Origin of the sequence: Siphonobacter aquaeclarae (assembly GCF_900103285.1) — a bacterium.
GTDB lineage: Bacteria > Bacteroidota > Bacteroidia > Cytophagales > Spirosomataceae > Siphonobacter > Siphonobacter aquaeclarae.
This window is the reverse complement of sequence record NZ_FNGS01000006.1, coordinates 230,236-286,285: the sequence shown is the minus strand read 5'-3', so window position 1 is coordinate 286,285 and position 56,050 is coordinate 230,236. Positions and strand designations below refer to the sequence as shown.

Below are 56,050 nucleotides of genomic sequence, written 5' to 3'. Positions count from 1 at the left end.
TTTTACGGGGTGACAGATGGCGAGTACCTACTTACACCGTCAGCGGTGTGAGTACTTCCCGGCCCCGCTGGTAACCTACTGTTGTGAGACGGATAATATCGTCCGTATCAAACTCCTGAATATCAATCGCCAGCGGGTTTTGCGGACGGATGATCGTGAGCTTCATCCGGCGTTTGCCCTTAAGTGGTCCGAAGGCGATGGGGCTGCCGTCTTCCGGTGCCATTTCGTTGATGAGTTCAGCCCAGTCCAGGTCGCTGTTGAGGGTTTCGTTGACGGCGATGTCCATGACGCGGTCGACCAGCGCCAGCAGGTTTCCATAGTGAAACGACTGACCGTCCAGATCTTTCGGATGGCAGGCTATGCAGACGATTTCGGTGGCGCCATCAGCAATAGCCCTGCGCAGCGGCGCAACTTCCCGCAGGCCGCCATCGAGGTACGGCAGCTTTTCATTTCCACCGATTTTGACAACTGGCATCAGGATGGGGATCGCGCTGCTGGCGAGTACATAATCGAAAAAATGTGGAAAGTTCGGGTCGGCATAGACAATACGGCCGTCGGTAATATCAACAGCGCCGACGCGGAGGTCTACCGGGCTGTTTTGCAGGTTTCGGAGGGAAATACTGGCGTAAAGCAAATCCCGGAGCGGCGAAGTATCAAGCAGTCCGTCAAAATTACGGCGAATGGCACTCAGCCCCAGTTCGTAGGTACCCCGGCGTACGGCGAGGCTTTCCGGCATGCTGATGTGTTCGCGCCAGAAGTCACAGAGGGCGTTGGCGGCGGCGGGGAAGTTGATTTTTCCGGCGTCCCGGTAATGCCGTCCGAACTCGTTGACGAGGTAGGCCGCGTTCATGGCGCCTGCCGAGATTCCGTAAACGGCGTCGGGGGCGAAACCCGACTCGAAAACGGCCCGGATGGCGCCGGCCTGGAAAGCACCTTTGACAGACCCTCCTGCCAGCACGAGTATTTTCTTCATAATCCTGACTGTTCGTTTCGCAAGATAGCGGGGAAATAGCTTTTCGCAAGGACTGAAAAAGCCCGGACGATGGAGGCCGCAACGTTCTTCCCGGCTCCGCTGGTCCATTTATTTTATAGGGAATATCGGCTAAAGGTTAATGACTGCCTGCATCCGGAAGCAGCAGACCTATGTCGGAAAATACTTTTTCAGAATCTTTCAAAAGTAATGGCAGGCACGGGGATAATTTTTCAGGCTGTATCAAAATAGTACAATCGAATAGACCTATGTGAGTTAACGATTATTTAACATACCCCAAATTGTTCTATTTCAATACAAAACAAGGCTTTTTCTATAAATCAGGTAATTACTGAATTATTTTAGAATAGATGTCGTAACATACAGCTTGGCAGAAGTCAAAATCCTCTGTTTCTTTGCGGCAGAATTTTTACGGAGGTGTAACGCCAAAGTTCAATTTCAAACTAAATTCCAAACTTTATGATGAGGCAAATTTTACCAATCACGCGTGTACTGGGTATTGCGCTGGTGCTGGCACTGGCCTGTGTCGGCTACCGGGCGGATGCGCAGGTTACGACATCGTCCATCGTGGGCCGTATCACGGACACCAAGGGCGAGGCTTTGCCGGGTGCTACCGTCAAGGCCATTCACGAACCGACGGGAACCGTGTACGGTACCGTTACCCGCGACAATGGTCAGTACACGTTACCTAACCTGAGAGTAGGTGGCCCTTATTCCGTCACGATCTCGTACGTCGGAATGACCCCCAAAAAACTGACGGATCTGGTGGTTACCCTCGGTACGCCCCTCTCCCTCAACGTTGCCCTTGAAAACAATGCAGCCAACCTGCAGGAAGTAACAGTAACGGCTGAAAAAGGCGGCGTGATCAGTTCACTTCGCAACGGTGCTTCTACCTTTATCTCACTGCGCCAGATGCAGGCTCTGCCGACCATCAACCGGAGTGTGCAGGATTTTGTCCGGATGACTCCGCAGGCGAACACGGCAGGTAACGGCGTATCCTTCGGCGGTCAGAATAACCGGTACAACCAGTTCACGATCGACGGCGCCAACGCCAGCGACGGTTTCGGCCTGACGGCCAGCGGCACCAACGGCGGCCAGGCGAACGTGAACCCGATCTCCATCGAAACGATCCAGGAAATGCAGGTGGTACTGTCTCCGTACGACGTCACTCAGGGCGGTTTCACCGGCGGCGGTATCAACGCCGTTACGAAGAGCGGTACGAATAAATTCCACGGCTCGGCCTATGGCCAGTTCCAGAACGAAAACTTCGTCGGAAAGAGCCAGAAGTATAACGACGTTGTAACCCGGAATGCATATCCGGCTTTCAAGAACAAAACTTACGGTGCAAGCCTCGGCGGCGCGATCATCAAGAACAAACTGTTCTTCTATGTCAACGCCGAACGCTTTGAAAAATCCACCCCGCTGGCTTTTGACCCGACGGTTGCCGGTTCAGGCTCCAAGGTAAATCCCGCGACGCTGGAAACGCTCCGCCAGTTCATGATCAATACCTGGAAATACGATCCGGGTTCATATGGCGCCATCAACAACGAAAACAAATCCACGTCTGTTTTTGCGCGTATCGACTGGAACATCAACGAGAAGAATACCCTGACGATCCGTCACAACTACGTGGACGGAAGCAACGATGTACTCAGCCGGACGGCTACTTCTGTACCGTTCTCGAACACCGGTTACCGCTTCTTCAGCAAGAGCAACTCGACGGTCGTTGAATTGAACAGCAACATTTCTTCGAAGTTCTCGAACGTATTCCGTCTGACTTACAACCAGATCCGCGACAAACGCGCCAGTAAGTTCTTCCCCGGCCTGACGATCAACAGCTACGACACCCTGTCCAAGGCTTCGATTACTTACAACCTGGGTTCAGAGAACTCTTCACAGGCCAACAGCCTCGATCAGGACATCTTCACGATTACAGATAACTTCACCGTCTATTCCGGCAAGCATACCTTTACCTTCGGAACGAACAACGAATTCTTCAATAGCAAGAACGTTTTCCTCCAGGGATACTACGGTAACTATACCTACAACGCGGCCAATACAAACAGCCCGCTGGGTATTGCCAACTTCATGGCTAACACCGGTCTGACCTCCTACAACGTCGGCTACTCAACGAGCTCCGATCCGTCTGACAAGGCTGCTGCTAAGTTGAATGCCGCTCAGTTCAGCGTTTATGGTCAGGATGTATGGTCTGCGACCAACCGCCTGAAAGTAACGCTCGGTCTCCGCATCGACATGCCGGTATTCTTCAACAAGCCGGCTGAAAACCCGGCCGTAGCGGCTGCCTTCCCGGGTTATGCCACGAACCAGATGCCGAAAGCCCGTCCGCTGTTCTCCCCCCGTGTAGGTTTCAACTGGGATGTAAACGGCGATGCCGTCACCCAGCTCCGCGGTGGCGCCGGTCTGTTCACGGGTCGTGTTCCGTTTGTTTGGATTTCCAACCAGATGTCCAACACGGGTGTAACGAACATCAACTACTCTGTTTCGAATGCCAACGGTATTCCGAACATCAAGTACAACTTCGACCCGAACGATGCACACGCCGGTGCTTATATCCCGACCAGCGTAACGGCTGCTCCTCCGGTGATCAACGTTATCGACAAAAACTTCAAGTTCCCGCAGGTATTCCGTGCCAACCTCGCTGTTGACCGCAAACTGGGTATCTGGGGTCTCGTCGGAACGCTCGAGGCGATCTACACCAAGACGCTCAACAACGCCAACTACGAAAACCTCAACCTGAGCGCCAACGGCGAAAGTACGGTTGCCCTCGGCCCCACCTCCCGCCCGCTCTGGACGAAGCGTGTAACGACGGCCTTCACGGATGTTATCCGTCTGAAGAATACCGACAAGGGTTACAGCTACAGCTTCACAGCACAACTTCAGAAGCCGTATGACCGTGGTTGGTCAGGTATGCTTGCTTATACCTACGGCGGCACGAAGTCTCTCACCGACCTGACGAGTTCCGTAGCTTACTCTAACTGGCGTTTTGCTTATGCGACGAACGGTCTCAACCGCCTGGATCTCGCCAACTCAAACTTCGACATGGGTTCCCGGATCATCGGTAACATCAGCAAGGAGTTTAAGTGGTCCAAGAACCTTGCAACCATCATCACGCTGATTTACACCGGCCAGTCCGGCCAACGGATGTCCTACCTGTACAACCGTACGATCACGGGTGACGACATCACCGGTCTGACCTCCAACACGATGGCCTACCTGCCCGCCAGCGCGGCAGAAGCCAACTTCGCTGACATCAGCGGCGGTGCTACGGCAGCTCAGCAGTGGGACGATTTCCAGAAGTTTGCCAACGCCAACAAGTACATCAAGGACAACATGGGTAAGAACTCTGTCCGCAACGGTGACCGCCTGCCCTGGGAAAACCACTTCGATCTCCGCATCGCGCAGGACTTCGTCTTCGGCCAGCACAAACTTCAGGTCTTCTTCGATGTACTCAACGTCGGAAATCTCCTGAACAAGGATTGGGGACGTGCCTATGCACTCACCAACCAGTCGGTTAACCTGTTCTCCGTACTGACCTCCGGCAACCAGAAGCAGAACGGTACGGCCTTCACGCCGACTGCTGCCAAGCCGGCCCTTCAGTTCAACATCAACAACATGAACAACATCGAAGGTACGTTCCGGCCTTACACGGTGAGCGATTTCGCTTCCCGCTGGAACTCCCAACTCGGTGCCCGGTATTCTTTCTGATCCGGTTCATGAATGCCAAAAGCCCGACTCTTTCTTCTGAAAGGGTTGGGCTTTTTTAGTTGACAACAAGCTTTTATTTTAGCATTCCAACTCTGCCCCGAATTATCTTCCCTTATCTCCTAAAAAAACCAAATCAAAACCTGTGAAATTTCTACTTTTACCAAATTTGAGGCTCTCCCGGCTTTGGGGGACGCTCTTCATCCTTCTGCTGGCCGCCTGCGGCGCTTCCGCGCAGGTAACTTCTTCCTCCCTCTCGGGCTTTGTGACGGATAGCAAAGGCACCGGCCTGCCAGGCGCAACTGTCGTTGCCGTCCACGTCCCGTCCGGTACGCGGTATGGGACTGTCACCAACAACACCGGCCGGTATGCCATCCCGGGCGTACGGGTCGGCGGGCCGTACAAAATCACGGTTACCTTCGTCGGCTTCAGGGAAAAAACGGAAGAGGAAATTTACACGAGCCTGGGTACGGCGACAAACATTGACGTCACCCTGACGGACGACAGCCAGCAACTCTCCGAAGTGGTGATTTCTGCTACCAACAGCGGGATCTTCAGCTCCAACCGGACCGGTGCGGCAACAACCCTCGGCCGCGATGCGCTCAACAAACTCCCGACGATCGGGCGTACGCTCAACGACCTCACGAAGTACAACGCCTACAGCAACGGGCGGTCGTTCGGCGGGCAGGACAGCCGGTTTAACAACTTCACGATCGACGGCTCCGTTTTCAACAACGGGTTCGGCCTCGGAACAGACGCCTCTGCCGGCGGACGGACAGGTACCTCGGCTATTTCCCTCGATGCCCTCGAAGAAGTACAGATCAACATCGCGCCGTATGACATCCGGCAATCGGGTTTTGCCGGCGCAGGTATCAACGCCGTGACGCGATCCGGTACCAACGAGTTTACGGGTTCAGCCTATCATTTTTTCAAGAATGACGGGCTGATCGGGAAGAAAGCCGACGGACAGAAGGTTTCCGTCAAGTTCAACGAAAAGACCTATGGTTTCCGCCTGGGTGGTCCGATTATCAAGGACAAACTGTTCTTCTTTGTCAACGGGGAAATGGTGAACCGCTCGGCGCCGGCGCTCGACTTCGTCGCCAACCGCGGTCAGACCGGACAAACGAACGTTTCCAGGACCTCTGCCGCAGACCTGCAGGATCTCTCCGCGTTCATGAAGCAGAACTTCAACTACGACATCGGAGCGATCGACCAGTACAACAACGAGATCGAGAGCAAGAAATTCCTCGTTCGCCTGGACTACAACCTGAACGACAAAAACAAACTGACCCTTCGCTACTCGCACCACGATTCGGAGTCGGACCAGATCGTCAGCAACTCCAACAGTTCGAGCACCGCTGGTTCCGGCAGCCGGAACAACCTGCTTTCCGCGATTTCGGCGCAGAATACCGGGTACAAAATCATGGACAATACCCGTTCGTTTGTAGCCGAGTGGAACTCCACCATCAGCTCGAAGCTGTCGAACAACCTCATCGGAACGTTCAACAAGCAGATCGAAGACCGGAAGTACCGCACGGGCGTATTCCCGACCATCGATATCCTCGACGGAACGGCAACGACAACCGGTACGACGACCTATACCTCCATCGGTTTTGATCCGTTTACGCCGAACAACCGGCTGGACTACTCGACGTTCAACCTGACGGACAACCTGACCTACTACGCCGGCAAGCATACCCTGACTTTCGGCGCGGCATATGAACACTTCAAGTCGAATAACCTGTTCTTCTACGCGTCGAACGGGGTATGGACGTTTAATTCCATCGACGATTTCAAGAAAGCAGCCCTGGCCTACCTCGCCGATCCGAACCTGACGGTTTCTCCGGTCAACATCGTTCGGTTTAACTACCGCTATTCCCTGCTCCCCAACAATGCTCTCCCCTGGCAAACGCTGAAGGTATCTACCTACAGCGCCTATGCCCAGGATGAATTCCAGGCCACGAAAGACTTCAAGCTCACGCTCGGCGTACGGGGGGATATCGTTGCGATCGGCAATACGTCGAAAGACTATGAAAACCCCATTGTAGGCGCCATGACCTTCAAAGCGCCGGATGGCAGCGACTACAAGGTCAATACAGGTGCTTTCCCGAAATCGAAGGTATACCTGTCTCCGCGTCTGGGCTTCAACTGGGATGTTAAAGGAGATAAAACGACGCAAATCCGCGGCGGTACCGGTCTGTTCCTCAGCCGAATCCCCTATGTACTTATTTCCAACCAGCTCGGTAACAACGGCGTGAACATTGGCCTCGTGAATGCGACGCAGTCGACGTCCACCAATGCAAACAACTACCCCTTCACGCTGGACCCGAGCAAGTACACACCGCCCACAACAGATCTGTCCAAGATCACCGGCTACAACATCAATGCCAACGATCCCAACCTGCGCTTCCCGCAGATCTGGAAAACCAACCTGGCCATCGACCAGAAGTTGCCCGGCGGTCTGATTGCCACTGCGGAAGTCATTTACAACAAGGCCTACAACTCGCTGCAGTATATTGATGTCAACCTGAAGTCGGCGTCCGCCAACTTCACCGGCATAGATACCCGCGCCCGGTACCCGAAGAGCGTCAACAACGCCTCTACGTTTGTCAACACGACGATTGGAAACTCGTACATCCTGACGAATACCAACAAAGGCTACTCCGCATCCATCACCGGAAAAATCGAAAAACCGGCGATGAAAGGACTGGGCGGGATGATCGGCTACACCTATGCGGTTGCGAAGGATATGGCAAGCGTAGGCTCGACGGTGGACGCTACTACGCCGACTACCGGCGGAGTGAACTACCTGTCGGAAGCCTGGTCGAACAACGACCTCCGTCACCGGTTTGTCGGCTACGTCAGCTACCGTTTCCTGTATGGCGGGGAATTTGGCGGTTCGACAACGGTTACACTCGGCGGAACGTCGGCCAGCGGCTCGAAGCTTTCCTATGTATACTCCAGCGACATGAACGGCGACGGACAAACGAACGATCTGATTTATGTGCCGAACAAGGGCTCTGATCTGACCTTTACGTCCTACACCGCGAGCGGCGTCACGTACACGCCCGAACAGCAGGCAGCGGCGTTCGATCAGTACATCGACAACAACCCTTACCTGAAAACCCGTCGCGGCAAGTATGCCGAGCGAAACGGCGGCGCTTTTCCCTGGTTAACCCGCTTTGACCTGGCCGTTGTGCAGGAGTTTTACATCAAGCCGGCAAAGGGCAAGAAGCATACCCTTCAGCTCCGCGCGGATATCTACAACTTCGGCAACATGCTGAACAATTCCTGGGGTGTCGGCAATGTCCGGACGGCTCCGTTGTCGATCAACTCACCGGCATCCGCACCGCTCGTACTCACGGGCGTCACCGCTGCCGGCGTACCGACCTACCGGATGAATACCCAGCTGGTTGACAGCAAAAACGTACTGCTGAAAGACTCGTTTGTCAAGTCAGCGACGATTGACGACGTGTATCAGGTACAGTTGGGGGTACGGTATATTTTTAACTAGTCTACCGGACGTTTTCAATACCACTCCGGCGGCCTTCGGGTCGCCGGAGTTTTTTGTTTCCGAACAAGTGTTTTTGTTAAGAAAATTTAACGCCGGGCTATCTTGATTCTGCCTCCCGGCAGAGCTAATTTGAAGCATCCATTCCAACCAAGCCCATGAAACACACCTACTTCCGCCTTCTGCTGCCGGTGCTTTTCTGTTTTTCCGCGCTTACAGCATACGCCTCTTTTTTACCGGATTCCTCCAAAAACGCTGAAGTCGCCTGGGACTGGACGGCCTGCTGTTCCGGTCATACCATGTACGCTTCACGCAATGGCGAAAAACCGACAAAACTTACAGCCGTTCAGCTTCCCTTTTATTCCTCCGGCCATTGGCTCGTTGAGGCCTACTCCAACGAACAAAAAGACATGTGGCCCGAAGACGGCTGGATACTGGCCTACAAAGATTTCGGAACGGCGGAGAAAGCGCCCCCTTTTCCGTTCTTCGTCCTCTATAATCGCTACAAGGGTACCTTTCGGGTAATGGTTTACAACGCCCGTGCCGTGCTGGCTTCGTATTTCAGGCTGACGCTTTCCTTCAGTCAATCTCCCGCCGCTTTGTTTACGTTTACCGAGAAACGGGGACGGTATCAGTCCCTGGAATCCTATGACTCAGGAGCGCGGCAAATGGTGGTCACACAGGCTTCTCAGGGCCAGGGCTGGATCTGCGGAGACTTTCTGATGACGGGGTACGTTCCGGATCTCGCTTCCGGGTCCACGCTCCGGCTGGATGTCGACGCCGTCGGACAATGGTATGCCGGACAGGGGGACCCGGCCTGGGAAAGAACTCTCTCCGGCGCAGGCGCAGGCGGATCATTGCCGGACGATGACTTTCCGGCGGCGATCCGGAACGGGTATAAATCCTTCTCTTCTCCCGACGCAGTGTCATCTTTTCTCGGACGAACCGATATGTATTCGACGCTGGAGAAATGGCTCTCCATCGGTGACGCTGCCGGTATAGACTACCTCATTTCCGGGCAGGACGGGTTCAGCGGATACCAGCCGGTTTCATTCAAAAATCAGCCTCCTCTTGTTGTTCTCGGCGCTCAGATCGTACCGCTTGCCTCTTATCGTTTTGCCCTGGGAACGGATACACGTCCCGACGCGTATCCATTGCTCCAGCCCGTTTCCTGGGGAATTTTCAACGTCAAGAACACCCTGGACTGGATCAGCTCCCGGCAGACGCGAACCCAGTTTTGCCCGCAGAAAGACAAACAAATTACCGACAACTATACTGCCCGCCGGTTGCCGGCTATCGAACTGGCGGTCAATCCGGATATACCGATGACGCTGATATCTTCTCAGGCAGCGGTCGTATATCCTACCGGAAGTCCGGCGTTTTTTGACCTGGCACGGGTACCGGAAACCGATTTCTCCTACCGCGGATATGACAACTGCCTCGGAAAAGAAGTAGATACCAAGGCCCTCGGCGTGGGCTTGCGTCTTGAGTTTGAAATCCGCCCTCCGCTGAAATCCTATGGAAAGCGGATTACTTTCTACAAGACATACTACTCACAATCCGAAGACGGTATTTTCACAGGTAACTATCCCGAATTCAATGCATTTCCTAATCCAACACCGAGCGGCACAACCTTTACCTTTCCGAGAACGGAAACCGGCGCTATCCGGATCTACGATTTGCGGGGTAATCTGATCAACACCTATACCGGCACCGATCTGCGGCAAGGCCGGTTAGATTGGCCGGGTACTACTCCCGACGGCAACCGATGCCCGGCCGGAACCTATGTCGTCCGCTTCGAAGACGGGCATGGGAACACCGCTTCCAGACGTCTCGTCAAAATCCCCTGAAAACAACAAAGGCCCCGCTAAAACCGGGGCCTTCCTTTTATCAAACCGAAAACCGTCAACCGAAAACTAATCCAGGTACACACTAAACCGGTTCCGGAACACCTCTCCGGCTTTCAGCGCATACAGGCCTTCGCCGTTGTTAAACGCGTCGACATTGGCCGTGAGCGGCTCGATGGCTACGCGTTTGCGATCGGGGAAGGTATAGACGACCTGGTACTCCGTCTTACCCGGGCCGCGTTCGTACGCCATGTGCAGCGTGACGTTTTGAACGGGAGAAACCAGACGGGCTTCGTTGCCGGTCGGCTTCAGGGCGAAAATGGCATCGAGGGAATTTCCATTAAGAGAGTACCCTTCGCCTGCTTCGAATGGCACGGTATCCCCGGGCATCATCTGCTTGTCGTCCAGAAGTATCTGATGGTCAGATGGGAAGAAGATGGTCCAGTCGTCTACCGTACCGCCCGGCAACTGGAAATACGGATGCCACCCGAGGGCTACCGGCATGGTTTCTGCGCCGGTATTGGTCGCGCTGATCTCGATTTCGAGCTTCCCGTCTACCAGCAGCTCGTACCGGATCTCAAAATCAAACGGAAAAGGATAGCCCGGATAGGAGCCGTCGTGCCGGTAAGTCAGCCGCAAACCAGCCGAAACGCCGGTCGACGCCCACTCTCCCGCCACCTCAAACGGCTCATGGTGTACGATGCCGTGGATGGCCGTATTCCGCGCCGGTTCGTTGACCGGAAGCTGATACGTCTCTCCCTGAAAGGCATAGACGCCGTCTTTGATGCGGCTCGGCCAGGGAAACATAAACGTTCCGGCGTAATCGGGATTGTCGCCAAACAGCGCCGGATCGTCGGGACTGTCGAGGACGGTAAACCGCTGCCCGTCGTTCGACAGCGTCAGCCGGCGGATGATACCACCCAAACCGGGCAGAATGTGTACGCGGTCGCCCGTTTCGGGATTGACCAGTTGGTACTCGGAATAAGAACCGTAGTCGGTGGTACGAATGTCCATTCTTACAAACTCAGTAGCTCCTTGAAACGGATGGCCTGCCTCCGGGAGATTTCGATTTTTTCCGGTTTCTCGGCTGTACTGCGCAAGGTAGCCAGCAAGCCGCCCGAGAACCAGGGTTCAATTTTGTCGATATAATTCAGGTTGATGATGTGCTTGCGGTTGGCCCGGAAGTAGGTCTTGCTGTCGAGGCGGTCTTCCAGGGCGTTGAGCGATTTGAGTACCAGGGGTTTCTGATCGTCGAAATGCAGGCGGACATAGTTGCCCATGCTTTCGAAGAGCCGAACTTTCCCGAGGCGTACAAACCAGCATTTCTCTCCGTCCTTGATAAAAATCTGGTCGTTTTCAGTCAGCACCTTCGCCGTGCCGTCGGTACGGCCCTGCTGCTCCAGCTCGTGATGATGAATTTCTTCCTCCGCCCGCTGAATGGCTTCTGTCAGGCGGGAGAGCTCGACAGGTTTCAGCAGGTAATCCAACGCGTTCTGTTCGAATGCCTTGATGGCGTATTCGTCGTACGCGGTGGTAAAGATAACTTCCGGAACGTCTCCCTCGAGGCTTTGCAGCAGTTCAAAGCCGTTTTTTCCCGGCATCTGAATATCGAGGAAAAGAAGGTCCGGTTTGAGCTCGTCGATCAGCTGAATGGCTTCATCTGCATTGGCGGCTTCTCCGACGATGTGGACTTTGGGAAAATTCTCCAGCAACCGCTTCAGTTCATTGCGGGCGAGGCGTTCGTCGTCGACTATCAGTGCTTTCATAAGGATTGGTAATCCGGCCTCCCGGCCGTTATGGAACGGTTAAACATTGACCACCACCGGCGTTTCCTTGGGTTTCGGATTCTCCAGCGGTATCATGATTTCGGCGCAGACAACGTCTTTGGCCGACTGGTAAATTTTGAATTCGGCCTCGTCACCAAACAGCAGTTTGAGGCGGCGTTCGGTATTCTTCAGGCCGAAGCCTCCGGAATCCGTGCCCTGCAGCACGCCGGTATTGGAGATCCGGATGTCCAGTGAATTCTGGTGTATCCGGGATTCGATGCTTACAAAACCCCCTTTGATGGGTTTGGATACGCCGTGTTTGATCGCATTTTCGACGAGCGTCTGCAACATCATCGGCGGTACGAGGCAGTTCATGGTTTCCGGATAGACATTCCGGCGTACTTCCAGGCGCTCCTCGTAGCGAATCTTTTCCAGGGCGAGGTAATCGTCTACCGTTCGCATTTCCTCGCCAAGTGTAACGGTTTGCCGGCGGTCGGCCAGCAGGCTACTTCTCAGGATATTGGATAGCTGAGTGATCCCTTTCTGCGCGCGGTCCGGATCTTCCAGAATCAAGGCCCGGATGCTGTTCAGGGCGTTGAACATGAAGTGCGGATTGAGCTGTGCCCGGAGTACCTTGGCTTCCGTTTCCCGGGCCAGCGATTCCAGTTTGACCTTTTCCACGGCGATTTCCCGCGTGCTTTCCAGGTACTGAAAAACGTGGTAGAGGATCAGCCAGATGAGCATGGGTTTCCCCCAGAAAAAGAGATAACTCAGAAAATGGCTGCTTGGCGAGTCGATTTTCAGGGTAAAGGCATCGAGGCGGATATTCAGCGCCGTCATGATGACCGCCATCAGCGTCGCCGTCAGCAATACCTGCGGAATCGCCCGTTTGTAATCAAGAAAGACTTGTTTATGCTTCTTGACGTAGTTCCGGTACAGGTGCGTCAGCAGAATACACAGTACTACATTGAAACAGTATACGAGGACGTGAATCCATATCTCCGTATCCTCGAACTCAAGGGAATAGGTCAGCAGGTCGTTAAACAACCAGAGCGACCAGCCTACCCATTGAAAAAACCAGTATATCTTCTGTTTATCGTTCATATCTCGTTGGCCGGCGGTTCTGCTCAGCGATCCGTTCCGGTCCGCCGACCCTGTCAAACCGAATATAGGTAAGGGGTCCGGACGCGGAGCGGCAGTTTTGGATTAACGGGAAAAAACCGGGATAAGGTACCCGTTTTGACTTTTGAATTTCGGGAGCGGGCGGATGAGCGGTCCGCCCGCTTTCACGGGCCAAGCTGAAACCGGGCAAAGAGCTCTTCAGAATACCATTTTCCTGCCTCTTTCCGGCGGATAACCTGCCGGTGTTCCGACAAACCATATGCATAGTTCTTCATCGCTTCCTGGCTGGTCCAGATGCTGAAGGTAGCCTGCCGGATCCAGGGCAGCTCTCCCATTCCGACAGAATACACCAGTCCGTCCGCTGCTGCGAGACTGTCGGCTGCGAGACGCGCATTTTTCCAGAAAGCAGGTAATGCAGACAGGCGCACGGTAGCCCGGGTAAGAACGGCCAGCGGTCTCTGTTCTTCTTCCGTTGTTTCCGGCGAAAAAGGCTGGATACCGTCCCAGGTTCCGTGGCTGCGGGTTGTCTGAAGCCGGAAAAATTCCGTTTTCGAGCAGCGGTCCCTGACGTTTTTCCAGAAAGAAGAGGTTGTAAAAAAATCCCCGGCGGCGGTAGTATCCGACCAGACCGCCAGAAAGGCATACCTGGAAAAATCCGGACGGAGGCTGAATACCCTTCCCTGCCCGGTTCCCATCCACCGGAAAAAGAGAAGTCCCGGAACCTGCCGCAGCACACTGCCTGCCAGGCCCATCTGCCCGAACGCCCACCAGCGGTGACGGGGCGAAAAATGCAGCACGGCGAAGGTGACAGGCATAGCGGTCTACTGGTTCAGGTGACGAAGAATTTTGACTGCCCGCGACCGGTACGCCGGCTTTTCCAGCTCCAGTCGTTCCTGGAGTATGAAAGCGAGCTCCGGCCCCAACTCGGGGTATGTTTCCGTCAGACGATGCAGGACCGTCATCGAAAAAGCCTTTACTGCTACCGGCTGGCCCGGATCGCGGAGAAAATCAAAGCAAATACGCGCAACCTCGCCGTGGTACTCTTCCGGCAGTGCGATAAACTGAAGCATACGGACGGAATTCCGGCGAACAGCGTCGGGAAGGTCCTTTCGAGACAGGTTATGCAAAAAGACCGGAAAATGCGGATTCAGTAAAAACGGAAACGTCTCTACTACCCCGTCGACCACCCGGCTGGCGCGCTGGGCAATGCGGGGCTCGTCTCCCGAAAACAAGTGAAAAAGCCTGGAAAAACGCTCCGGATCGGCTCCGACATACGCGATCAGTCGCCTGGTCTGCGCTGCGGAATGCTCTTTCCGGAGTTCGTCCAGCAGGTCCATCAGAACACTTTGAGAAAGGTTACGATGAAGGGAGCAGAAAGCAGCAGGCCGTCGAACCGGTCCAGAAATCCGCCATGCCCGGGAATAACCGAACCGGAATCCTTGATCTGGATACTGCGTTTGAAGAGGGATTCAACAAGGTCGCCATAGGTTCCCGCCACCACAATCACCCCGCCGATACCGTACCATTGCCAGGGACTGAGATCGGTAAAGAACTGTGAAAGCAGGTAAGCGACAAACATCGCGGTCGCGGCCCCGCCGATACTTCCCTCCCAGGATTTTTTGGGAGATACCCGTTCAAAGAGTTTGGTACGGCCGAATTTGGTTCCGGCGAAGTATGCGCCCGAGTCGCTCGCCCACAGCAGGAAAAGGCAGCCGAGTACCCGCTGGTAGCTATACTCCCCTCCGAGCAGCGCGATCACGGTAATCAGCGCAAACGGAAGGGCTACGTAGATAATCCCCAGGAAGGTATAGGCAATGCTTGTAAACGGCTTGACTTCGTTTTTTTTGTACAGCTTGATGAAGAATATCAGCGTAAAAAGCGGCGAAAGCAGGAAGTACAGTTCGAAATGCAGGTAGTGCTTTTCGATCAGAAAGGTCAGGATATTCATAAAAACCCCAACGCCCGTACCATAATACTTCAGAGGCGTGATGTCGTCGAGGCCGACGAGTTTGTAAAATTCCAGCTGAGCCAGTCCGCCGATAAGCGAAAACAGAATCAGGAACGTCCATTCGCTCCAGTAAAGGGAAAAGATAATCAGGGCGGCTCCGATAACGGCGGCGATAACCCGCTGTACCAGATTCGAATAGCTACTCAGTCTCGTCTGTATTCGTTTCTTCATTTCGTAATACCCATTCGGCGAAGACTGCGTCTTTGACAGGCACATGGATTTCATGATGACCCCAGAGGTACGCACTATCCTGTTTGCTCAGGACCACGGCGTCAATTTCATACTCGTGAGCCAGCCAGCCCCGCAGCAATTCTGCGCGGTGTGGCAGCATCGATTCGTACACTTTGACCCAGCCTTCCAATGGTTTGATTTCGGATTGTTTGGTTCAGGAAAGGGTTGGCAGGGACGTCGGAAACGGGCCATGCCTATCCGGCGAAGATGCCGGTTACTTTTCATATATCCAAGGACGCAAAAGTATGCTCCCTGCCCTGCTATCCGACAGCCTGCGCCGCAAAACAACGACAGACCGGAGAATTTTGCGGAGGGAACGAAGTTTTCAGCGGATGACTTTCCGGTTGCGGTACAGCGGAATCAGGATGCCGATCGTCGCCGCCAGCGATACGGCCGCGATGGCGAGCGGGACGTTTTCGTCGGGGTTGACATCCGTCACTCCCTGCTTTTTCAGGTGCATCATCGTGACGGTGAAACCGTTGTTGACAAAGTGTGCCCAGACCGGTACCCAGAGATTCCCCGACCAGACATACAAATACCCGAAAAGCGCGCCCAACAGCATCCGCGGAAAAAAGCCCATGAACTGCACGTGAATCGCACTGAAAACAGCCGCCGCTACCAAGATTCCGACATGCGTACTGCCCGACCAGCGCTGGAAAATCGGCTGGAGCGTGCCGCGAAACAGCATTTCCTCGCCCAGCGCCGGTATCACGCCAATGACGAGTAACCCCAGCAGAAAATGCGCCGGCGTCCGGAAATCGGTCAGGTATTCGGTGAGCGCCTTGAGTTTCTGCTCCATGTCGAGCATCCATTGCGGCATGGGCAGTAGCTGGTTCCACTCAAAAACGAGGCCGTTGAACGGAATAAATGCGATGACTACTACCGGCGTCAGAATCCAGAAGAGCGGCGAACTTTTTACCGCCGGAAACGGGTTCCTCTTCTCAATCAACCGGATAAAAACCCAGGCGCTGAACGCATAACTGAAAAGAGAGGCAAGTGCCTGAACGAGCATCGTCGCCAACCAGCCGTTGGGATAGTGCCCGGGGTTGGTTGAAAAGCCAACCAGATCGCCCGAGCCCGTAAGCCATTGAATCAGGGGAAGGGCCAGGGCCAGCTGAGCAACCGAACTCAGTACCAGCACCAGACCAAATACAATCAGGATACTCGCCAGGGGGGACAATCTTCCCGAAGGCGGGTAGGTAGTTTCCGTCATTATCGGTTATTTTTGTACAAAATTAGCAATCGCCGCCGTGTTTTGCGCGGGCCGGGCGACGAGGAGAAAAGGCATGACAAAGATCAAAGATATAGAATTGGGTGAGTTTCCGCTGTTGCTTGCGCCGATGGAGGACGTCAGCGACCCTCCTTTCCGGGCTGTATGCAAGGCGGGAGGCGCCGACCTCATGTACACGGAATTTGTGTCAAGCGAGGGATTGATCCGGGATGCGTTCAAGAGCCGGCAGAAGCTGGATATCTTTGAATACGAGCGCCCGATCGGCATTCAGCTTTTCGGTTCGGACATTGAAACCATGGCCGAATGCGCCAGAATCACGTCTGCCGTCTCCCCCGATCTGATCGATATCAATTACGGCTGCCCCGTTAAACAGGTAGCCTGCCGCGGTGCGGGCGCCGCGCTTCTTCAGGACATTCCGAAGATGGTGAAGATGACCGAAGCCGTCGTCAAAGCCACACACCTGCCTGTCACCGTCAAAACCCGCCTGGGCTGGGACGATTCCACCAGAAACGTGGAGGAAGTCGCCGAACGCCTGCAGGACATCGGCATTGAAGCGCTCACCATTCACGGGCGGACGCGGGTACAGATGTACAAGGGTGATGCCGACTGGAACCTCATCGGCAAAATCAAGGATAATCCGCGGATTCGTATTCCGATTTTCGGAAATGGAGATATTGATTCTCCGGAAAAGGCGCTGGAATATAAAAACCGCTACGGTGTCGACGGAATCATGATCGGCCGGGCGTCGATCGGGTATCCGTGGATCTTCAACGAAATCAAGCACTTCCTGAAAACGGGAGAAAAGCTGGAGGCGCCAACCATTGCCGACCGCGTGGATGTCTGCCGGAAACACGTCGAGTTTTCCGTGCGCTGGAAAGGCGAACGTCTTGGAATAGTCGAAATGCGCCGGCATTATGCCAGTTATTTCAAGGGAATTGACGGCGCGAAGGCCTTCCGGAATCGCCTGGTACAGGTTCCTACCCTCTCGGAAGTAGAAGAGATTTTACAGGAAATAGCAGCGACTTACGACGCCGTGCCGGCTTAACCGGTTGCTTTTCCGCTTCGAAAAGACAGGGCCTGTGTCCTGTCTTTTTTTGTTGGGATCGTGTGGAATTCTCCGGTCCTTTTTCGGGTTCTGTCAATACCTTCGATACACTTCTCATGCAAAAGTCTACTTCCCTTTCCGCCTGGATTATTCTGTTTGGCCTCGCTTTGACCTGGGGCAGTTCGTTCATTCTGATGAAGCAGGCGCTGCACGCTTTTTCGGGTATTCAGATCGCCTCGTTCCGATTGCTGGCCGCCGGAGCCTTTTTCGTTCCCCTCCTCATTGCACAGCGTGCATACCTGCCGAACCGTACTGAATGGGGCTGGAGTTTTGTCTGCGGGATGGTCGGCAGCTTCTTTCCGGCTTACCTGTTTTCCTATGCAGTGATGCACATGGACAGTTCGCTGGTGGGAATTATGAACTCCTTTACGCCGCTGTTTGTCCTCGTAATCGGATACCTGTTTTTCCGTCAGCGGATCAGCCGTCGGCAACTGGGCGGCCTTTTCCTCGGACTGGCGGGCTGTATTATGATCACCCTCAGCGGGTTACAAGGGCAACTGACCTTTAACAGCTATTCGCTGCTGGTGGTATTGGCAACGATCCTCTACGGCCTGAATCCCTTTTTGCTCCGGAAGTACCTGTCAGGCCTGAAACCACTGGTGCTGACGGGCGCGACTTTTGTCACGATTGCTCCCCTGGCGGCAGTTTTCCTTTTTCAGACAGATTTCGTGGACCGCATGCAGACGGAGGGCGCGTTCTGGTCGCTTGCAGCGGCGGTGACACTCGGGCTCGTTGGCTCGGGCATCGCGATGATTTTCTACAACCACCTTCTTCAGATTACCGGACCGGTATTTGTCAGTTCGGTCACGTACCTGATACCGATTATCGCCGTGGGCTGGGGCGTACTGGATCACGAACAAATTCAGGTTCAGCATTTTGTGGGCATGGCGATCATTCTGGTAGGCGTTTACCTCGTCAACTATGCGCCGCCGAAGAAACAGGTCGCTTCTGAGGTGAAAGTGGCACCGGACGAGGGAATCTGAGCGGAACTCCTTACTTTGGCGCTCAAACCCTAAAACCAGGACACGCTGATGTACCAGGCCACTGTTGGCGACCGCCTGCTCGATGTTGATCCCTCGGCACAAACCCTCGGCGGAGACGTCCTCGACGCGGATATTGTTCCGTTGAAGGACGGTTTCGTTCACCTACTCTGGAAAAATAAATCCTACACGGCCGAATGGCTGGGAAATGATCCGGTCTCAAAATCCGTCACCCTTCGCCTCAACCGGCAGGTCTTTCAGGTTGCGCTCAAAGACCGGTTTGACCTGTTGCTCGACCGCCTCGGTATGAAGGCGGCGGCTTCGTCGCAGGCAGCGGATCTGAAGGCACCGATGCCGGGAAAAATCGTGTCGGTGCTGGTGGAAGAAGGGCGGCAGGTACAGAAAGGCGATTCCCTCCTCATTCTTGAGGCGATGAAAATGGAGAACGTACTGAAAGCTCCGGCGGATGTGACAATCGGTCCGGTTCTGGCCGTGCCCGGCCGGAATGTCGACAAGAATCAGGTTCTGATTCAGTTCCGTTCATCGTAAATATCCAATCATTGGATAATATTTACCCGCAACAATGAATACATAATCCATTCATTGTCAGATTTTTGTGCGCATTTTCCTTTTTCATCCACCCATCGAATAGTACTACTGTCCTTGCCTGACTGGCATCCAGTTTCTTAACTTCGTCACTCAAAAACATCTTTATGGAAACGCCGAAATACAAGCGCATTTTACTCAAACTCAGTGGAGAGGCTCTCAGCGGAGAAAAGAAATCCGACAAGATCATTGATGCGGCCATTCTCGAGCAATACGCAAAGGAGGTAAAACGCGTGGCTGACCTCGGCGTTGAGGTAGCAATCGTCATCGGCGGCGGCAACATTTTCCGGGGAAAGGAGCTCGAAGCGACCGGCCTGGACCGGGTACAGGGCGACTACATGGGTATGCTCGCGACCGTCATCAACGGCATGGCCATTCAGGCAGCGCTGGAGAAAGAAGGTCTGTTTACCCGGCTTGTTTCAGCTGTGAAGATGGAGCAGATTTGTGAACCGTTGATCCGTCGGCGGGCGATGCGGCACCTTGAAAAGGGCCGCATTGTTATTTTCGGGGCCGGTACCGGTAACCCTTATTTCACGACCGACTCTGCTGCCAGCCTCCGTGCGATTGAGATGAAGGCCGACGTCGTTCTGAAAGGCACCCGTGTAGACGGCGTTTACACAGCCGATCCGGAGAAAGATCCCAACGCGGTACGCTACTCGACGGTTTCCTTTGATGAAGTCATTGCCAAAGACCTGAAAGTGATGGACCTTGCCGCCTTTGCCCTTTGCCGGGAGAACAAGTTGCCCATTGTTGTCTTTGATATGAACAAGTCCGGAAATCTCTATAATCTGGTCATGGGCCATGAAGTAGGCACGCTTATCGCTTGACAATCTCAGATAGTTTCCTGATTTTCGGGGCCTGAATTTTTCGACGATTTTTGTCAACTTCTGAAAGTCAATCATTTATCTCCGCAATGGACGAAATAGAGTTTTATCTTGACGCAGCCAAGGAAACGATGGATGGTGCCATCAAGCACCTGAATATCGAGTTAAGCAAAATCCGGGCAGGGAAAGCTTCCCCGGCTATGCTGGAAGGCGTCATGGTGGAATACTACGGTGTTCCCAGCCCGATTCAGAACGTCGCATCGATCACCACACCCGACGCGCGTACCATTACCGTCAAACCGTTTGAAAAGAAAATGGTGAACGAGATCGACCGGGCCATCCGGAATGCGAACCTCGGCTTTTCACCTGCCAACGACGGCGAGCAACTCCGGATTACCATTCCGCCGCTCACCGAAGAACGCCGCCGGGACCTGGTCAAGCGTGTCAAAGGCGAAATCGAAACGGCCAAAATCAACATCCGCAATGCCCGTCAGGATGCCAATAACAGCATCAAGAAACTGACGAAAGACGGCGTGTCGGAAGACGCAGTCAAGCAGGGCGAAGAACGTGTGCAGAAACTGACCGATTCCTTCGTCGTGAAAATAGATCAGATTTTCGGAGCGAAAGAGGCTGATATCATGTCGGTATAATCTGCGCTTTTCTTTATATGAAATGGCTGCTTCTGTACGAGGCGGCCATTTTTGTTTTCTGTGTATTCTGTGAAGTCTGTGAGAAAATAAATACCATGTTCTCACAGACTTCACAGAATACACAGACGTAGGGTATTCATACTCGCTATTCTCTACGCCATAGCCGGTGGTTGAGCTGCGTCGAAACCACCGGGGAGAAGCCTCCGTCTCCGCGACATTTCCCCATGCTCTATGCCCCTTGCCCTATGCCCCGGCGCCTCACTCCTCCAAAACCCACCTTCATCCCCCCGAAATCTGCCTTCATCTGATTTTGCGTGCAGCTCCGGTCACGGTTTTGCAGCTTTACTTCGTCGATCAGGACACGGTCTTTCTTCCCTTTTCTTTCACGCGGTCGCGAAAACGCTCATCCGATCCGGAGTATTTTCCGGCCGACAGAAAAAAAAGACTGGAAACTGGAAATTATTTCAAAGTTTCCAAGGTTTATTTGTCACAGAATAGCCGGAAGAGACCTGTTCTTTTTGCGGCCACAAGATAGGTTGAAGGTTGAACAACTGGGCCGGTGCCCTGCAGCGGTCCAGTTTCTCTTCTACCTTGTTTTTTCCCGATTGAAGCCATGAAAATCATTCCTACTCCCCACAGCCGCCTCTCGGCGTTGGTTCCGTCCATCCGGATGATTCTGCGGAAACGCTTCTATGCCTACGTCCCGGGCCACCTGCGCCTGAGCCATTCACTCGCCACCGATTTCGGTCTGACCTATGCAGAAATCTGCGAGCTGACCAATGATCTCGAAGACGTCACCGGTCTGGATGTCGCGTCAGCCGATCTCTCCCGCGTGCAAACCGTCGGAGACCTCGTCCGCGAGTTCCAGAAACAGATGCCTGCTAATCCCCGGTCGTACCAGGCTGCCCTGGGCTGACCGATTTCAAGTTCTTTTTTCTTCCCGCTGCCATGAAACACTTATCCATATCGAAATCACTTCTTCTGTTGGGCCTGTTCAGCCTGCTGTTCCTGTCTCTGGGCACGAACAAGCTGATGCTGTACTCGCTCGACGAAGCCAAAAACGCCGAATGTGCCCGGGAAATGTTCGAGCGGAGCGACTGGGTCGTACCGACGTTCAACGGAGAGCTGCGGACCGACAAGCCCCCGCTCCACTATTGGGCCATGATGGGTAGCTACCGCCTGTTCGGCATCAATGAGTTCGCGGCCCGCTGGGGCTCGGTACTCAGCGGTGTCGGTACAATATTGCTGACCTTCTTTTTTACTTTCCGGCATGTCAACCGCCGGGCTGCCTGGGCCAGCGCGCTGGTCCTGCTCGCGTCCCTGCACGTAGGCGTGCAATTCCGGATGGCGGTACCCGATCCGTACCTGATCTTCCTCCTGACCCTCGCCTGGGTTTCCTTTTATGAATGGTATTCCGTCGCGAAGGACGACGGTCCGATCAGCAACTGGATCTGGGTTTTCTACGCGGCACTGGGCTTTGCCCTCCTCGCGAAGGGACCGATCGCGCTGGTACTGACCGGTCTGTCGATTCTGCTGTTTCTCATCATGCGGAAGGAGCTTCGCCTTATTCCGCACATGCAGGTTATCTGGGGCGTTCAGATCATCTTCCTGATTGCACTACCCTGGTATGTCGCGGTGCACGAGGCGACCGGCGGTGCATGGACGGAAGGTTTTTTCTTCCAGCATAACCTGAGCCGCTACATGGCACCGATGGAGGGCCACGGCGGTATTTTCCTGCTGACACCGGTTTATGTACTGGTCGGGTTGCTGCCTTTTTCCATCTTCCTGCCGCAGGCGCTGAGACAGGCTTGGCTGAGCCGCAAGACCGAAGCGCCGCTGCTTTTTGCCCTCTGCATCGCTGCGGTAGTCATTGTGTTTTTCAGCTTTTCGGGGACGAAGCTTCCGAACTATACCGTGCCTTCGTATCCTTTCCTCGCTGTCCTGACGGGGTATTTCCTGGACCGGATGCTGTCGGCGGATCACGCCTCCTGGAAAAACCTGCGACCGGCGCTGATTGTATATGGTATTCTGGCAACGCTCCTTCCGCTGGCGTTCTTTTTCGGTCTGCGGCTGGACCCGGCGGTGTCACACCTGTCGGGGTGGGCGTTTATTTTCCTGACATTCCCGCTTGGCGCAGCGGCGGCCTGGTACCGCTTCCGGCACGAACAGCTTAACCGCACGATTCTGGCGCTCTCCGCTTCGTTTATCGTGACCGCGGTGTTGTTTTTTCAGTTGGCATACCCGGTCATCGACCGCGAAAATCCCGTCAGCCAGACACTCGCTCATATTCATCCCGATCAGCGGGTGATAGCCTACAAGCAGTTCAATCCTGCGTATGTCTTCTACCTGGACAAATCGGTTGAGGTATTTCAGACGCCGGAAGAGCTGCGGAATGCGCTCCGCGGTCCGGAAAGCGTCATCGTTCTATCCCGGGCAGAATACCTGCCGGAGTTGACGCCGGTGGTCCCGCTGCGTGAAATAGCCCGCCGCCGTGACCTGTTTGAAACCCCGACGACGGTCGTCCTGACCAAGCAGAGCGCCACCGCGGCCCTCTGACCCACGTCAGTATTCAATGCCTTCGGCCTGAAATAGAACGCTCTATGTACCCGGAACCTTTCCGGAATTCATAACTTGCAGGTACGCTGCTTTCCCGGCTTCGGAAAATCAGCTATCCGCCAAACAGAAAAGCGCCATGAACCATTACCTGATTACGGGTGGTGCAGGCTTTATCGGGAGTCACCTGGCCGAGAAGCTTCTTTCTTCCCCTGAAACAACGGTTACGTGTATCGACAATTTCGATGATTTTTACGATGTCGAACAAAAGCGTAACAACCTTCATTCCCTTCTTCTGAACCCCCGTTTCCGGTTCATCGAAGAAGATATTACACATCAGGAACGACTGCTCGATCTGCTGGACGGGCAATCGTTCGACGCCATTATTCACCTGGCAGCCAAGGCCGGGGTCCGGAAAAGTATTGAATCGACGCGGCCCTATTACGAATCGAACGTCATGGGGACGCTGTCTTTGCTGGAAATCGCCCGGCAGCTGAAGTGCCGGAAGTTCGTTTTCGCCTCCTCCTCCTCTGTCTACGGCGAAAACCCGAACGTACCGTGGAGCGAAGAAGATACCAACCTGCTGCCGATCAGCCCCTATGCATCGTCGAAGATTTCCGGTGAAATGCTCGGCCGTACCTATGCGCACCTGCACGGAATCGACTTTGTAGCTCTCCGGTTTTTTACGGTATTCGGCTCACGGCAGCGTCCGGATCTGGCTATACATAAATTTGCACGGCTGATTTCGGAAGGGCAGCCGATTTACCTGTACGGAGACGGCAGTACGCGCCGGGATTACACGCATGTCAGCGACATTGTCCGGGGAATCTGCCTTGCCATCGGCTACAAGCACAGAGGGTTTGATGCCTTCAACCTGGGTTCGGGCAATCCGGTGACGCTGGCGACGCTCGTCGCTACGCTGGAAAAAGTACTCGGCCGCAAAGCCCGGATCGAGTACCTGCCGGAACAACCGGGAGACGTCTCCCAAACCTATGCCGACCTGAGCCGCTCCCGCGAGCGGCTGGGCTATCAGCCGGTGATTTCCCTGGAGGAAGGCCTCCGGGAGTTTGTCCGCTGGAAAACGGCCCTTCCTGAACTAATTTTGTGACGTATGCCTGCCAATCCCCTTCTTTCCCTCGTTATTACCCTCCTCAACGAAGAAGATAATATTGCCCCCCTGCTCACCCGCATCCGCGAGGCGATGCAGGGGTATTCGTATGAAGTTATTCTGGTAGACGACGGGTCGACCGACCAGACCGTCACCCGCATCCGCGAGCTGGCCGATGAAACCGTCCGCCTTGTCATTCTCAATAAAAACTACGGACAGACTACGGCCATGTCGGCCGGTATTGCGGAAGCCAAAGCACCTTATATCGTGACGCTCGACGGCGATCTCCAGAATGACCCGGCGGATATTCCCGTCATGCTCGAAAAGCTCGAACGGGAAGGCTGGGACGTTGTAGCCGGTGTACGGGCCAAGCGGCAGGACGGTGTTTTTCTACGGAAAATACCCAGCAAAATTGCCAACGCCCTGATACGCCGGATGACAGGGGTATACCTTCACGATTACGGCTGTACCCTGAAGCTGTTCCGGGCGCAGATCGCGCAGAATCTTGGTCTTTACGGTGAGCTGCACCGGTTTATTCCGGTTCTGGCAGCGATGCAGGGCGCGCGGATGACGGAAATGCCCGTTCGTCACCACGCCCGGCAGTTCGGTCAGTCGAAATACGGGCTGGGACGGACGTTCAAGGTCATGTCCGATCTGTTGCTGATGGTTTTCTTCCAGAAGTACTTCCGCCGGCCGATGCACCTTTTCGGTCCGGTGGGTATTCTCACATTCCTCAGCGGCGGGCTGATCGGCCTGTATCTGCTCGGCCTGAAACTAACCGGTGAATCCATCGGAAACCGCCCCCTGCTCACGCTGGCTGTCATTCTGTTATTAGGTGGTTTACAGATTGTTACATTTGGTTTCATGGCTGAAATCATGATGCGGACATATTACGAAACGGGTACCAAATCCACGTATCTTGTTCGGGAAATCTATCAGAAATCGTGAGAGGACTATGGGAATCCCGGGGTATCCGGTCGGCCTTCAAGTTTATTCTAACCTGTGCGGCGCTGTGGTGGCTGTACCGGCAGATCGACTGGGCGCAGGTACTACCGTTGCTCCGGCGGGCCGACTGGGGGCTGATTCTGGCTGCGTTTGTCCTTTACAACGTTTCTCAGGTCATCAGCGCCCGTCGCCTCCAATCCCACCTGGCCCCTGTCCCGATTCAGGACGGGTTTCCTTTTCTCCTGAAACTGTATTACCGGTCGATGTTTTTCAACCTGTTTCTGCCCGGAGGTATCGGCGGAGACGGGTACAAAGTCTGGATGCTGCGTCAGCGGCACAAAACGCGGTATAAAACACTGATATCGGCCACCCTGCTCGACCGTGGCAGCGGTCTCCTGGCGATCGTGCTGCTACTCGTATTGCTGGCCGGTCAGAGCAACTGGGTAGCTGATCGTATCCGGGCCGGCGTGTTCATAGACACAGGCCTGGTGTTGCTGACTGTCGCGGGCGGCTGGGCGATTTACCGCTTTGTTTTTCCCACGTTCCGGAGCGCCTTTGTGCCGACGCTGGCGTTGTCTCTCCTGATCCAGGGGGCGCAGGTCGGCGCGATACTTCTGCTTCTCCGTTCGGTTGGCGTCAGCGACGCCTGGCTTGAATACGCGCTGGTATTTTTGTTTTCCTCTCTGGCGTCGGTACTGCCGCTGACGGTCGGGGGTATCGGCATCCGGGAATTCGTATTTCTGTCGGCTGCGGCCTACCTGCCTATTCTTCCGGAACACGCGGTTCTGGCGACGTTATTGTTCTTTCTGGTGAACGCGGTGAGCTCCTTACTTGGCGCGGCGATCGACCTTCCGGCGCAGCCGAAGGGGGAAGATCCGGATTGACGCGTATTTTTGTGCGACGGATGCCGCCCGCAAATCCGTTGCTAACGCCCATTTGAATGCAGAATAACCGACTACTATCCGGCCCGCTCTATTGGATTTTGTGGCTGGGCCTCGCTGCGGTTTACGGCATCGGACTTTTCGTTCCCCTGCTCGACAGCGACGCCTCCCACCACGCACTGATTGCGCTTCACTTTCTGGAATCCGGCGATTACGTCAGCCTCGTCGACCGGGGTATGGACTACCTCGATAAGCCACACCTCCTGTTCTGGACGGCGGCGTTGTCGTATAAAGTCTTCGGAATCAATACGTTTGCGTTCAAATTTCCTTCCCTGCTGGCTTCGGTATTTGGGTTCTATTCGACTTACCGACTTGGGAAACTCCTTTATGACGAGCTAACCGGCCGCGTAGCCGCATTGATCCACGGAGCGGCCTGCGCCCAGCTGCTGGCGAATCAGGACGTCCGGATGGACGCGATGCTGACGGCCTTCCTCATTTTCTCGACCTGGATGCTCCTTGCGCTCGCGCGCACCAGCAAGCGGAAATATGCGCTCGGAGGTGCACTCGGCCTGGCGCTGGGTTTCGCGACAAAAGGCGGAATCGGCGTGGCCGTACCGGTACTCGCGGTGGGTATTCAGCTTGTTTTTGAAAGGAACCTGCGGGCGTTGCTGCGCTGGCATTGGGTACTCGTCGGCGTTTCGTTTCTGGTATTCGTCGCTCCTGTACTCTACGCCTACTACGTGCAGTTCGATCTTCATCCCGAAAAAGAAATACGGGGGATGACCGGCCTCTCCGGCATCCGCTTTATCCTCCTGGGCCAAAGCGTGGAGCGGTTTCAGGGGGAAGCCTGGGGGAGTTCCGGATCGACCGACTACTTCTTCTTTTTCCATACCCTGTTATGGGCTTTTCTTCCCTGGAGCCTGTTGTTTTACTGGGGATGGATCCGCGGACTGATCGACCGGAAAGGTGAATTTCTGACAATCGGAATCTGTACCCTGATGCTGGTGGTACTGTCCTTTGCCCAATACAAACTCCCGCATTACCTCAATATCCTGTTTCCCTATATGGCGATTCTTGTCAGTGGCCGGCTGACCGCCGCCGGAGAGAAAACGGTCCGCACGATTTCGTGGGTGCAAACCGGCGTAGCGGTTATTCTGGTCGCTTTCGGGTTATACCTCAACCTGTATATACAACCCATTCCGGGACGGCTCAATCAGGCGGTGGCGATCGGTATTGCAGGGGTAGTTCTCTTTTTGTGCTTCCGGCAGGCAGCGGGTCTGCCCCGCATCCTGGCCGTGTCAGTCGGTAGCCTCGCGCTGGTCTTTTTCTCACTAAGTGCCAATGTCTATCCGCATTTCGCGGAATTTGACTCGGGGTATACTTTCGCGCGGGACTGGAACAAACGCCCCGCAGACGAGCCCTTAAGTCAATTCCACAGCTATAGCTATACGTTTGATTTTTATACAAAGAAACTGCATCCTCCCCTTCCGGAGGGAGTGCTGCCTTCCACGCCCTGGGTATTAACCGATTCCACGGGGCTCTCACTGATCCGGAAGGCCGGTATCCGGATTGATCAGATTCAGTCACATCCTCATTTTCACGTCTCGGTACTCAGCGGAGAATTCCTGAATCCGGCTACCCGTCTTCTCGCGTGCGAGCGCCGCTACCTCCTGCGGCTGGGTATTCGTTGAGGATTTTCCCCGTCGGGGCTTTGTCATTCACGCGAAAACCGATTTTTTAGAGGACTCAAACAGTATTTTGCATGAAGCTGGCAGCTATTGATATCGGCTCTAACGCCGCCCGTCTCCAGATTTCCAGGGTGTTGGAAAACGACGGGGTGATTTCGTTCAAGAAAGTGGAGTATGTCCGCTTTCCGTTGCGATTGGGGATGGACGTTTTCAACTCCGGCTCCATCAGCCCGGAAGGCGAAGTCCGGCTGTTCAAAATGCTGCATTCCTTCCGGTTGCTCATCGAACTGCACGAATGCAAGGATTACATGATCTGCGCGACGTCGGCCATGCGGGAAGCAACCAACTCAACAGATATCGCCACGCGCATCGAAGGGCAGCTCGACATGAAGATTCACATCATCGAAGGCGCCAAGGAAGCGGAGCTTATCAACAACGTAGTCGTACAGTCACTGGAACCCGACCGCAATTACCTCCACATTGACGTAGGCGGCGGTTCGACGGAGCTTAACCTGTACGTCCGCCGGCAGAAAGTAGCGAGCCGGTCGTTTAAAATAGGTTCGGTCCGCCTCCTGGAAGGACGCGAGCAAAAGGGAGACTGGGTGAAGATGCAACGCTGGATTCAGGAGTACGTCAACCCCGGTGATACCTCGATTCAGGCCGTCGGTACCGGCGGTAACATCAGCAAGCTGCTCAACATCGCGGAGACGAAAGTCGGGCCGGATGCCATCAGTATTGACGAACTGGCCCGTATCCAGCAATACGTATCTACCTTTTCGCTGGAAGACCGGATCAACAAACTGCAACTCAACGCCGACCGTGCCGACGTCATCGTCCCCGCCGCCGGAATCTACCTGTCGGCCATGCGCTGGGCCGGCGCCACCGAAATACACGTTCCCCACCTTGGCCTGAAAGATGGTATTATTCAGCTGGTATATGAAAAATGGCTGAACAGGAAGAGGAGGAAGGAGGATGGGATATCGTAAGAAAGTGGAAGGCCGGGGCTGTCGCCCTGGCCTTCTGCTTTCTTACGGTTTTCAGTTTTCAGTTTTTTGTTTTCGGTTGACCTCGCCCGGAAACAGGGCTGCCGGGCCCCTAGCCGTTCGAAACCGAAAACTGAAAACCCCGTCCGAACCGGCTATTCCACTTTCCCTGGCACTCCCCACTGCTTCGCATAATGCTCCGCAGACCAGGTATGGCAGCGGGCGAGGAGGTTGTTCATTTCTTCCTGAAATTCGAAGCGGATATCGGGGTGGAGTTTACCCCATTTTTTGAGGACGGCGTCGGTCCGCTTGACCAGGTACTCGGCAAGGGCTTCCGACCGCGCCGAATGAGTATCGGTGTATTTTGCCTGACGGACAAAGCACTGGTTGAGCAGGTAGATCACCAGCTCCACTTCCCCATATTTATCCTTGGTAATCTTGACGTGGTAGGCTATCGCCGCGTGCATTTTCCGGACGGCGCCGAGCAGCCATACCGCCGAGCCGTAGTCGCCCGCATACAGCCGGTCGATTTCCGCATGCAAATGCTCCCGGCGCTCGGGGAGGGTATCTCCGTCCTCGATCAGCTGAAAATACAACTGCTCCTGCAGGTCTTTGTGCTTGCCGATCAGACGCAGCAGCATCTTGTCCTTTTCTTCTTTCGAAAGCCGTAAAACGGCCTCCTTCAGCGATTTATCCAGTGCCATAATCAAAAAAAATACCTTCCGGCCGGGACCGGAAGGGTATCGAAAAATCGGTATCGGTCAGATAATATCCTCGTTGTTGACCGGAATCAGGTTCACACCGTATTTCCGGACAATGAGGCCCATAATCGGGTCATTTTGAATCTTGTGCATCATCCGCTGGGTCTGGAACTCGTTTTCTCCCAGTACAATCTGGTCGGTGAGTTTCAGCGAGGCGACGGAGTAATAAAACCCGGCGATGACATAGGGGCCAAACGGGGTTCCGGGCATGTCAAACGAGCTGCCGGTCATGTTAAAGAGGGTATTCGGCAGGTAGTATTCGCCCGGCTCCTGCTGTTTGTGGCGCAGGTACCAGTTGGCCGCCGCTTCCCGGTTGGAACGGCGCGGGTCGGGCATGGAAATCAGCCCCGCCAGCGGGCTTTGCCGGGTAGCCTGGTGGGAAAGAATGGTTTGGCGGTAATGGTCGTCCCCTACCTTCCGGCGGATTTCAGCTTGTACTTCGTCCCAATACGGCACACCGGGCTCGCCGCCGTCTACCCGGATGAGCCAGTGCACGGAATAGTCGAGGATACCGGCCGTGATCTGAATGTTCAGGCCTGTCAGGTCCGGATCGTTATCCAGCGCGTCCTCCAGAATGCGCCGTTGTTTCCGCGGGTGGGTACGTAGCAGGTCAATGCTGCGGATCCAGTCGCCCGCCAGGTACCCTTCATATGCATATACTTCCCGGAGCATCCAGCGGATATCTTCCTCATTGGTAATGGTTCGGCTCTTGCCGTGTACGGTGATCGTCGGCTGCTCGGTCATAAGCATCTGTTCGATCTCGACCGCTACCCCTGAAGCCCCGAGCATCCCGCAGTTGAGCGGAGAGCCGTCAACGATGTGCAGGTCGTGCACGTGCGCGACGTGCTCATGCGAGGAATCGGGCGTGAGCTGTCCGTGCGACTGGATATGCACGAAATAGCGCGTGGGGACATCGAAACGGGCCGTCCGGAGGTGGTGTTCGACGATCCGCTTCACATCCATGAAGACGTCGGGTGTGACGAAGGAGCCGGCGGCGCGGATTACCTGGACATCGATTTCGATGCCGTAGTCGTCCTTGAAGCGCGCGGCGGTTTCACTGACGGCGTCGAGCTGGATCTGGCTGAGATCCCGGGCGTCGGCGCAGCCGATGAGGATGTGTAATTCCTGAGAGTGGACCATGTTGAGTAAGATTGCGGATGGTGTTCCGTACAGCGAAAAAATACAAGAACAGGGACATCCGCAATCTTTTCCCGATCAGGCCAGGGTCGCGTCCAGTGAAATGGCAGCGTTGAGGAGCTTGGAGATGGGGCAATTGGCCTTGGCGCCGGCGGCAATTTCCGCGAATTGTTCAGCAGAAAGACCCGGTACTTTCGCCGTTACGACGAGGTTCGACTCGGTTACTTCGCCTTTTGAGGGATCGAGGACGACGGTCGCCTTCGCGTTGATTTCATCGGCAGTGAAACCGGCAGCATTCAGGTCGAAGCTGAGTTTCATGGCGAAGCAGCCGGCGTGCGCGGCAGCGATGAGTTCTTCCGGGTTGGTTCCGACGCCGTCGGCGAAACGGGTGTTGAACGAATACTGGGTTTCGTTCAGGACAGTACTGGCAGTGGTGAGGTGGCCCGCACCTTCTTTACCTGATCCGTTCCAGACGGCGGTCGCGTTACGCTTGATCATAGCTTGAATGAGTTTAGCTTGAGAAACGGCGAAATATACGCGGAAAAACGGTTTCAGTGGCCTGTTGCCTGTGAACCGACTGCTAAATTATTGTCCGGCCAAGCAGGCGGTATCCCTTGATTATGGGATGTACTGCCATTCTTTTTTACCTGAGTTTTGTCGAAGGATTTCGAACCAAAAACCTTCACAAACATGAAACGTGTTATTCACTACTCACTCTTGATCGTCGCATTAGCAGCCGCTGCCTGTAAAAAAGGAGACGAAGCCAACCCGGGAGAAACACCCGTCAGCTCGCTCATTTCCAGCGTGACGCTCTCCAGCCAGACGCTCAGCGGCGGAGGCTGGGAAACGGGCGTATACTTTACCGTATCAAAACCCGGAAAAATTACGCAGCTGGGAGCAAAAATGCCGGAAGTCGGCACGTATAATGTCACGCTGTGGGATGCGGCGACCAAAACCGTTCTCCGGCAGAAGGCAATCGAAATCGGCACGCCTGAAAAGCAGGTATTCCTGTCGATCGATCCCCTTGTTATTACTGACAAGACGAAACAATACGTCATCAGCATGAACAACTATTCCGCAGGAGTACCGAAGAAATACTATTACCTGACCGGAAGCGCTACTCTCATGCCCGCAGCGCAGGGCAATATCCTGCTGTTGAAGAAAGGGAATATGTCTCTCTCGTCGGAAACACCGAAGTTTCCGTCTAATGAACTGATTACCAATGCTATTTCGGGATATCCGGATTTTACGTTTGTTCCGGATTGACGCATTATTAAGCTCATCTGCCCGGGGCTGCGCCCCGGGTTATTGGCGTTTGACCCCTTCGGGGTCGTTGCAGAGGGTAGCTTACTGCTTTAGGTCTGCTATACCTAACTGCTTCTTACTTCGTTCGTTCAATCGTAAATTTCACCAGATTCAGCAATGACTCGCGGTAGGCGCTGGCAGGAAAGTCGGTGAGAATGTGCAGGGCTTCGTCGACGTAGCGTTTCATCACCTGCGTGGCGTACTGAATACCACCCGACTGTTTCACAAAATCGATTACCTCTCCTACTTTTTTCGGGTTTTCGGAGTCGTTTTTGATGGTACGGATGACTTTTCGTTTCGTCATCCAGTCGGCCTGCTGCAGGGCATAAATCAGCGGCAGGGTCATTTTCTTTTCCTTGATATCGATGCCGACGGGCTTGCCGATTTCGGCGTCGCCGTAGTCAAACAAATCGTCCTTGATCTGAAAGGCAATTCCTACTTTTTCACCGAAAAGACGCATGCGTTCGACCAGTTCGGCGGTCATGCCTACCGAGCGGGCGCCGGTGGCGCAGCAGGCGGCAATGAGCGTCGCTGTTTTCTGCCGGATAATCTCGAAATACACGTCTTCTGTAATATCGAGCCGGCGGGCCTTTTCGATCTGCATCAGTTCTCCTTCCGACATTTCCTTGACGGCCCGGTTGATGAGTTTCAGGAAGTCGAAGTCTTCGTTGTCGACCGCCAGAAAAAGGCTGCGCGACAACAGGTAATCTCCCACCAGCACAGCTATCTTATTCTTCCAGAGGGCATTAACGGAGAAAAATCCTCGGCGGTAGTTGGAATCGTCCACCACATCGTCGTGCACCAGCGAAGCGGTGTGCACGAGTTCGATCAGGGAAGCGCCGCGGTAGGTCGACTCGTTGATCGTCCCGCACGTACCCGCCGATAAAAACACGAACATGGGTCGGATCTGCTTGCCTTTTCTCCGGACGATGTAGTTCATGATCTGGTCCAGCAACATCACGTCGCTTTTCATGAACGCCCTGAATTTACCCTCGAACGCCTTCATTTCGGCATTGATCGGGGCCTGAATTTGCTGTATGGAAAGACTCATCGGAAGAGATCAGTGCCCGGCTAACGTGTGAACAATGAATGGTCCAGCTATCGGTTCGGTACGCACTGACCATGCTAATCAGCGGCAATTTTACGAAGGTTTGCCGTTGTGTAGATAACTTTGCCTGCAAAAGTTCTATAGTTGCACTTTTCTACCTGCTCCGGCCTGTCCGCGAGCCGAAAATCCGTACTCAGCGACGCATGAAACTATTTTACCGGCAGGCCGGGGAAACCGGACCGGCCATTGTGATTCTCCACGGCGTATTCGGCTCAGCCGACAACTGGCTGACTGTCAGCAAACAAATCGCCGACAAAGGCTACCGGGTCTTCATGCTCGACCAGCGCAACCACGGCCGCTCTCCCTGGAGCGATGATTTCGGCTACCTCGAAATGGCAGCCGATCTCCATGAATTTCTGGAAGATCAGCAGATCACCGATCCCATCCTCATCGGCCACTCGATGGGCGGCAAATCCGTGATGCAATATGCCATGAGCTACCCCGACGCCTGGAAAAAAATGGTGGTCGTTGACATTGCTCCGCGCTTTTACCCCATCCACCACGATGGCATTCTGAAGGGCATGAACCTCATGCCGCTCGATACCATCCGGACGCGCCAGGAAGCCGAAGATTTCTTCGCCCGGTACGAGGACAACCCGGGTACCCGGGCTTTCATCCTCAAAAACCTGGCCCGCGCCGACGGCGGCGGCTTCGCCTGGCGGCTCAATCTGCCGGTGCTGACGAAGGAAATCGGAACCGTCGGCGGAGAACTTATCGGTATCCGGCCGACAGACAAGCCGGTACTTTTCCTCCGCGGTGAGAAATCCACGTACATCACGCCGGAAGACGAAGCGGAGATTCACCGGATATTCCGCCACGCGACGATCGAGACCATTGCCGGAGCCGGACACTGGGTGCAGGCCGATCAGCCCGCCGCCTTTACCGAAGCCGTGCTGCGATTTCTGTCCTGATGATGCCGACGTTATTTCTCATTCCGACCGTCCTGGCGCCGGAAACAGCGTTTTCGGTGCTGTCGCCGCAGGTACGCGATGTCATTTCGCGGACGGACGTATTCTTTGCCGAAAACCTCCGCACCACGCGGCGGTTTATCTCCGAGCTGAAAACCGGCCGGAAGATAGAAGACCTCACCTTCTTCGAACTGCATAAGGATACGCCCGTCGCCGACACCCGCCGGCAGATCGCCGAGCTGAAACAGTCCGGCCGGGACGCAGGCGTTATTTCCGAAGCCGGCTGCCCGGGTATCGCCGATCCGGGAGCCGTAGCAGCCCGGCTTGCGCATGAGGCGGGTATGCAGGTAGCGCCGCTTTCCGGTCCTTCGTCCATACTGTTGACGCTGATGGGCTCCGGTTTCAACGGGCAGTCGTTCGCTTTTTCGGGGTATCTGCCGATCGACCGGAACGAGCGGGCAACCGCCATCCGTCAACTGGAGAAAAAGGCACTATCCGGTCAGACACAGGTATTTATGGAAACGCCGTACCGGAATAATGCCCTGCTGGAAGACCTCGTGAACGTATGCCAGCCGACTACCCTGCTGTGCATCGGCAGCCAGCTTACCGCTCCGGACGAGTTTGTTTCGACGCAGCGAATCGCACAATGGCGCAACAGCCGCCCCGATTTGCATAAAAAACCCACCATCTTTGCTTTAGGAACTTTTTGACCAATACCATGCTGTATCTGCAGGTTTTTACCTTTAACGGCTTTCAGGAAAACACTTATGTCCTGTGGGATGACACCCGCGAAGCCGTCATCATCGATCCCGGATGCTCCGACCGCCAGGAGCGCGAAGAGTTGAAAGAATTCATCGACGACGAAGACCTGAAGGTGGTCAAGATCCTCAATACCCATGCGCACGTTGATCACGTACTGGGTAATGCCTTCGCCAAACGGACCTGGGGAGCGCCCTTATACCTGCACCGCCTGGACCTCCCGGTGTTGAAGTCAGTAGCGGTCCGCGCGCCTTCTTTCCGGATTTTTGATTACGAAGAAGCCGAGCCCGACGAATGGCTGGAAGAAGGAACGCCGGTAACGTTCGGAGAAACAACGCTGGAAGTGCTTCACGTACCCGGCCACGCCCCCGGACACGTGGCGTTCGTCAACCGTGAATCGAACCTGTGTATCAGTGGAGACGTGCTTTTCTATGGAAGTATCGGGCGGTGGGATTTTCCGTTCTGCAACTTCGACGACCTCATCAGCAGCATTAAAAACAAGCTGTTTCCGCTGGGGGATGAAATGGAGGTTTTCCCGGGACACGGACCGAGTACGACCATCGGCCGGGAGCGGCTGGAGAATCCTTATGTTGGCGCCAACGGACAATACGCCTGATCCTTATGTGGACTTCCTTCAAAAAATCATTGCCGAATGTGCTGACCTGCGGCAACCTCCTGTGCGGATGTGTGGGGATTTCGGCGACATTCAACAACGATCTTCTCCTGGCCAGCTACCTGATCGTGCTGGCCGGCATTTTTGATTTTTTCGACGGATTTGTCGCCCGTCTCGTCAAAGCCAATTCCGAACTCGGCAAACAGCTTGATTCCCTGGCAGATATGGTGACGTTCGGCGTACTTCCCTCGTTTATCGTCTACCACCTGATCATGGAAAGCGTTCCGGACCTGAACGGCGTCTGGAAATGCTACCTGGCGTTCGTCATTGCGGTATTTTCCGCCCTGCGCCTGGCCAAGTTCAATATCGACGAGCGGCAGACCCTCGGCTTCATCGGCCTGCCGACGCCGGCCAATGCCTTGCTGATCGCTTCTATTCCGGTCATTTTGCGCCAGCATGAGGACTGGGCACCCGTTATTCTCCAGACCAACTACCTGATCGTTTTCAGCTTTGTCATGTCTTTTCTGCTGGTGATGGAGGTGCCGCTTTTTGCGCTTAAATTCAAAGGGTTTGGCTGGAAAGGCAACGAGATCAAGTATATTTTCATAATTGCTTCGGCCCTTTTGCTGATTTTGCTGAACTTTGCAGCCGTTCCATTGATCGTGGTGCTGTATATTCTCCTTTCCCTGGTCAACAACCGCGGCAAGGCGCACGTTTGAAATCATTTGTTCACAATACCTGCCGGCCTGTCCGGTATATTTCCCAATGAAATTCTTCGCCGAAATCAACGTTCTCCCGCAGAAAGAAATTCTCGACCCCCAGGGCAAAGCCGTGAAGCTCGGTCTTCACAACCTGGGCATGGATGCCATCGATAACGTGCGAATCGGAAAACGCATCACGCTGGAAGTCGAAGCCGATTCGCAGGAAGCCGCCGAGGCTCAGGTTAAAACAGCCTGCGAAAAGCTCCTCGCCAACCTGATTATGGAATCGTTCGATTTCGTCGTCAAGCCGCTGTAATTCTCCCGAAAGCCCGGTAATGCCGGGCTTTTTTCTTCCTGCCGGTACTTCCCTCCTTCCGCCGGCGCAGGGGACTTCCGCTATTCCCCTTACAATTGACTGTTATTCAGGCATTTATACTTTCTGCTTGAGATAAGTCAGCCATTTCGCCGCTTTTCAATCCAATAAAAAAGGAAATAGTCCTATTTTTGCGGTCTTGCTAGCTTTGCACATGCCTTATTCTCAGATAACGGGACTGGGTTACTACGTCCCCGAAAACAGGATTACCAATCAGGATCTTGAACAGCGTTTTGATACGTCGGACGCGTGGATTGTCGAACGCACCGGTATCCGCGAACGGCGGTACTTTACGCCCGGCAAGGATACCAACGCCAGCATGGCTGCGCAGGCGTCGCGTACGGCGCTGGAACGCGCCGGGCTGGCGCCTCAGGATGTCGATTTTATCGTCTATGCGACGATCACCCCTGACTATTACTTTCCCGGCCCCGGCTTCGCCATGCAGCGCGAACTGGGTATCTCCGGGATCGGCGTGCTGGATATCCGGGATCAGTGTTCCGGGTTTGTGTATGCGCTGTCAGTAGCCGATCAGTACATCCGTTCCGGCATGTACCGCAATATACTCGTTGTGGGAGCCGAAATTCAGTCGTCTTTTCTGAACCCCAGTACCGAAGGACGCGGCGTTGCCGTCATCTTCGGAGACGGCGCCGGCGCAGCAGTCGTACAGGCTACTGAAGATCCGGCGCACCGGATACTGTCAACGCACCTGCATGCCGACGGGCAATACGCCGAAGAATTGTTTGTCAAAGGGCCGGGAAGCAGTCGCCCGGGCCGCTGGTTCAGTACCGCCATGGAAGATCCGTCCGAAATGGAAGTACTGATGCAGGGCAACGCCGTTTTCAAGCACGCGGTGGTGCGATTTCCGGAAGTCATCCGCGAAGCGCTCGACAAAAACGGGCTGACGCCGGAGGACGTAGACCTGCTGGTACCGCATCAGGCCAACCTGCGGATTTCGGAATATGTCCGGCAATCGATGGGGCTGGCGCCTGAGAAGGTCTTCAATAATATTCAGAAATACGGAAATACCACGGCGGCCTCGATCCCGATCGCGCTGACCGAAGCCTGGGAATCCGGACGGGTGCAGCCGGGGCAGCTAATCTGCCTGGCAGCCTTCGGAAGCGGTTTTACCTGGGGCTCGGCCCTGATCCGCTGGTAAACGAAAAGGGAGCGCTGTTGCGCTCCCTTTTCGTTTACCAGGTTTATTCCGGCGATTTTACCAAAGACCTACATGCCGCGTCTAAATACAATGACGTCCGTCGTATGAACAGGTACGACCGCGTAATCAGTACTGGCCGGTCGCGAGCAATACCAGCGTACAGGCTTCCGTTGTTTCAATGCCCTGCGCTTCGGCAAGACGGGCGAGTTCGGGATTCTCCGTACCCGGGTTGAAGATGATCCGGCGCGGATGCAGGCTGAGCAGATAGTCATAGACCGGCTGCTGGCGAACGGGGTTCAGATACAGAGTAATTGTATCTATGTTTTTCAGGGCCGGTTGACCTGTTTGAATCGGAATACCGGCGACCTCACCTTGCTCTTTTCCAACGAGTTCAACCTCGTGGCCGTGCTGTAAAAGACGATTAGCAGCCAGAAAAGCGTATCGGGCGGGGTTGGTGGAAGCTCCTATAACGACTGTTTTCATCGATTTGAAATTTTTTGCAAGTTGCCGCAAAGTTCTTATTAAAATTCTTACGATATTCGAGCTGGTTTTGAGTGATGAATATTAAGCCTTACCGTCACTACTCAGGAAAGTATCTGTCTTCATCGTCGCCCGCCCGAAACCAATTTTCTAGCTGACAAGTATTTCCGTTAACCCGTCAAATAATTTGAACGGTTGTTAATTATTGAACCATGAGCGAGAAGAGAACTGGTAGTTTTTGGAATGAAAAGTGGGTTGAAATTCCGTTTGAAGGAGTAGAAAACCCTCCCCGTTACGAAGTTTCGAATTATGGACGTCTTCGTAGTTTTCAGAATAACCCTGAGGGTGAAGTAATCAAAGGCTCTGTGATTCAGGGATATCGGTCCCTGAACATCCGGATTAAAGGCGGCAAGGTTATTAACCGGTATCTTCACCGGCTTGTTGCGGATTTTTTTGTCCCGAAGGACGATCCGGGGCAGAAATTTATCATTCACCGCGATCACGACAAGCTGAATAATCACTGGGAAAACCTCAAGTGGGTTACCCGGGATGAGATGACGGAACACCACCGCACCAATCCCCAGGAAAAGCCCCGTCCGAAACGTACCAAAAACTACAAACTGACGGAGAGCAAGGTGATCATGATCAAAAAGATGCTCAAGAGCGACAAAAACCGGCTCAAGATGATCGCCAAGCAATTCGGCATTACGCATACCCAGCTGAACCGTATCCGTTCAGGCGAGAATTGGGGCCACGTCAAAGTGGAAGACGAATAGCCCGTAAAAAATCCTGCCGCGTGCGGGATTTTTTATTTCCGGAAGACGAACCCCTCCCCGCCTTCTTCGAAATCAATCGTCACGCCGATCAGGTACATCAGGTGGCGGCGGTTGACGAAGACGGGAATGCCTTCGACCTCAAAATGGTCGTCCTCGTCCTTGTTTTCGGTATCAAAACCCAGCAGGTACGACGCACCGCAGGCCGCTCCCTTCAGCCCCACCCGGAGGCCGTAGAAGGGCGGAAGGCCCTTCTCGTCGATGATGGCCCGGATCTGCCGGCTGGCTTCCGGAGTCAGCGAAATCAATTCTTTCTCGATCATTTACCACGCAGGATGCAGCCTGAGCCGCTCCTTTTTCTACTTTTGGGCCGCCGGAGTATCCGGACGGGGTCTGATTTTTCCAGGACTACCCGGTGCTAACCCGTTGATTTATCACTTTCCTATGTACGATGTATTCAGCGATCTGATCAAGGTGCTGCTGCCCGCGGGCCTGGTACTGTATGCCGTTTTTCAGGTCGTCCGGGCGTTTCTCAACAAACAACTCATTGAAAAACAACAGGAGACGCGGTCCGAAGCCTTTCGTCAGGTATTGCCGCTGCGGCTGCAGGCCTACGAGCGGCTGAGCCTGTTGCTGGAACGCCTCAGTCCGAACGCGCTTTTGCTCCGCAATGTTCCACAGGTTGTTACTTCCCTGGATTTGCAGCAGGTACTCGTCGCCGAAATCCGCGAAGAAGTACACCACAACGCTGCCCAGCAGATGTATGTCAGTAATGAGCTGTGGGACCGGGTACGCCTGGTTTCCCATGAGCTGACTTCTCTCGTGAACAAAGCCGCCGCCGAGGTATCTCCGGACGCGCCGGCGATTGAACTCGCCCGCAAAATCGGTGAACACGCCGTCGGCCGCCCCTCCGAACTTTGGCAGGAAACGCTGAATGCGGTTAAGAATGAGGCGAGGCAGTTGTGGGAGTAGCTATAAGATGTATGCTTTAAGCTGTAGGCAATGAACTTGCCAGCCTTCGATAGTCGTCATCCGCAGCTTACTGCTTAAAGCCTACGGCTTATAGCCTACAGCCTTCCAAACACCCTCCCCGAATATCCCATCGCCTCTTCCAACGCATCCTGATTAATCGTCAATCCGGCATCTTTCTTTGCGAGAAAAGCTATCCAGGATTCGGTAGGCATGTTGCCCGTGAGCTGGTCGGCCGCCATGGGGCAGCCGCCGAAGCCGCGCAGGGCGCCGTCGACGCGGCGAACGCCCGCCTCCCAGGTCGCCTCCATTTTTTCCAGTACTTTGTCGGGCGTGGAATGCAGGTGCGCACCGAACTCAATTTCCGGAAATGCCGGTATCAGCGTGCCGAACAACTGCCGGATGCCTTCCGGCGAAGAACTGCCGATGGTGTCCGACGGCGCGACAATACGCACGCCCAGATCAGCCAGCTTCCCGGTCAGGTCGACAACCGTCTGCGGCGAATAGGCCTCTCCATACGGATTGCCGAAAGCCATGGAAAGGTACACGACCAACTCCTTGCCGGCAGTGATGCAGCGTTCCTGCATCTCCGCTACCTCTTCCAGGGCCTGTGCAATACGCTTGCGTGTGTTGCGCTGCTGGAATTCCTCTGAAACAGACAACGGGAAGCCGAGGTAGCTGATTGCCGGTAGCGAACAGGCCATCCCGGCTCCCCGGAGGTTGGCGACAATTGCCAGTAAACGGGTATCCGACGGTTCGAGCTGCGCCAGCACAGCCTCCGTATCCGCCATCTGGGGAATAGCCTGGGGGGATACGAAGCTTCCGAAATCCAGGGTATCAAACCCGACCCGGAGGAGGCGGTTGAGGTAGCCGATTTTCGTTTCCGTGGGAACGAAATCGTGCAGCCCCTGCATGGCGTCTCTCGGACAGTCGATCAGTTTCATTTAAAATATCGCCCGGGCGATGGTCTGTACGTTTTCAGAGCGGGCCATGGTGTAGAAGTGCAATACCGGCGCGCCGAACTGCTGCAGCTCCTTGCATTGCTGAATGGCCCACTCGATGCCGACCTGTTTGACGTCCTTGTCCGTCGCGCAGGCTTCTACTGCTTTAACCAGCTCCTCCGGCATATCCAGGTGGAAAATACGCGGCAGAACGGATAGTTGCTTTTTGGTGGAAAGCGGCTTCAATCCCGGAATAATCGGCACATTGATACCTGCTTCCCGGCATCGGTTCACAAAATCGAAGTACTTCTGGTTATCGAAAAACATCTGGGTGACGATGTACTCGGCACCCAGATCGACTTTCTCTTTCAGGTATTTCAGGTCATTGCCGAGGTTCGGCGCTTCGAAATGTTTTTCGGGATAGCCTGCTACGCCCATACAGAAATTGGTGGGCGAGGCTTCCGTTTCCTCGTGGAGCAAACGGCCGCGGTTCATGTCGGCTACCTGCGCAACCAGTTCGGATGCATACCGGTGCCCGCCTTCTTTCGAACGGAAAACGCCGGCAGATTTTTCCGGATCCCCTCTCAGGATCAGCACATTGTCAATACCGAGGTAGTGCAGGTCGTAGAGAAAATCTTCGGTTTCATCTTTTGTGAAACCGCCGCAGATCACGTGAGGCACGGCGTCTACCTTGAACCGTTCCATCAGCCGGGCACAGATGCCGACCGTACCGGGACGGCGCCGTACGGGTACTTTCTCGATCAGGCCGTTGGGATGCCTTTTTTCGATGAGTTCCTCCCTGTGATAGGTTACGTCAATGAAGGGGGGTTTGAATTCCATCAGCGGTTCAATTGCGCCGATCAGCTCGCCAATATGCTGTCCTTTCAGTGGGGGGATGATTTCCAGGGAGAAAAGCGTTTTGCCATTTGCTTCCCGGATGTGTTCAGTTACTTTCATCGAAGATCAATAGTTCCAAGACTACAAACCTAAAAAAAAGATCAGGCTTTGCCCGGATTACGCGGGAAAATGGCCCGTTACGGCAACGTCATTTTCACCGGTGAAATTCCTTTTTTCATTAATTTTGTCCATTCGTGAACCGAACGGAATCCGTCCGATGTTCTCCTAACTGCCCGGAAGAAAAAGTATAAGTCATTCATTTTCAATATTGTTTCCGACGGGCGACTTGTATTCTTCAAAACCTTTCAGATTTGTTCAGCACCGAAAAAGATAAAGAAAAGGCGGTACTCATCGCCCTGATTACCCCGAAGCAGACCGAAGAGCAAACGCGCGAATACCTGGCCGAGCTGGAATTTCTGGCGGAAACGGCGGGTGTCGAGACGGTCAAAAGCTTTACCCAGCGCCTCGAGCGCCCCGACCTGAATACCTTTCTGGGCAAGGGCCGGTTCGAGGATGTGATGGCCTATGTCATTGACCAGGGCATCGACATGATTATTTGCGACGATGACCTGTCGGGCCGTCAGATCCGGAACATGGAATCGGCTTTCCAGGAGCGCAAAAAAGAAGTCAAGATCATCGACCGGAGTCTCCTCATTCTCAATATTTTCTCGATGCGTGCGCAGACTACCCAGGCGCGTACGCAGATCGAGCTGGCGCAGCAGCAGTATATTCTGCCCCGCCTGACGCGGATGTGGTCCCACCTTTCCCGCCAGCGCGGGGGCGTCGGGATGCGCGGACCCGGGGAAAAAGAGCTGGAAACGGATAAGCGTCTGGCCAATGACCGCATCGCCTTTTTGAAAGACAAACTGGCGAAAATCGACCGCATGGCCGTTACCCAGCGGAAAAACCGCGATCAGATGGTCCGCGTGGCACTGGTCGGCTATACCAACGTCGGGAAATCGACGCTGATGCGGCGACTCGCCAAGGCCGAAGTATTTGCCGAAAACAAGCTGTTTGCCACGGTAGATTCGACCGTTCGGAAAGTGACGCTCGATAACATTCCATTCCTGCTGACCGATACCGTCGGATTCATCCGGAAGCTGCCTACTACCCTGATCGAGGCGTTTAAATCCACGCTCGACGAGGTACGGGAAGCAGATATTCTCCTCCACGTCGTGGACGTATCCCATCCCGGCCATGAAGAGCAGATTCAGGTAGTAAACCAGATTCTGGCGGAGATTGGCGCGGCAAATAAGCCTATCATCCTGGTATTCAACAAGATTGACCTGTTCCGCCCCTCGCCTGAAATGGAATTTGAAGCGCAGGAGGGCGACTTCTCTCCGATCGACTTCCTCAAAAACTCCTACCTCGATTCGGAGAAACCGAAAGCGGTCTTCATCTCCGCCGAGCAAAAGGAAAACCTGGAAGAACTGCGGACGGCGCTCCTGGAGCTGGTGAAGCAGCGGCACTACCAGATTTTCCCGAATTCGGAATTCCTCGAAGCATAATCTTCTGTGTATTCTGTGCTTTCTGTGAGAAGATGATTTTTGTTTTTCTCACAGAAAGCACAGAACACACAGAAAATGGTTTTGGCCGGGTGGAGTGGTTCGTATGGAGGGAATCGGTCCGGTTTTTACGATTATCTGTCGATACCTTCCCGACATCCGTCTGCCCAATACTTGCGCCAAAGGCATATTTTTAGGATACTTGCAGTCCGAACGCTCCCGTTCACCCCGGCACTGTAGTTCAATGGATAGAATAGGCGTTTCCTAAACGCTAGATGCGGGTTCGATTCCCGCCGGAGCCACGCGCGCCTTCACGACACATAAAAAGCCCCTGCTTCCTTCCGGCTGCAGGGGCTTTTTTGATATTCTGCAAAAAAGCTATCCCAGCGCCACGTGAATACGACGGCGGCTCAGTACCTGCCAGCCGAGCAACAGTACAGCGCCTCCACCGAGGAATGCAACAGCCGGCCACAGCGGGAAGCCCGACTCCTTCTGCTCAAGCGCATCCAGCCGGGCCCGCAGCAGCGCGTTTTCGGCTTGTAACTCGCTGACGCGGTCGTTCAGGCCCTGCGTACGCGTGTCCAGGGCTTTCACGCCGGCAAGCGCGATACCATCGGCATCGACGGTACCAATCGACTTTTCGTCGGAACCGAGACCAAAGGTTTTATAGAAATCCTGGGCCATGGGGCCGATGTGGCGGATACCGGTGGCGTCCGTTTTGTAACTCCAGCTGGAGATGGGCAGTGCGCGGAGCTTCGTCAGAATATCTTCTCCTGAAACGGGCATAAAGGAGTGCTTTTTATGAACGTCCGAGGCATTTTGCCAGACACCGCCGGTTGATAGGAACGCCCCGGTAGAGGTGGCAATAACCGCGTTGGATTGCCCCCAGTTGCTGATACTGGCGCCGGATTGGAACGTTACGCCCGTTGTCAGGTTAGACGACGTAAAAATGCGGAAACCGCCGGACACGCGCCAGTTGGCCGAGTGGTTGACGCCCGCAAGGATGGCGTCGACCGAGGACCGGTCCGCAAACACGAAGCTACCCTGCCGCGCATTGGTATTGGCTTGATAACCAAGGGCAACAGAAGCTGCTCCGGAGGCTACGCAGTTGTCGCCCATGGCAAAGGCAGTAATCTGGGATGCCACACACCGGTTTCCGAAAGCAACGCCGTAATCTGCCGATGCGCGGACATCATAACCCATCGCCACGGAATAGTTACCGATATTGGGCTGGTCCCACTGGGTACCGGAGACAAAGCCTGCCCGAACAGCAGCCTTATCCGGATACCACAACACACGGGCGCCGTTTCCGATAACCGGGAAGCCATCAGGAACAGGCCCTCCGTCGTAATCGCCGCCCAGCCAGAAGGCGCCATTCCGGTGAAGACTCATGCGGGTAAGGGTACTGTTACCATCTTTGACGGCGAGAAGGGTATCGAGTTTTTGTGCCGTTGCTACACCTGCGGACAGGGTTGCGGCAACGAGGATCATCAGACGGAGGTAGTGATTTTTCATGATGAGGACAGATGATTTGCGTTTCTTCAGGTAACCTGAGATGTTCCGGACCTCAGCCTATTCACTTTTCAGGAAAAAACAGGACGAGGATACTCAAAAATATCAAATTACATCTGCTCTCCGAATTTGCGGCAAGGAATAAATGCGTGAATAGAATCGTTTATCAAACGGCGTAAAACCGGGCGACCAAAACCTGATTACCAAGACAATAGCTATTTTCTTTCCCAGGTATTGCCGTCGCCCATTATCCTCTCCCGGTGCAGCAAACCCCAGTAATGCAACTCATACAGTACCTTCTCCAGCGAACGACCGTGCGGAGTAATGGCGTATTCGACGGTCGGCGGAAAGGTATCATACACGGTCCGCGTAATAAGTTGATTGATTTCCAGGGCCTTAAGCTCTTTGGAAAGGGTTTTATCGGTAATACCGGAAACGTCTTTCGCCAACTGGCGAAAGCGACGGGGTTCTTCGGATAAAGCGAAGAGAATGAGGAGTTTCCATTTGCCTTCCAGTGCCTCGAGGGCATCGCGGATAGAACGCATGGATCGGGGGCAGCCGCCTTCGGTGAGCATGGCATTGAGTTGTCTGATACTATCCCGCGAGATAGTGCTTTCCATTGGGATAGTACTATCCGTTGGAAAGTAAAGGTAGGCTAGTATTGCTGCCGTCTTACACAAACGCACGATGAAAATCCTCAATATCCTTCTCTGGGCTGCCCAGCTCCTCCTTGCCGCCGGCTTTGCCTGGGCCGCGTATATGAAACTCATCCAACCGGCGGGCGTACTGGCCGGTCAATGGCCGTGGACGGCGGAGTACCCCGGCCTGGTGGTATTAACCGGCATACTCGATACGCTGGCGGCAACCGGCCTGGTACTTCCTATCCTGCTGCGCATCGCGCCGGTATGGACGATCCGGGCGGCGGCAGGTGCTGTAGCCCTGATGGCGGCGGCAATCGTCTTTCACGGAAGCCGGGGTGAACCTGTCGGATTTAATGTATTTTTCGGCGCGATGGCAGGGTTTGTGTGGTGGGGAAGGACGAAAACGCTCCTTCGTCCGGGGAAATGAACGTTCTGAGACCGTTTTCGGTCTTCAGTTTACTGTTTACAGTTTTCGGTTTGCAGTTTTCAGTTTTGCTGGCAAGACAGTCGGCCCGCAAAACTGAAAACCGAAAACTGCAAACAGTAAACCTATTTCCTGAATACCTTTCCGTCCCGCATCGCAAAAGATGCATCGCGTGAGATGACGGGGCGGAAGTTGGTTTCCAGGTCGCCTTCGAACGCCACGATATCAGCCCGGGCGCCGGGCTTGATGACGCCGAGCTCGCCGGCTTTTCCGGCGGCAACGGCGCCGTTGTATGTTCCGATCTGAAGTACGTCGCCGACGGCCAGTCCGGCCACGAAGTACGAAATCAACGCATCCTTGGCAGCGGCGCCCCGGTGTTCAGGCGATTTCAGGTAGGCATCCGAGCCATAAACAATGGGCACGCCGGCTTTTACCGCCCGCAGCAGGCGGTCTTTCGCTTTTTTGACAAAGTCGTTGACATCGCTGTCAGCCGCTTTCCATTCGCCGAGGCTCAGAATGCCTTTGTAACCTTCAAATGTACCGTCTGTCGGAACGAGGTATACTTTCTTCTGCGCCATGCGTTGCAGGGTGCTGTCGCCGATGCCGTACCCGTGTTCGATGCCGTCTACACCCGCGTCGATCGCATCGCGGACAACGTCGTCAAACGGAGCGTGAGCGGTTACTTTGAGCCCTTTGGCGTGGGCGGTTTTGACAATTGCCTGCAGGATTTCGGGGGACAGTATCAAACCGTTGTCGTTTGTGACGCATACCTTGATCACGTCGACGCCGCGTTTGTGGTGCTCTGTCACAGCAGCGACGGCGTCTTCCGGCGTCTTGACAATTGTGTATTCTTTTTCAGGAAGTGCTTTATGGGCCTCCGGCAGCTTGCCGAACTGCCCGTTTGGCGGCGAGAGAATTGGCCCTGACGCCCAGATACGCGGACTGGCAGTTGTTCCGCTCTCCGCCTGTTTTCGCAGGATCAGATCGAGGTACTGGCCGGAATTACCTAGGTCTTTCACCGTTGTTATGCCTGCATCGAGGTATTCTTTGGCGTATTGACCAGCCCGGCGGATACGCTCTTCTTCCGAAATCGCCAGAATATCCCGCTCCATCGGTACGCCGCTCACCTGGGACAGCAGGAGGTGTGAATGGGAATCAATGAGTCCTGGTATGACGGTCGACCGTGACAGGTCCACCACTTCGGCGTTTGCACGGTCCTTTGCGGTCAATTTTCCTACTTTTTTGATGCGGTCGCCCTCGACGAGGATCTCCTGGTTGGTTTTGAATCGTTTGTTTTCGGAATCGAAGAGCTTTCCGGCGCGAATAATGTACCGGGTCGGCGCCTGTCCGAAGGCGACCTGGGAAAGCAGGAGAAGGAGAAGGGTTTTGCGCATGAGTTGGGTTTAGAGTTTGATGTTTAGGGTTTAGGGTTTAGAGTTGGAGCGGATGCAATCTACTTAAGGTCTGTCTATTCGTCCAAAAGGTCAGGCGCAAACTCCCGCGGGAACCTCTCCCCAACTCTAAACCCTAAACTTGAAACTCTAAACTTCAAACCCCGCAGGCATGATTTTCTACCTCAAAACCTCACGGGTTTTCGTACCTTTCTCACCAACTCTGTTCTCATGCAACGCTCGCTTCTCGCCACCGCCTTTTTGCTGGCCGGTTTGATCGGTTCGTGTCAATCGCCCGACAAACGTACGCCGGCTACTTCTTCCCAATCGGTGACTGTCCGCCTGATCACCGACGGCGTATCGCATCCGACTGCCTTTGCCGCAACGCCGGACAACACCCTGCTCATTGCCGAACAGGAAGGCCGCATCCGCGTATACAAGGATAACCAGCTGATCAGCAACCCGTTTCTGGATATTTCGAAGCAGGTGGTGAAGTCGTCGGGGTACGACGAACGCGGCCTGCTGGGTCTCGCGCTGCACCCGGATTATGCGCAGAACGGCAAGTTTTACGTCTATTACAGCGCCCGAACCAGCGGGGCCAATCATAAAAGTGTCATTCAGGAATTTAAGGTGTCGAACAATGGCCTGGTTGCTGACGCCGGGAGCGGCCGTATCCTGCTGGAATTTGATCAGCCGGAGTCGAATCACAACGGCGGCGATTTGCAGTTTGGTCCGGATGGATATCTGTACATTGCTTCCGGCGATGGCGGAGGCGGCGGTGACCGCCACGGCGAGCACGGTAACGGACAGAATCTCAATACGTTACTGGGCAAGATACTCCGTATTGACGTCAACAAAACGCCGTATGGCATTCCGGCAGATAATCCGTTTGTGAACCAGGCTGGCGTGCGACCGGAGATATTCGCCTATGGTCTCCGCAACCCGTGGCGATTCAGCTTTGACAAAGCCAACGGGAAGCTGTTTGCCGGAGATGTCGGACAAAATCAATACGAAGAAGTTGATCTGGTAACGAAAGGCGGCAACTACGGCTGGCGGGTACGCGAAGGGTATCATTCCTACAACAACAGCGATCCGGACGTACCCAACCGAATCGATCCGATCACCGAGTATTCGCACTCGGAAGGCATCAGCATTACGGGCGGGTTTGTGTATCGCGGCGAAAAGATAGGCTGGCTGAAGGGTAAATACATTTTCGCAGACTGGTCGGGTCCACTGTGGTACCTGACTGAATCCAAAGAAAAAGAGTGGCCGCGTACCAGCCTGATAACCAAGGGCCGTCCGGCCAACTGGCAGGTCTACTCCTTTGGCCAGGACCGCGACGGCGAGCTCTACCTCCTCGGCGTCAATACCGAAAATAACCGCGGCATCGTCTACCGCATCGAGCCCTGACACAAGAAAAAACACCTGCTCTCTTGACAACGCTCCCCTGTCTGCCTATCTTTGCACCCGCTATCGCCTCCTTAGCTCAGCTGGTAGAGCGACGCATTCGTAATGCGTAGGTCGCAAGTTCAAGTCTTGTAGGGGGCTCAATACAGGGTAAAACCTCAAAAAAGCTACATTACGGTCAGCCTGTCCAGCAATGGACAGGCTTTTTTATTGCCTGATTCTTACCGGGTTACCTCCAATTCCCTTTTTCTTCTTCACTTTCCTCATTTTCATAGGTGCCCTTTCCCAGGTGGCACCTGTAGGTGGCACTTGCAGTTACAAAACAGGTGCCACCTGGAATGCCCGACCCCCTCATTATAGGGGGTGTTGGACCTAGCGAAAATGAGAAATCGCATCCACTCCATGGAGGTCCAATTTTTCCGGCATTTTGCCACCGCTACCAAAGCAACCTTTACACTTTATGCCCGCGTTAAGTATGACGATAACCGCGCCGATTTCGGCAGCACGGGGCTTAGGCTCCGCCCAGAGGAATGGGACAGCGTTAACAAACGCGTTCTTCCCTCCCACCGCCAGTGGGAACACCTTAACAAGCAACTCGACGAACTGCTCGACAGGCTCGACCTGTCTTATAAAATTGTATCGAAAGGAGGGAATCAGCCGGTAACGGCCAATGCAATTCTCACCTGTTACAAAGACATATTCGAGCCGCCGAAAGAGAAGAAAGAAAAAGAAATACTCTTCACCGATCTACTTGGCTTTTGGATAAATAGCCGGGAGAAGGAGCTGGAGGACGGGGATATTCGGTACGCAACCTTTAAGAAGAACCGGGAGGCGATAACCAAAGCGCTTTCCTATCTAAACGAGACCGGAAGGCTGAACGTCAAAGCGTCTGAGTTCACTCTTCGCTCCGCTCACCGGTACCGCGCCTGGTTGGAAGACCAGGGCTACGGTTACGCCCATGTAAACAAGCTACTCAAAACAGTCAGGCAGGCGGTGAAATGGGCATACGAGCACGAATACCTGGAAACCAATACCCTGGATGGCCTGAAACTCAAACGGGATACTTTGCCTATCCCGGAGTTTCTCACCATTCGCCAGGTTCGGGATTTGGCTACCAGGCCGTTCACAAACCCGGTACTCCAACGAGTGGCCGACCTTATGTTCGTCTATTGCCGTACCGGATTTCACTACACCGATTTGAAGCTCGTTATCAAGTCAGCCCGGGAAGAGATTGACAAAGGCCTGGCCGGGTTTGACTGGATAAAGCACGCACGGATCAAAACAGGCGTGTTTGCCAAAGTTCCCATTTTTGATGACCTGAAGCCGGTTGTTGAGAAATACGGTGGCTGGGATAAACTGCCGCTTATTTCCAACGATAAGATGAATTACTTTCTGAAAGTAATAGCAGCAGAACGCGGTCTTAATCCAAAGCTGTCCGTCAAGTTCGGCCGCAACTCATTTGCGGACTGGCTGCTCAATGAAAAGGGATGGTCTATCCCGGCGGTGAAGGTAGTCTTAGGGCTTCGCACTGACGCAATGGTTAACCGGTATGTCCGGGCGGACGAACGCCGTGTAGCCCTGGAATTGAAGAAAAAGAAGTAACAACCCAAACCCTTAAATAGCCAACATCCCCTCACCAGAGCGTTCACCAAACGCCCCAGAGAGGGGAAGGTTGTTCTAAATGAACCTTAAAATTACGAAAAGCTAACAAATGTCAGCTTTTCGTAATATAATTAAATATCAGGTTTCAGAAAAAGCGTCAGCTTATCATCAATTTTATATGAACTAAGATTTTGGAGCTCTTGATCTAAAATTGGATAAAAACTGGTAATTTCAGAGAATCTCTCTGTAACGCCACCTTTTTTTTTCCTGCTGACAGGGGTTGTGTGAAGCTTATATGGCGTATCAATATATCGAAAAATGATCGTAGAAAGTGAAACTTTATTTGCGACATTAGTTTTAGATATTTTTCGAAGAACCTCTAAGATAAATTTTTCAATCTCTGAATACTCGAAGTTTTCTACGTGAAAAGTTTTTTGAACATCAATCATCAAAGATGCCTTCATAAAATGCCAATAAAACACGTGCACAAATCCCTTAGGTGTCAAGTGAATGTTTGTACCATTGAAGTCAAAATTAATTATCGGCTGTTCTTTCTCTTCAAGAATTCTTGATATTTGGTGATATTGATATTTCGAACGCAGAAGAATGCTTATTCTTTGGAATTTGTAGCGATTTGATCCCTTACCATAAGGTTCATTCTCGAAATCCCTATCGAGATTTTCTCTTATCAATTTTCTTGTTTCGTTGGAAATAAATTGCAAAACTTGATCTGAATGATTCTCTTTTAGAATGACATCGTCCCACTTATCAGACTCTTTATATAGATACTCTAAGTCGGCCTGAGCCACTTCTCTCGGAACCTCAAAATAGTGCTCACTAAAATCATCAAACGTAATATTATTCGTCACTATTGCTCTCGATATCACAGTCCTAACATGAGACAAATAACTATATTTATAGTATTTTCCCCCTCCTGTGATATCGTGATAGTATGTTAGGTAGGTTAATACAAAAAGATAATCTATGCACGTTTCACAACTTTTCAATTCTACTCCTGGCACCAAATCTACAGCAACGTCAGTGCAATAATCGACTGTCTCCGATACTGTCAATTTTTTCCTTTGATTTACCTTCTTTATCAGTTCACTTCTTTCCTTCTGATACTCTAAATACAATGGATTATCCTTCAGCTCCTCCGGTGAAAGCAAACGATAGCGAACCTTTTGATCTGACATTTTGATGGACGGTTTTATGGGCATATTTTTTGCGAATATACCAATTGCCACTCGTCAATCGCTCCTGGCGAGTCTTACGTACTACTTAGAACATTGATTATCAAGGCGTTAGAAAAAATGCACCCTTTCTTCTTTTAATTCACAGGTATCTCGTTGTTTATCAAGCATCTACAAGCGTTGAAACTTCCAAATCGCCGATTTTCTCTTAATCGACCCCGCCCTATCACATTTTGGAAATTTCCCTTTTTCGAAAATTCGAATAGCTGAATCGGTACCCCTGGGGGTCGGGGTACCGACTTTTCTACCCGCCCAGGAAGTCGATGTCGAACCCGGATTCGTTGTAGCTAACTCCGCCCAGGCTCTTCCAGATGACGTAGTAGTCGACCGTGTCGCCCAGGTGGGTGGCGTCCTGTTGCTCTACTCCCTTCTTCTTCTCGCTGTCCTTGTTCTTGGTGTGGTCGGTGTTGATGGGCGTGCGCACCATCGACACGACGGCCGCCTTGGCATCCTGTGGGTGGAGCCGCAGGTAGTACTCGGCCGGGTCGGTCTCGGATAAGATGCGGTGCAGCAAAAGGAAGCGTTCGTAAAGAGGCATGTTGTAGGAAAGGGGTGATAAAATCACCTCCCATTTAGCCACCTCGAAAATACCGGCGAATAATTCGAACATGGTTTTAGTGGCACCGGCGCTCTTGTTCTGGCCGTTACGGTCGCCGGTAATGGTGATCTTATGCAGCGCCTGCCCCTTGAACCGCTCCACCACCTTTAGCGCCAGGCTCTCGGCCATGGTCAGCTTCTCCCCTGTCGGTCCGTCGACCGGCTCCTTGACATAGACAGCAGCCAGGCACTTAAGCAACCGGCCCGCCGGTTGCCAAACCGTGCAGCTGGTGAAGTGCGCGTTGAAGTCTACCGACACCTCCAACCCCCGGGCCGGATCGTACCAGAAAGGGATTTCGTCTACCTCGGTGTGCTTCTCCCAGGATAGGGCCGGGTAGTAGCTATTAGCAATCCGGGAAAGGCGCTTGCCTTCCACTTCCACCTCATACTCCAGGGAAGTCAGCGTTTCCTTGAGGCCTTTGATAAATCCGGGGGGCAGGAAAGCGGCATTGTCCCGGGTGATGACCTGGGTAAAGTGGTATTTTCTAGGCTCTTTCCTGGAAAGCTCCTCGTACTCAAACATCCACTCACCGGTGGCACCGTAAGGCGGGCTGGAAAAAAACGCAAACAGCCAGTGCAAGTTGGATTGAAACCGGCCGACGTTGGCCCGTATCCGTCCCAGCAGGATTTTTAGCCAATCCTTCTTAAACCGGAGGGCTTCGTCGAGTAGTACAAAATCGTCATTGCGCCCCCGGTGCGAATCGGCGTCCATCTTGTAGCCGCAGACTTCAACGGTAAACCCATTCACAAAAGTGATGCAGTTGGACCAGTCGTCAGGCTCCTGGTAGGGCCGGTCGAAGCCTTCCGGCGGTTCCTTCCAAAGTACATAGTCTCCCTCACCGGTACGGGGATTATAGGGTACTACTCCCCAGCGGTCCCGCCAACCGGCGCGAAGCCCTGGCGTTAACGATCGTTTGGCCTGGGAGACGATCGGGCACGCAAACTGCCCCTTTGCACGGGGCAGTTCCTCTTTCATAATGACGACCAGGTCAGACAAGGCAATGGATTTTCCCGAACCGATGCCACCCACCATCCCGGCCACCTTCACGTCGTGAACGTCCATCCGGTAGAGAACGGCCTCCAAAAAATCGGCCTGTTTGTCGTTAACGGTAATTTCCAGCTCTTCCATTATTCGGGCAGTTCTTCAAAATGGGCTTCCTCGGAAAAATCGGTTTTTTCCACCCCGTTCACGTTTTTGGTCACGCGCTTGATGATAATCTTGGTAGGCTTTTTACCCTGGGACAAATCGCGCTCCTTCTCCTGATAGGCACCGTCCAACTCAGCAGCTTCCTGGGTCAGTGACCGGAATATCTTTAGCAGCTCAGCTCCTGCTTTGTGGTCTTTGAAGTCCAGGGCTTGCCGTGCCTCCTGGTAGGCCAGCTGCGCCGCTTCCCGGAACATTTCGGCATACAGGTATTTGACCCCTTCCGGATTGCGCGCCAGGCGGATATCCGCGTATAGATCATAGGCCATGACCAGAACTTCCCGGGCGCGCCGCTCCTGAAGGCGGGTCTCGGGATCGGTCCGTAGCAACTGGATCACCTGGGCGTCGGAATACCCTTGTTTTAGCCAGCCCCGGGCAATGTTCATTTTATCGAACGTCTCTTGCTGCCTCGGGCTTAATTCTTCGTCGAGCAGCAAATGCCGCCGGTAGACGTCCAGTTCATCCTGGACTTTTTGGAGGTACTTATTGTTGCCGCGCATATTTCGCCTTTACGATTTGTTCCTGTAGCTCTCGTTTCAATGCCTTCATTTTCTCCAGCTCGGTCTCCCAGGCGCTGGCCTTTTTGTGGTCGGGTTGCTCCCTGAGCTTCTTTTCATACTTGGTCACGTTCACATTCAGCCGGGATAGTTCCACCTGAAGTTCTGCCAGGTTGCCGCCAACGGAAACGGTCTCGGAAACGCCCTTTTTCGGCGTCGGCTCGTCCGGCAGCCTGCCGAACTTGCGGTAATAGTCGATGTTTTGCCGCACCGCCTTCCAGGCCATGCGTTTTTCGATGATCTGGGCGATAACCGGGCGCACGCCTTCCAGATCGTCCGCCGCGAACGTGTGGAGCTGGTTTGACAAAAAAGCGGCTTCACGGTGCAGGGTTTCCGCCTGCACCGTGAGCCGCTCTATCGTGTCGTCTGCGGAATCAGCTATTGGCTGTCTGTTTTTTTTTCTTCGGTCGCTTCGGCATTCCCCTGCTGCTCAACTGCCGGGGTTTCGGCCGTTTTTTCTTCCGGTGCGGCAGCCTTCGCCGGTTCCGGCTTCGTCTTCGGCTTCTCAGCCGGTTTTGCGGCCGGTTTGGGCTTTTCTTCCTTCAAAGGCTCGTGTTGGGCAGCGGGGACCTCCTTCACCGGCTGGTTATCGCCGTCTGTCTCTTCTTGGTAGGCCTTTTCGGCCTTCCGGAGGTTTTCCAGGGTTTCCGCGGTGCCCAGGGCATCATGACGCAGGCGGGCAAACTGCATGTCCGCCTTTAATTTTTTCGGGTCGCTCATTCGGCCGTGTGTTTGTCCGCTTTCGCCTTGGCAGATGCGGTGGTTGCGGGGATTTCTTCGATAAACTTCCCGTGCGTGTCGGGATAGTTAGTTTTGATGATGGCAGCCTCCTGGTTGGTCAGGGAATCAGCTGTCAAAAAGACGGTCCGGCCACCGACGGCCAGGTGAACCTGCTTTGCCTGTTCGGCATCGACGATCTTGTACTTGGTAAGCATGGCAAGGAAAAGGGAAAGAGCCCCCGGGACTTGGCCCCGGGGAGCTGGTGGGGTGTTACGCGGCCGCAGGCAGCGGCGCAACGTCGAAAGTCGCCAGGGGTCCCAGCGGTACAATCGGCACGGTAAAGCCGTCGTTGCTGGCCTTAAAGGTGGTCTTCTTCCGGTCGGTCCCTTTGACGGGGCTGGATTGGGTCGACTCAAACATCAACGGCACGTACTTCTGTCCCAGGTAGTATTTCGTGTCGTCGTTGCCTACGACCACCACGTTCACCGGCGTTTCATACAGCAGCGTCAGCAGCTTGGCAATGTCCTTGTCATAACCCAGCACTTCGAACTCAACCCCTTGGGTAAACCCGGCGCCGGGTTTCATCGCCCCGTCCCACTTGGTCGTATCATACCAGGCTTCAATTTCGATGAACTTCTTGCCTGTGACCAGGGGAATGGGTGCGTCCCAATTGCCCTGGGTTTTGATGATGTCGTAGGTAATAAACTCTTCTTCTAGGTCTTTGGTCAAAACGATAAAAAGGCGCTTGGAACCGCCCAGGGATGGCTGCTGACACCGGCGTTTCAGGCCCGTCAGGGCCGTACAATAAGCCAGGCCGCCGGGCGTATCAAAACGCACGCCGGTAACATACTGAAGACCCAGCGACGTAGCCGGAACCGCCAGGGCGGCCGCCAGTACGTTCTGAGTAGTAGTGAAGGCCAGAATACCGGCCAGGATGCTGGCAAAAACGATTGCCAGGGCTTTAAACTGTCGCATAAAAAAGAAAGGGTGAAGGAAGGTGTTAGCCAAGGGTACCGGCTGGGCTGGTCTCAAGCCGGTACCCCTGGCCTCGATGGTTGAACTAGTCGATCCGGTCGTTGGAGAAGACGTACTTCCCTACGCCGTAGTTGACGTCTGCCGAAAAAAACAGGTTGGCTTCATAGCCCTTGATGGCTTCCATCAGCTTGGCGTTGAAGTTTTCAAAGCCCTGGTTAAAGGTGAAGAACTTGTTACCCGGCACCGTCAGCCAGGAAAAACGGCGATTTCCCAGGCCTGCTTCCACTTTCAGGGAGATGTTCGGGAAGTCGTCGAGCGTCGACGGCTGCTCTCCCAGCCCGACCGTATTGGGTGACTTGGCCCGGCGGGTAGCCTTGTAGAGCCGGTAGGTCCGCGCGGAAACTTCCATCGTCATCGCCCGCCCTGCCAGTTCCGGCAGGCTTTCGGTCAGCTGGGCAATCTCGTTGATCTCGTCGTACACGTCAGCGTCAAAGCCTGCCGCGTCTGTCACGGAATCATACACGTTGGCTGCCGGAATGTCGCCACCGGTGGTTCTGCCTTCCGCCAGCTTGTAAAGCAGGCCGTTCATCACATAGCCTGCTCCTTTCTGGGCATCGTTGCGCACGGC

General features: G+C 54.1%; 56 protein-coding genes and 2 tRNA genes (1 of these 58 cut by a window edge). 30 read left to right on the top strand and 28 right to left on the bottom strand.

The window, feature by feature from the left end:
* Nucleotides 1-31: 31 nt before the first annotated feature.
* Nucleotides 32-973: a patatin-like phospholipase family protein gene (locus BLR09_RS17155; protein ID WP_176785588.1), complete on the bottom strand. Its 942-nt coding sequence runs from the start codon at nt 971-973 to the stop codon at nt 32-34.
* 477 nt (nt 974-1,450) lie between these two features.
* Between BLR09_RS17155 and BLR09_RS17150 the strand changes: the two genes are divergently transcribed.
* The 3 genes from BLR09_RS17150 to BLR09_RS17140 all read left to right on the top strand — a co-directional run bounded on the left by BLR09_RS17150 (nt 1,451) and on the right by BLR09_RS17140 (nt 10,075).
* Entirely contained in the window at nt 1,451-4,717 is a 3,267-nt protein-coding gene (locus BLR09_RS17150) for a TonB-dependent receptor (RefSeq protein ID WP_093204947.1), read from the top strand.
* Nucleotides 4,718-4,859: 142 nt separating this feature from the next.
* Entirely contained in the window at nt 4,860-8,228 is a 3,369-nt protein-coding gene (locus tag BLR09_RS17145; RefSeq protein ID WP_218126674.1) for a TonB-dependent receptor, read from the top strand.
* A gap of 155 nt (nt 8,229-8,383) precedes the next feature.
* A complete protein-coding gene (locus tag BLR09_RS17140) occupies nt 8,384-10,075 on the top strand; it encodes a T9SS type A sorting domain-containing protein (RefSeq protein WP_093204941.1) in 1,692 nt (563 codons plus the stop codon).
* A 66-nt stretch (nt 10,076-10,141) separates the two neighbouring features.
* On the opposite strand, the gene BLR09_RS17135 is transcribed toward BLR09_RS17140, so the two are convergent.
* The 8 genes from BLR09_RS17135 to BLR09_RS17100 all read right to left on the bottom strand — a co-directional run bounded on the left by BLR09_RS17135 (nt 10,142) and on the right by BLR09_RS17100 (nt 16,412).
* Nucleotides 10,142-11,086 carry an aldose 1-epimerase gene (locus tag BLR09_RS17135; RefSeq protein WP_093204939.1) on the bottom strand — a complete coding sequence of 315 codons (945 nt, stop codon included), beginning with the start codon at nt 11,084-11,086 and terminating at the stop codon, nt 10,142-10,144.
* Nucleotides 11,087-11,088: 2 nt separating this feature from the next.
* Nucleotides 11,089-11,838 carry a LytR/AlgR family response regulator transcription factor gene (locus BLR09_RS17130; RefSeq protein WP_093204936.1) on the bottom strand — a complete coding sequence of 250 codons (750 nt, stop codon included), beginning with the start codon at nt 11,836-11,838 and terminating at the stop codon, nt 11,089-11,091.
* 39 nt (nt 11,839-11,877) lie between these two features.
* Entirely contained in the window at nt 11,878-12,942 is a 1,065-nt protein-coding gene (locus BLR09_RS17125) for a sensor histidine kinase (RefSeq protein ID WP_093205347.1), read from the bottom strand.
* A 182-nt stretch (nt 12,943-13,124) separates the two neighbouring features.
* On the bottom strand, nt 13,125-13,775 hold the full coding sequence (locus tag BLR09_RS17120) for a hypothetical protein (protein WP_093204933.1): 651 nt from the start codon (nt 13,773-13,775) through the stop codon (nt 13,125-13,127).
* 6 nt (nt 13,776-13,781) lie between these two features.
* Nucleotides 13,782-14,297, bottom strand: coding sequence for a hypothetical protein (locus BLR09_RS17115; protein WP_093204928.1), 516 nt, complete (start codon nt 14,295-14,297; stop codon nt 13,782-13,784).
* Nucleotides 14,297-15,139: a phosphatidate cytidylyltransferase gene (locus BLR09_RS17110; RefSeq protein ID WP_245689943.1), complete on the bottom strand. Its 843-nt coding sequence runs from the start codon at nt 15,137-15,139 to the stop codon at nt 14,297-14,299. Before BLR09_RS17110 ends, BLR09_RS17115 begins: the two co-directional genes overlap by 1 nt.
* Nucleotides 15,108-15,299 (bottom strand): hypothetical protein, encoded by a 192-nt coding sequence (locus BLR09_RS17105; RefSeq protein WP_093205344.1) that lies wholly within the window; start codon nt 15,297-15,299, stop codon nt 15,108-15,110. The genes BLR09_RS17110 and BLR09_RS17105 overlap by 32 nt, the downstream gene beginning before the upstream one ends.
* A gap of 225 nt (nt 15,300-15,524) precedes the next feature.
* Nucleotides 15,525-16,412 (bottom strand): CPBP family intramembrane glutamic endopeptidase, encoded by an 888-nt coding sequence (locus BLR09_RS17100; RefSeq protein ID WP_245689942.1) that lies wholly within the window; start codon nt 16,410-16,412, stop codon nt 15,525-15,527.
* 73 nt (nt 16,413-16,485) lie between these two features.
* On the opposite strand from BLR09_RS17100, the gene dusB reads away from it, so the two are divergent.
* The 12 genes from dusB (at nt 16,486) to BLR09_RS17040 (ending at nt 28,756) form a co-directional block, all read left to right on the top strand.
* A complete protein-coding gene (gene dusB / locus BLR09_RS17095) occupies nt 16,486-17,475 on the top strand; it encodes a tRNA dihydrouridine synthase DusB (RefSeq protein WP_093204924.1) in 990 nt (329 codons plus the stop codon).
* 116 nt (nt 17,476-17,591) lie between these two features.
* Nucleotides 17,592-18,518 carry a DMT family transporter gene (locus BLR09_RS17090; RefSeq protein ID WP_143011134.1) on the top strand — a complete coding sequence of 309 codons (927 nt, stop codon included), beginning with the start codon at nt 17,592-17,594 and terminating at the stop codon, nt 18,516-18,518.
* A 48-nt stretch (nt 18,519-18,566) separates the two neighbouring features.
* Nucleotides 18,567-19,064, top strand: coding sequence for an acyl-CoA carboxylase biotin carboxyl carrier protein subunit (locus tag BLR09_RS25905; RefSeq protein WP_093204918.1), 498 nt, complete (start codon nt 18,567-18,569; stop codon nt 19,062-19,064).
* A gap of 164 nt (nt 19,065-19,228) precedes the next feature.
* The gene (gene pyrH / locus BLR09_RS17080; RefSeq protein WP_093204915.1) at nt 19,229-19,948 is read left to right on the top strand and encodes a UMP kinase; all 720 of its coding nucleotides are present in this window, start codon (nt 19,229-19,231) and stop codon (nt 19,946-19,948) included.
* Between the two features lie 86 nt (nt 19,949-20,034).
* Nucleotides 20,035-20,595: a ribosome recycling factor gene (frr, locus tag BLR09_RS17075; protein WP_093204911.1), complete on the top strand. Its 561-nt coding sequence runs from the start codon at nt 20,035-20,037 to the stop codon at nt 20,593-20,595.
* A 613-nt stretch (nt 20,596-21,208) separates the two neighbouring features.
* Entirely contained in the window at nt 21,209-21,511 is a 303-nt protein-coding gene (locus BLR09_RS17070) for a hypothetical protein (protein WP_093204909.1), read from the top strand.
* 32 nt (nt 21,512-21,543) lie between these two features.
* The gene (locus BLR09_RS17065; RefSeq protein ID WP_093204906.1) at nt 21,544-23,151 is read left to right on the top strand and encodes an ArnT family glycosyltransferase; all 1,608 of its coding nucleotides are present in this window, start codon (nt 21,544-21,546) and stop codon (nt 23,149-23,151) included.
* Nucleotides 23,152-23,287: 136 nt separating this feature from the next.
* Nucleotides 23,288-24,256 carry a GDP-mannose 4,6-dehydratase gene (locus tag BLR09_RS17060; protein WP_093204904.1) on the top strand — a complete coding sequence of 323 codons (969 nt, stop codon included), beginning with the start codon at nt 23,288-23,290 and terminating at the stop codon, nt 24,254-24,256.
* A gap of 3 nt (nt 24,257-24,259) precedes the next feature.
* Nucleotides 24,260-25,204, top strand: a complete 945-nt coding sequence (locus BLR09_RS17055) for a glycosyltransferase family 2 protein (RefSeq protein ID WP_093204901.1) — start codon at nt 24,260-24,262, stop codon at nt 25,202-25,204.
* Nucleotides 25,201-26,085 (top strand): lysylphosphatidylglycerol synthase transmembrane domain-containing protein, encoded by an 885-nt coding sequence (locus BLR09_RS17050; protein ID WP_093204900.1) that lies wholly within the window; start codon nt 25,201-25,203, stop codon nt 26,083-26,085. The genes BLR09_RS17055 and BLR09_RS17050 overlap by 4 nt, the downstream gene beginning before the upstream one ends.
* A 56-nt stretch (nt 26,086-26,141) precedes the next feature.
* Nucleotides 26,142-27,773 carry an ArnT family glycosyltransferase gene (locus BLR09_RS17045; RefSeq protein ID WP_093204897.1) on the top strand — a complete coding sequence of 544 codons (1,632 nt, stop codon included), beginning with the start codon at nt 26,142-26,144 and terminating at the stop codon, nt 27,771-27,773.
* A gap of 71 nt (nt 27,774-27,844) precedes the next feature.
* The gene (locus BLR09_RS17040; protein ID WP_093204895.1) at nt 27,845-28,756 is read left to right on the top strand and encodes a Ppx/GppA phosphatase family protein; all 912 of its coding nucleotides are present in this window, start codon (nt 27,845-27,847) and stop codon (nt 28,754-28,756) included.
* A 152-nt stretch (nt 28,757-28,908) separates the two neighbouring features.
* Here BLR09_RS17040 and BLR09_RS17035 read toward each other — a convergent pair whose 3' ends face one another.
* From BLR09_RS17035 to BLR09_RS17025, 3 genes are all read right to left on the bottom strand, one after another.
* The gene (locus BLR09_RS17035; RefSeq protein WP_093204893.1) at nt 28,909-29,457 is read right to left on the bottom strand and encodes a hypothetical protein; all 549 of its coding nucleotides are present in this window, start codon (nt 29,455-29,457) and stop codon (nt 28,909-28,911) included.
* A gap of 57 nt (nt 29,458-29,514) precedes the next feature.
* Entirely contained in the window at nt 29,515-30,654 is a 1,140-nt protein-coding gene (locus BLR09_RS17030; RefSeq protein ID WP_093204890.1) for a hypothetical protein, read from the bottom strand.
* Nucleotides 30,655-30,729: 75 nt separating this feature from the next.
* Nucleotides 30,730-31,149 (bottom strand): OsmC family protein, encoded by a 420-nt coding sequence (locus tag BLR09_RS17025; RefSeq protein ID WP_093204887.1) that lies wholly within the window; start codon nt 31,147-31,149, stop codon nt 30,730-30,732.
* Between the two features lie 192 nt (nt 31,150-31,341).
* On the opposite strand from BLR09_RS17025, the gene BLR09_RS17020 reads away from it, so the two are divergent.
* A complete protein-coding gene (locus BLR09_RS17020; protein WP_143011133.1) occupies nt 31,342-31,917 on the top strand; it encodes a DUF4082 domain-containing protein in 576 nt (191 codons plus the stop codon).
* A gap of 115 nt (nt 31,918-32,032) precedes the next feature.
* Here the strand turns inward: BLR09_RS17020 and BLR09_RS17015 are convergent, their stop codons facing one another.
* On the bottom strand, nt 32,033-33,007 hold the full coding sequence (locus BLR09_RS17015; RefSeq protein WP_093204883.1) for a polyprenyl synthetase family protein: 975 nt from the start codon (nt 33,005-33,007) through the stop codon (nt 32,033-32,035).
* Between the two features lie 200 nt (nt 33,008-33,207).
* On the opposite strand from BLR09_RS17015, the gene BLR09_RS17010 reads away from it, so the two are divergent.
* The 6 genes from BLR09_RS17010 to BLR09_RS16985 all read left to right on the top strand — a co-directional run bounded on the left by BLR09_RS17010 (nt 33,208) and on the right by BLR09_RS16985 (nt 37,574).
* Nucleotides 33,208-33,975: an alpha/beta fold hydrolase gene (locus tag BLR09_RS17010; RefSeq protein WP_093204881.1), complete on the top strand. Its 768-nt coding sequence runs from the start codon at nt 33,208-33,210 to the stop codon at nt 33,973-33,975.
* A 2-nt stretch (nt 33,976-33,977) separates the two neighbouring features.
* The gene (locus BLR09_RS17005) at nt 33,978-34,682 is read left to right on the top strand and encodes an SAM-dependent methyltransferase (RefSeq protein ID WP_093204878.1); all 705 of its coding nucleotides are present in this window, start codon (nt 33,978-33,980) and stop codon (nt 34,680-34,682) included.
* 8 nt (nt 34,683-34,690) lie between these two features.
* Nucleotides 34,691-35,347, top strand: coding sequence for an MBL fold metallo-hydrolase (locus tag BLR09_RS17000; protein ID WP_093204874.1), 657 nt, complete (start codon nt 34,691-34,693; stop codon nt 35,345-35,347).
* A gap of 5 nt (nt 35,348-35,352) precedes the next feature.
* Nucleotides 35,353-36,063: a CDP-diacylglycerol--serine O-phosphatidyltransferase gene (gene pssA, locus BLR09_RS16995; protein WP_093204870.1), complete on the top strand. Its 711-nt coding sequence runs from the start codon at nt 35,353-35,355 to the stop codon at nt 36,061-36,063.
* A 46-nt stretch (nt 36,064-36,109) separates the two neighbouring features.
* A complete protein-coding gene (purS, locus tag BLR09_RS16990) occupies nt 36,110-36,361 on the top strand; it encodes a phosphoribosylformylglycinamidine synthase subunit PurS (RefSeq protein WP_093204867.1) in 252 nt (83 codons plus the stop codon).
* A gap of 211 nt (nt 36,362-36,572) precedes the next feature.
* The gene (locus tag BLR09_RS16985) at nt 36,573-37,574 is read left to right on the top strand and encodes a 3-oxoacyl-ACP synthase III family protein (protein WP_176785587.1); all 1,002 of its coding nucleotides are present in this window, start codon (nt 36,573-36,575) and stop codon (nt 37,572-37,574) included.
* A 126-nt stretch (nt 37,575-37,700) separates the two neighbouring features.
* Here BLR09_RS16985 and BLR09_RS16980 read toward each other — a convergent pair whose 3' ends face one another.
* Nucleotides 37,701-38,057 (bottom strand): CoA-binding protein, encoded by a 357-nt coding sequence (locus BLR09_RS16980; RefSeq protein WP_093205337.1) that lies wholly within the window; start codon nt 38,055-38,057, stop codon nt 37,701-37,703.
* Between the two features lie 209 nt (nt 38,058-38,266).
* Here BLR09_RS16980 and BLR09_RS16975 point away from each other — a divergent pair, with 209 nt between their 5' ends.
* Entirely contained in the window at nt 38,267-38,830 is a 564-nt protein-coding gene (locus BLR09_RS16975; protein ID WP_093204860.1) for an HNH endonuclease, read from the top strand.
* 32 nt (nt 38,831-38,862) lie between these two features.
* On the opposite strand, the gene BLR09_RS16970 is transcribed toward BLR09_RS16975, so the two are convergent.
* Nucleotides 38,863-39,150 carry a HesB/IscA family protein gene (locus tag BLR09_RS16970; protein WP_093204857.1) on the bottom strand — a complete coding sequence of 96 codons (288 nt, stop codon included), beginning with the start codon at nt 39,148-39,150 and terminating at the stop codon, nt 38,863-38,865.
* Nucleotides 39,151-39,271: 121 nt separating this feature from the next.
* Between BLR09_RS16970 and BLR09_RS16965 the strand changes: the two genes are divergently transcribed.
* Complete coding sequence (locus tag BLR09_RS16965; RefSeq protein ID WP_093204854.1) at nt 39,272-39,799, top strand: DUF7935 family protein; 528 nt, start codon at nt 39,272-39,274, stop codon at nt 39,797-39,799.
* Nucleotides 39,800-39,894: 95 nt separating this feature from the next.
* On the opposite strand, the gene BLR09_RS16960 is transcribed toward BLR09_RS16965, so the two are convergent.
* Nucleotides 39,895-40,740, bottom strand: a complete 846-nt coding sequence (locus BLR09_RS16960) for a hydroxymethylglutaryl-CoA lyase (protein ID WP_093204850.1) — start codon at nt 40,738-40,740, stop codon at nt 39,895-39,897.
* Nucleotides 40,741-41,694 (bottom strand): methylenetetrahydrofolate reductase [NAD(P)H], encoded by a 954-nt coding sequence (gene metF, locus BLR09_RS16955; RefSeq protein ID WP_093204847.1) that lies wholly within the window; start codon nt 41,692-41,694, stop codon nt 40,741-40,743.
* Nucleotides 41,695-41,945: 251 nt separating this feature from the next.
* Between metF and hflX the strand changes: the two genes are divergently transcribed.
* Nucleotides 41,946-43,142, top strand: a complete 1,197-nt coding sequence (gene hflX, locus BLR09_RS16950) for a GTPase HflX (protein WP_093204844.1) — start codon at nt 41,946-41,948, stop codon at nt 43,140-43,142.
* Nucleotides 43,143-43,369: 227 nt separating this feature from the next.
* A tRNA-Arg gene (locus BLR09_RS16945) sits at nt 43,370-43,441 on the top strand.
* A gap of 76 nt (nt 43,442-43,517) precedes the next feature.
* On the opposite strand, the gene BLR09_RS16940 is transcribed toward BLR09_RS16945, so the two are convergent.
* Nucleotides 43,518-44,654, bottom strand: a complete 1,137-nt coding sequence (locus BLR09_RS16940; protein WP_093204842.1) for a tail fiber domain-containing protein — start codon at nt 44,652-44,654, stop codon at nt 43,518-43,520.
* A 212-nt stretch (nt 44,655-44,866) separates the two neighbouring features.
* Nucleotides 44,867-45,271 (bottom strand): winged helix-turn-helix transcriptional regulator, encoded by a 405-nt coding sequence (locus BLR09_RS16935; RefSeq protein ID WP_317039231.1) that lies wholly within the window; start codon nt 45,269-45,271, stop codon nt 44,867-44,869.
* Nucleotides 45,272-45,338: 67 nt separating this feature from the next.
* On the opposite strand from BLR09_RS16935, the gene BLR09_RS16930 reads away from it, so the two are divergent.
* Nucleotides 45,339-45,719, top strand: coding sequence for a DoxX family protein (locus tag BLR09_RS16930; RefSeq protein ID WP_093204836.1), 381 nt, complete (start codon nt 45,339-45,341; stop codon nt 45,717-45,719).
* 122 nt (nt 45,720-45,841) lie between these two features.
* Here BLR09_RS16930 and BLR09_RS16925 read toward each other — a convergent pair whose 3' ends face one another.
* Nucleotides 45,842-47,110 carry an amidohydrolase family protein gene (locus BLR09_RS16925; protein WP_093204834.1) on the bottom strand — a complete coding sequence of 423 codons (1,269 nt, stop codon included), beginning with the start codon at nt 47,108-47,110 and terminating at the stop codon, nt 45,842-45,844.
* Between the two features lie 228 nt (nt 47,111-47,338).
* Between BLR09_RS16925 and BLR09_RS16920 the strand changes: the two genes are divergently transcribed.
* The 3 genes from BLR09_RS16920 to BLR09_RS16910 all read left to right on the top strand — a co-directional run bounded on the left by BLR09_RS16920 (nt 47,339) and on the right by BLR09_RS16910 (nt 50,116).
* Nucleotides 47,339-48,517 carry a PQQ-dependent sugar dehydrogenase gene (locus BLR09_RS16920; protein ID WP_093204831.1) on the top strand — a complete coding sequence of 393 codons (1,179 nt, stop codon included), beginning with the start codon at nt 47,339-47,341 and terminating at the stop codon, nt 48,515-48,517.
* A gap of 65 nt (nt 48,518-48,582) precedes the next feature.
* Nucleotides 48,583-48,655: transfer RNA gene (locus BLR09_RS16915), tRNA-Thr, on the top strand.
* A 261-nt stretch (nt 48,656-48,916) separates the two neighbouring features.
* Complete coding sequence (locus BLR09_RS16910; RefSeq protein ID WP_176785586.1) at nt 48,917-50,116, top strand: phage integrase SAM-like domain-containing protein; 1,200 nt, start codon at nt 48,917-48,919, stop codon at nt 50,114-50,116.
* A gap of 131 nt (nt 50,117-50,247) precedes the next feature.
* On the opposite strand, the gene BLR09_RS16905 is transcribed toward BLR09_RS16910, so the two are convergent.
* From BLR09_RS16905 to BLR09_RS16870, 8 genes are all read right to left on the bottom strand, one after another.
* Nucleotides 50,248-51,312, bottom strand: a complete 1,065-nt coding sequence (locus tag BLR09_RS16905; RefSeq protein WP_143011132.1) for a hypothetical protein — start codon at nt 51,310-51,312, stop codon at nt 50,248-50,250.
* Between the two features lie 301 nt (nt 51,313-51,613).
* Nucleotides 51,614-53,095, bottom strand: a complete 1,482-nt coding sequence (locus BLR09_RS16900; protein WP_093204823.1) for a terminase large subunit domain-containing protein — start codon at nt 53,093-53,095, stop codon at nt 51,614-51,616.
* A complete protein-coding gene (locus BLR09_RS16895; protein WP_176785585.1) occupies nt 53,095-53,670 on the bottom strand; it encodes an acyl-CoA synthetase family protein in 576 nt (191 codons plus the stop codon). The genes BLR09_RS16900 and BLR09_RS16895 overlap by 1 nt, the downstream gene beginning before the upstream one ends.
* Nucleotides 53,654-54,034 carry a hypothetical protein gene (locus BLR09_RS16890; protein ID WP_143011131.1) on the bottom strand — a complete coding sequence of 127 codons (381 nt, stop codon included), beginning with the start codon at nt 54,032-54,034 and terminating at the stop codon, nt 53,654-53,656. Before BLR09_RS16890 ends, BLR09_RS16895 begins: the two co-directional genes overlap by 17 nt.
* 71 nt (nt 54,035-54,105) lie before the next feature.
* Complete coding sequence (locus tag BLR09_RS16885; protein WP_093204818.1) at nt 54,106-54,447, bottom strand: hypothetical protein; 342 nt, start codon at nt 54,445-54,447, stop codon at nt 54,106-54,108.
* Nucleotides 54,444-54,662, bottom strand: a complete 219-nt coding sequence (locus BLR09_RS16880) for a hypothetical protein (RefSeq protein ID WP_093204816.1) — start codon at nt 54,660-54,662, stop codon at nt 54,444-54,446. The genes BLR09_RS16885 and BLR09_RS16880 overlap by 4 nt, the downstream gene beginning before the upstream one ends.
* A 55-nt stretch (nt 54,663-54,717) precedes the next feature.
* On the bottom strand, nt 54,718-55,422 hold the full coding sequence (locus tag BLR09_RS16875; protein ID WP_093204813.1) for a hypothetical protein: 705 nt from the start codon (nt 55,420-55,422) through the stop codon (nt 54,718-54,720).
* Nucleotides 55,423-55,507: 85 nt separating this feature from the next.
* Nucleotides 55,508-56,050 carry the 3' portion of a hypothetical protein gene (locus tag BLR09_RS16870; protein WP_093204810.1) on the bottom strand. 453 nt of this gene lie beyond the right edge of the window, so the window shows 543 of its 996 coding nt (coding positions 454-996); its start codon lies off the right edge, out of view; its stop codon occupies nt 55,508-55,510.

Excerpts from the sequence above, each read along its gene's own strand:
- BLR09_RS17065 (WP_093204906.1), top strand. The coding sequence starts at position 21,544 with ATGAAACACTTATCCATATCGAAATCACTTCTTCTGTTGGGCCTGTTC.
- BLR09_RS16970 (WP_093204857.1), bottom strand. The coding sequence starts at position 39,150 with ATGATCGAGAAAGAATTGATTTCGCTGACTCCGGAAGCCAGCCGGCAG.
- BLR09_RS16925 (WP_093204834.1), bottom strand. The coding sequence starts at position 47,110 with ATGCGCAAAACCCTTCTCCTTCTCCTGCTTTCCCAGGTCGCCTTCGGA.
- pyrH (WP_093204915.1), top strand. The coding sequence starts at position 19,229 with ATGGAAACGCCGAAATACAAGCGCATTTTACTCAAACTCAGTGGAGAG.
- BLR09_RS17030 (WP_093204890.1), bottom strand. The coding sequence starts at position 30,654 with ATGGTCCACTCTCAGGAATTACACATCCTCATCGGCTGCGCCGACGCC.
- BLR09_RS17105 (WP_093205344.1), bottom strand. The coding sequence starts at position 15,299 with ATGCTGCCACACCGCGCAGAATTGCTGCGGGGCTGGCTGGCTCACGAG.
- BLR09_RS16900 (WP_093204823.1), bottom strand. The coding sequence starts at position 53,095 with ATGGAAGAGCTGGAAATTACCGTTAACGACAAACAGGCCGATTTTTTG.
- BLR09_RS17055 (WP_093204901.1), top strand. The coding sequence starts at position 24,260 with ATGCCTGCCAATCCCCTTCTTTCCCTCGTTATTACCCTCCTCAACGAA.
- BLR09_RS16920 (WP_093204831.1), top strand. The coding sequence starts at position 47,339 with ATGCAACGCTCGCTTCTCGCCACCGCCTTTTTGCTGGCCGGTTTGATC.
- BLR09_RS16930 (WP_093204836.1), top strand. The coding sequence starts at position 45,339 with ATGAAAATCCTCAATATCCTTCTCTGGGCTGCCCAGCTCCTCCTTGCC.
- BLR09_RS17005 (WP_093204878.1), top strand. The coding sequence starts at position 33,978 with ATGCCGACGTTATTTCTCATTCCGACCGTCCTGGCGCCGGAAACAGCG.
- BLR09_RS17090 (WP_143011134.1), top strand. The coding sequence starts at position 17,592 with ATGCAAAAGTCTACTTCCCTTTCCGCCTGGATTATTCTGTTTGGCCTC.
- BLR09_RS17015 (WP_093204883.1), bottom strand. The coding sequence starts at position 33,007 with ATGAGTCTTTCCATACAGCAAATTCAGGCCCCGATCAATGCCGAAATG.
- BLR09_RS16910 (WP_176785586.1), top strand. The coding sequence starts at position 48,917 with ATGGAGGTCCAATTTTTCCGGCATTTTGCCACCGCTACCAAAGCAACC.
- BLR09_RS17140 (WP_093204941.1), top strand. The coding sequence starts at position 8,384 with ATGAAACACACCTACTTCCGCCTTCTGCTGCCGGTGCTTTTCTGTTTT.
- BLR09_RS17130 (WP_093204936.1), bottom strand. The coding sequence starts at position 11,838 with ATGAAAGCACTGATAGTCGACGACGAACGCCTCGCCCGCAATGAACTG.
- purS (WP_093204867.1), top strand. The coding sequence starts at position 36,110 with ATGAAATTCTTCGCCGAAATCAACGTTCTCCCGCAGAAAGAAATTCTC.
- BLR09_RS16980 (WP_093205337.1), bottom strand. The coding sequence starts at position 38,057 with ATGAAAACAGTCGTTATAGGAGCTTCCACCAACCCCGCCCGATACGCT.
- BLR09_RS17000 (WP_093204874.1), top strand. The coding sequence starts at position 34,691 with ATGCTGTATCTGCAGGTTTTTACCTTTAACGGCTTTCAGGAAAACACT.
- BLR09_RS17110 (WP_245689943.1), bottom strand. The coding sequence starts at position 15,139 with ATGAAGAAACGAATACAGACGAGACTGAGTAGCTATTCGAATCTGGTA.
- BLR09_RS17125 (WP_093205347.1), bottom strand. The coding sequence starts at position 12,942 with ATGAACGATAAACAGAAGATATACTGGTTTTTTCAATGGGTAGGCTGG.
- BLR09_RS16975 (WP_093204860.1), top strand. The coding sequence starts at position 38,267 with ATGAGCGAGAAGAGAACTGGTAGTTTTTGGAATGAAAAGTGGGTTGAA.
- BLR09_RS17155 (WP_176785588.1), bottom strand. The coding sequence starts at position 973 with ATGAAGAAAATACTCGTGCTGGCAGGAGGGTCTGTCAAAGGTGCTTTC.
- BLR09_RS17150 (WP_093204947.1), top strand. The coding sequence starts at position 1,451 with ATGATGAGGCAAATTTTACCAATCACGCGTGTACTGGGTATTGCGCTG.
- BLR09_RS16895 (WP_176785585.1), bottom strand. The coding sequence starts at position 53,670 with ATGCGCGGCAACAATAAGTACCTCCAAAAAGTCCAGGATGAACTGGAC.
- BLR09_RS16940 (WP_093204842.1), bottom strand. The coding sequence starts at position 44,654 with ATGAAAAATCACTACCTCCGTCTGATGATCCTCGTTGCCGCAACCCTG.
- frr (WP_093204911.1), top strand. The coding sequence starts at position 20,035 with ATGGACGAAATAGAGTTTTATCTTGACGCAGCCAAGGAAACGATGGAT.
- BLR09_RS17115 (WP_093204928.1), bottom strand. The coding sequence starts at position 14,297 with ATGGACCTGCTGGACGAACTCCGGAAAGAGCATTCCGCAGCGCAGACC.
- BLR09_RS16885 (WP_093204818.1), bottom strand. The coding sequence starts at position 54,447 with ATGAGCGACCCGAAAAAATTAAAGGCGGACATGCAGTTTGCCCGCCTG.
- BLR09_RS17060 (WP_093204904.1), top strand. The coding sequence starts at position 23,288 with ATGAACCATTACCTGATTACGGGTGGTGCAGGCTTTATCGGGAGTCAC.
- BLR09_RS16960 (WP_093204850.1), bottom strand. The coding sequence starts at position 40,740 with ATGAAACTGATCGACTGTCCGAGAGACGCCATGCAGGGGCTGCACGAT.
- dusB (WP_093204924.1), top strand. The coding sequence starts at position 16,486 with ATGACAAAGATCAAAGATATAGAATTGGGTGAGTTTCCGCTGTTGCTT.
- BLR09_RS17135 (WP_093204939.1), bottom strand. The coding sequence starts at position 11,086 with ATGGACATTCGTACCACCGACTACGGTTCTTATTCCGAGTACCAACTG.
- BLR09_RS17100 (WP_245689942.1), bottom strand. The coding sequence starts at position 16,412 with ATGACGGAAACTACCTACCCGCCTTCGGGAAGATTGTCCCCCCTGGCG.
- pssA (WP_093204870.1), top strand. The coding sequence starts at position 35,353 with ATGTGGACTTCCTTCAAAAAATCATTGCCGAATGTGCTGACCTGCGGC.
- BLR09_RS17020 (WP_143011133.1), top strand. The coding sequence starts at position 31,342 with ATGAAACGTGTTATTCACTACTCACTCTTGATCGTCGCATTAGCAGCC.
- BLR09_RS16935 (WP_317039231.1), bottom strand. The coding sequence starts at position 45,271 with ATGGAAAGCACTATCTCGCGGGATAGTATCAGACAACTCAATGCCATG.
- BLR09_RS17045 (WP_093204897.1), top strand. The coding sequence starts at position 26,142 with ATGCAGAATAACCGACTACTATCCGGCCCGCTCTATTGGATTTTGTGG.
- metF (WP_093204847.1), bottom strand. The coding sequence starts at position 41,694 with ATGAAAGTAACTGAACACATCCGGGAAGCAAATGGCAAAACGCTTTTC.
- BLR09_RS25905 (WP_093204918.1), top strand. The coding sequence starts at position 18,567 with ATGTACCAGGCCACTGTTGGCGACCGCCTGCTCGATGTTGATCCCTCG.
- BLR09_RS16985 (WP_176785587.1), top strand. The coding sequence starts at position 36,573 with ATGCCTTATTCTCAGATAACGGGACTGGGTTACTACGTCCCCGAAAAC.
- BLR09_RS17040 (WP_093204895.1), top strand. The coding sequence starts at position 27,845 with ATGAAGCTGGCAGCTATTGATATCGGCTCTAACGCCGCCCGTCTCCAG.
- BLR09_RS17120 (WP_093204933.1), bottom strand. The coding sequence starts at position 13,775 with ATGCCTGTCACCTTCGCCGTGCTGCATTTTTCGCCCCGTCACCGCTGG.
- BLR09_RS16905 (WP_143011132.1), bottom strand. The coding sequence starts at position 51,312 with ATGTCAGATCAAAAGGTTCGCTATCGTTTGCTTTCACCGGAGGAGCTG.
- BLR09_RS17070 (WP_093204909.1), top strand. The coding sequence starts at position 21,209 with ATGAAAATCATTCCTACTCCCCACAGCCGCCTCTCGGCGTTGGTTCCG.
- BLR09_RS17025 (WP_093204887.1), bottom strand. The coding sequence starts at position 31,149 with ATGATCAAGCGTAACGCGACCGCCGTCTGGAACGGATCAGGTAAAGAA.
- BLR09_RS16965 (WP_093204854.1), top strand. The coding sequence starts at position 39,272 with ATGTACGATGTATTCAGCGATCTGATCAAGGTGCTGCTGCCCGCGGGC.
- BLR09_RS16875 (WP_093204813.1), bottom strand. The coding sequence starts at position 55,422 with ATGCGACAGTTTAAAGCCCTGGCAATCGTTTTTGCCAGCATCCTGGCC.
- BLR09_RS17035 (WP_093204893.1), bottom strand. The coding sequence starts at position 29,457 with ATGGCACTGGATAAATCGCTGAAGGAGGCCGTTTTACGGCTTTCGAAA.
- BLR09_RS17010 (WP_093204881.1), top strand. The coding sequence starts at position 33,208 with ATGAAACTATTTTACCGGCAGGCCGGGGAAACCGGACCGGCCATTGTG.
- BLR09_RS16880 (WP_093204816.1), bottom strand. The coding sequence starts at position 54,662 with ATGCTTACCAAGTACAAGATCGTCGATGCCGAACAGGCAAAGCAGGTT.